47 protein-coding genes and 2 tRNA genes (1 of these 49 only partly in view) are annotated in these 57,671 nt (G+C 49.7%); 32 read left to right on the top strand and 17 right to left on the bottom strand.

The window, feature by feature from the left end; all coding sequences use genetic code 11:
- Window positions 1–39: 39 nt before the first annotated feature.
- Complete coding sequence (locus H6624_16655; GenBank protein ID MCB9085977.1) at window positions 40–2,412, top strand: RNA-binding transcriptional accessory protein; 2,373 nt, start codon at window positions 40–42, stop codon at window positions 2,410–2,412.
- A 68-nt stretch (window positions 2,413–2,480) separates the two neighbouring features.
- Here the strand turns inward: H6624_16655 and H6624_16650 are convergent, their stop codons facing one another.
- Window positions 2,481–3,263 (bottom strand): HAD family phosphatase, encoded by a 783-nt coding sequence (locus H6624_16650; protein MCB9085976.1) that lies wholly within the window; start codon window positions 3,261–3,263, stop codon window positions 2,481–2,483.
- Between the two features lie 203 nt (window positions 3,264–3,466).
- Between H6624_16650 and topA the strand changes: the two genes are divergently transcribed.
- The 6 genes from topA (at window position 3,467) to H6624_16620 (ending at window position 12,791) form a co-directional block, all read left to right on the top strand.
- The gene (topA, locus tag H6624_16645) at window positions 3,467–6,208 is read left to right on the top strand and encodes a type I DNA topoisomerase (GenBank protein MCB9085975.1); all 2,742 of its coding nucleotides are present in this window, start codon (window positions 3,467–3,469) and stop codon (window positions 6,206–6,208) included.
- A gap of 134 nt (window positions 6,209–6,342) precedes the next feature.
- Window positions 6,343–7,200, top strand: a complete 858-nt coding sequence (locus H6624_16640; GenBank protein ID MCB9085974.1) for a hypothetical protein — start codon at window positions 6,343–6,345, stop codon at window positions 7,198–7,200.
- A 166-nt stretch (window positions 7,201–7,366) separates the two neighbouring features.
- The gene (locus H6624_16635; GenBank protein MCB9085973.1) at window positions 7,367–9,535 is read left to right on the top strand and encodes a carboxy terminal-processing peptidase; all 2,169 of its coding nucleotides are present in this window, start codon (window positions 7,367–7,369) and stop codon (window positions 9,533–9,535) included.
- A 156-nt stretch (window positions 9,536–9,691) separates the two neighbouring features.
- Window positions 9,692–10,807, top strand: coding sequence for a thiamine pyrophosphate-dependent dehydrogenase E1 component subunit alpha (locus tag H6624_16630; GenBank protein ID MCB9085972.1), 1,116 nt, complete (start codon window positions 9,692–9,694; stop codon window positions 10,805–10,807).
- Complete coding sequence (locus H6624_16625; protein ID MCB9085971.1) at window positions 10,807–11,862, top strand: alpha-ketoacid dehydrogenase subunit beta; 1,056 nt, start codon at window positions 10,807–10,809, stop codon at window positions 11,860–11,862. The genes H6624_16630 and H6624_16625 overlap by 1 nt, the downstream gene beginning before the upstream one ends.
- Window positions 11,863–11,915: 53 nt before the next feature.
- Complete coding sequence (locus H6624_16620; protein MCB9085970.1) at window positions 11,916–12,791, top strand: class I SAM-dependent methyltransferase; 876 nt, start codon at window positions 11,916–11,918, stop codon at window positions 12,789–12,791.
- Window positions 12,792–12,997: 206 nt separating this feature from the next.
- Here H6624_16620 and H6624_16615 read toward each other — a convergent pair.
- Window positions 12,998–13,074: transfer RNA gene (locus H6624_16615), tRNA-Arg, on the bottom strand.
- Window positions 13,075–13,277: 203 nt separating this feature from the next.
- On the opposite strand from H6624_16615, the gene H6624_16610 reads away from it, so the two are divergent.
- A complete protein-coding gene (locus tag H6624_16610; GenBank protein MCB9085969.1) occupies window positions 13,278–14,090 on the top strand; it encodes a DUF1223 domain-containing protein in 813 nt (270 codons plus the stop codon).
- Here the strand turns inward: H6624_16610 and H6624_16605 are convergent.
- The 7 genes from H6624_16605 to H6624_16575 all read right to left on the bottom strand — a co-directional run bounded on the left by H6624_16605 (window position 14,065) and on the right by H6624_16575 (window position 23,053).
- Window positions 14,065–15,642: a thiamine pyrophosphate-binding protein gene (locus H6624_16605; protein ID MCB9085968.1), complete on the bottom strand. Its 1,578-nt coding sequence runs from the start codon at window positions 15,640–15,642 to the stop codon at window positions 14,065–14,067. The genes H6624_16610 and H6624_16605 overlap by 26 nt on opposite strands.
- Window positions 15,643–15,659: 17 nt before the next feature.
- Window positions 15,660–17,612: a 2-oxoacid:acceptor oxidoreductase family protein gene (locus tag H6624_16600; protein ID MCB9085967.1), complete on the bottom strand. Its 1,953-nt coding sequence runs from the start codon at window positions 17,610–17,612 to the stop codon at window positions 15,660–15,662.
- Between the two features lie 121 nt (window positions 17,613–17,733).
- Entirely contained in the window at window positions 17,734–18,261 is a 528-nt protein-coding gene (gene pyrE / locus H6624_16595; GenBank protein MCB9085966.1) for an orotate phosphoribosyltransferase, read from the bottom strand.
- A 396-nt stretch (window positions 18,262–18,657) separates the two neighbouring features.
- Window positions 18,658–18,936, bottom strand: coding sequence for a divalent-cation tolerance protein CutA (locus H6624_16590; protein MCB9085965.1), 279 nt, complete (start codon window positions 18,934–18,936; stop codon window positions 18,658–18,660).
- Window positions 18,937–18,977: 41 nt separating this feature from the next.
- Window positions 18,978–20,036, bottom strand: coding sequence for an HlyC/CorC family transporter (locus H6624_16585; protein MCB9085964.1), 1,059 nt, complete (start codon window positions 20,034–20,036; stop codon window positions 18,978–18,980).
- A gap of 285 nt (window positions 20,037–20,321) precedes the next feature.
- Complete coding sequence (dcd, locus tag H6624_16580; protein ID MCB9085963.1) at window positions 20,322–20,864, bottom strand: dCTP deaminase; 543 nt, start codon at window positions 20,862–20,864, stop codon at window positions 20,322–20,324.
- 80 nt (window positions 20,865–20,944) lie between these two features.
- A complete protein-coding gene (locus H6624_16575) occupies window positions 20,945–23,053 on the bottom strand; it encodes an elongation factor G (GenBank protein MCB9085962.1) in 2,109 nt (702 codons plus the stop codon).
- A gap of 308 nt (window positions 23,054–23,361) precedes the next feature.
- Here H6624_16575 and H6624_16570 point away from each other — a divergent pair, with 308 nt between their 5' ends.
- Together H6624_16570 and H6624_16565 are read left to right on the top strand one after the other, a co-directional pair.
- Window positions 23,362–24,807, top strand: a complete 1,446-nt coding sequence (locus H6624_16570) for an ATP-dependent DNA helicase RecQ (protein ID MCB9085961.1) — start codon at window positions 23,362–23,364, stop codon at window positions 24,805–24,807.
- Window positions 24,808–24,836: 29 nt separating this feature from the next.
- Window positions 24,837–25,487, top strand: coding sequence for a leucyl/phenylalanyl-tRNA--protein transferase (locus H6624_16565; protein MCB9085960.1), 651 nt, complete (start codon window positions 24,837–24,839; stop codon window positions 25,485–25,487).
- On the opposite strand, the gene H6624_16560 is transcribed toward H6624_16565, so the two are convergent.
- A complete protein-coding gene (locus tag H6624_16560; GenBank protein ID MCB9085959.1) occupies window positions 25,488–26,111 on the bottom strand; it encodes a PilZ domain-containing protein in 624 nt (207 codons plus the stop codon).
- Between the two features lie 163 nt (window positions 26,112–26,274).
- Between H6624_16560 and H6624_16555 the strand changes: the two genes are divergently transcribed.
- From H6624_16555 to H6624_16530, 6 genes are all read left to right on the top strand, one after another.
- On the top strand, window positions 26,275–26,937 hold the full coding sequence (locus H6624_16555) for an SOS response-associated peptidase family protein (protein MCB9085958.1): 663 nt from the start codon (window positions 26,275–26,277) through the stop codon (window positions 26,935–26,937).
- A gap of 12 nt (window positions 26,938–26,949) precedes the next feature.
- Window positions 26,950–28,464 carry a carboxypeptidase M32 gene (locus H6624_16550; GenBank protein ID MCB9085957.1) on the top strand — a complete coding sequence of 505 codons (1,515 nt, stop codon included), beginning with the start codon at window positions 26,950–26,952 and terminating at the stop codon, window positions 28,462–28,464.
- 27 nt (window positions 28,465–28,491) lie between these two features.
- Entirely contained in the window at window positions 28,492–29,178 is a 687-nt protein-coding gene (locus H6624_16545; GenBank protein MCB9085956.1) for a Type 1 glutamine amidotransferase-like domain-containing protein, read from the top strand.
- A gap of 70 nt (window positions 29,179–29,248) precedes the next feature.
- Window positions 29,249–30,571 (top strand): type IV pilus twitching motility protein PilT, encoded by a 1,323-nt coding sequence (locus H6624_16540; GenBank protein MCB9085955.1) that lies wholly within the window; start codon window positions 29,249–29,251, stop codon window positions 30,569–30,571.
- An 89-nt stretch (window positions 30,572–30,660) separates the two neighbouring features.
- On the top strand, window positions 30,661–31,377 hold the full coding sequence (locus tag H6624_16535) for a response regulator (GenBank protein MCB9085954.1): 717 nt from the start codon (window positions 30,661–30,663) through the stop codon (window positions 31,375–31,377).
- A gap of 110 nt (window positions 31,378–31,487) precedes the next feature.
- Window positions 31,488–32,705 carry a fibronectin type III domain-containing protein gene (locus H6624_16530; protein MCB9085953.1) on the top strand — a complete coding sequence of 406 codons (1,218 nt, stop codon included), beginning with the start codon at window positions 31,488–31,490 and terminating at the stop codon, window positions 32,703–32,705.
- Between the two features lie 4 nt (window positions 32,706–32,709).
- On the opposite strand, the gene H6624_16525 is transcribed toward H6624_16530, so the two are convergent.
- Window positions 32,710–33,507: a YihY family inner membrane protein gene (locus H6624_16525; GenBank protein MCB9085952.1), complete on the bottom strand. Its 798-nt coding sequence runs from the start codon at window positions 33,505–33,507 to the stop codon at window positions 32,710–32,712.
- Between the two features lie 218 nt (window positions 33,508–33,725).
- On the opposite strand from H6624_16525, the gene H6624_16520 reads away from it, so the two are divergent.
- Together H6624_16520 and H6624_16515 are read left to right on the top strand one after the other, a co-directional pair.
- Complete coding sequence (locus tag H6624_16520) at window positions 33,726–34,472, top strand: hypothetical protein (GenBank protein ID MCB9085951.1); 747 nt, start codon at window positions 33,726–33,728, stop codon at window positions 34,470–34,472.
- Between the two features lie 284 nt (window positions 34,473–34,756).
- Window positions 34,757–34,999 carry a hypothetical protein gene (locus tag H6624_16515; protein ID MCB9085950.1) on the top strand — a complete coding sequence of 81 codons (243 nt, stop codon included), beginning with the start codon at window positions 34,757–34,759 and terminating at the stop codon, window positions 34,997–34,999.
- Between the two features lie 12 nt (window positions 35,000–35,011).
- On the opposite strand, the gene H6624_16510 is transcribed toward H6624_16515, so the two are convergent.
- Entirely contained in the window at window positions 35,012–35,599 is a 588-nt protein-coding gene (locus H6624_16510; GenBank protein ID MCB9085949.1) for a hypothetical protein, read from the bottom strand.
- 430 nt (window positions 35,600–36,029) lie between these two features.
- A tRNA-Arg gene (locus tag H6624_16505) sits at window positions 36,030–36,106 on the bottom strand.
- A 72-nt stretch (window positions 36,107–36,178) separates the two neighbouring features.
- Here H6624_16505 and H6624_16500 point away from each other — a divergent pair.
- Entirely contained in the window at window positions 36,179–38,653 is a 2,475-nt protein-coding gene (locus tag H6624_16500) for a hypothetical protein (GenBank protein MCB9085948.1), read from the top strand.
- Here H6624_16500 and H6624_16495 read toward each other — a convergent pair.
- Together H6624_16495 and H6624_16490 are read right to left on the bottom strand one after the other, a co-directional pair.
- On the bottom strand, window positions 38,598–39,245 hold the full coding sequence (locus H6624_16495; protein MCB9085947.1) for a methyltransferase domain-containing protein: 648 nt from the start codon (window positions 39,243–39,245) through the stop codon (window positions 38,598–38,600). The two genes, H6624_16500 and H6624_16495, sit on opposite strands and share 56 nt — an antisense overlap.
- Window positions 39,233–40,153 (bottom strand): methyltransferase domain-containing protein, encoded by a 921-nt coding sequence (locus H6624_16490; GenBank protein MCB9085946.1) that lies wholly within the window; start codon window positions 40,151–40,153, stop codon window positions 39,233–39,235. The genes H6624_16495 and H6624_16490 overlap by 13 nt, the downstream gene beginning before the upstream one ends.
- A 73-nt stretch (window positions 40,154–40,226) precedes the next feature.
- On the opposite strand from H6624_16490, the gene H6624_16485 reads away from it, so the two are divergent.
- Window positions 40,227–40,967, top strand: coding sequence for a TerB family tellurite resistance protein (locus tag H6624_16485; GenBank protein MCB9085945.1), 741 nt, complete (start codon window positions 40,227–40,229; stop codon window positions 40,965–40,967).
- On the opposite strand, the gene H6624_16480 is transcribed toward H6624_16485, so the two are convergent.
- Complete coding sequence (locus tag H6624_16480; GenBank protein ID MCB9085944.1) at window positions 40,948–42,267, bottom strand: twitch domain-containing radical SAM protein; 1,320 nt, start codon at window positions 42,265–42,267, stop codon at window positions 40,948–40,950. The two genes, H6624_16485 and H6624_16480, sit on opposite strands and share 20 nt — an antisense overlap.
- Window positions 42,268–42,485: 218 nt before the next feature.
- On the opposite strand from H6624_16480, the gene H6624_16475 reads away from it, so the two are divergent.
- From H6624_16475 to H6624_16425, 11 genes are all read left to right on the top strand, one after another.
- Window positions 42,486–43,259 (top strand): VOC family protein, encoded by a 774-nt coding sequence (locus H6624_16475; protein MCB9085943.1) that lies wholly within the window; start codon window positions 42,486–42,488, stop codon window positions 43,257–43,259.
- Between the two features lie 149 nt (window positions 43,260–43,408).
- The gene (locus H6624_16470; protein ID MCB9085942.1) at window positions 43,409–45,505 is read left to right on the top strand and encodes a TonB-dependent receptor; all 2,097 of its coding nucleotides are present in this window, start codon (window positions 43,409–43,411) and stop codon (window positions 45,503–45,505) included.
- Between the two features lie 165 nt (window positions 45,506–45,670).
- Complete coding sequence (locus tag H6624_16465) at window positions 45,671–46,645, top strand: c-type cytochrome (protein ID MCB9085941.1); 975 nt, start codon at window positions 45,671–45,673, stop codon at window positions 46,643–46,645.
- 36 nt (window positions 46,646–46,681) lie between these two features.
- The gene (locus tag H6624_16460) at window positions 46,682–47,314 is read left to right on the top strand and encodes a c-type cytochrome (protein ID MCB9085940.1); all 633 of its coding nucleotides are present in this window, start codon (window positions 46,682–46,684) and stop codon (window positions 47,312–47,314) included.
- Window positions 47,311–47,961 carry a hypothetical protein gene (locus H6624_16455; protein MCB9085939.1) on the top strand — a complete coding sequence of 217 codons (651 nt, stop codon included), beginning with the start codon at window positions 47,311–47,313 and terminating at the stop codon, window positions 47,959–47,961. The genes H6624_16460 and H6624_16455 overlap by 4 nt, the downstream gene beginning before the upstream one ends.
- Before the next feature lie 166 nt (window positions 47,962–48,127).
- Window positions 48,128–48,949, top strand: coding sequence for a TIGR02147 family protein (locus H6624_16450; GenBank protein MCB9085938.1), 822 nt, complete (start codon window positions 48,128–48,130; stop codon window positions 48,947–48,949).
- The gene (locus H6624_16445; protein MCB9085937.1) at window positions 48,946–50,139 is read left to right on the top strand and encodes a hypothetical protein; all 1,194 of its coding nucleotides are present in this window, start codon (window positions 48,946–48,948) and stop codon (window positions 50,137–50,139) included. The genes H6624_16450 and H6624_16445 overlap by 4 nt, the downstream gene beginning before the upstream one ends.
- Window positions 50,129–51,355 (top strand): hypothetical protein, encoded by a 1,227-nt coding sequence (locus H6624_16440; protein MCB9085936.1) that lies wholly within the window; start codon window positions 50,129–50,131, stop codon window positions 51,353–51,355. Before H6624_16445 ends, H6624_16440 begins: the two co-directional genes overlap by 11 nt.
- Window positions 51,356–51,402: 47 nt before the next feature.
- A complete protein-coding gene (locus tag H6624_16435; protein ID MCB9085935.1) occupies window positions 51,403–52,707 on the top strand; it encodes a radical SAM protein in 1,305 nt (434 codons plus the stop codon).
- Window positions 52,708–52,817: 110 nt separating this feature from the next.
- Complete coding sequence (locus H6624_16430; protein MCB9085934.1) at window positions 52,818–54,257, top strand: hypothetical protein; 1,440 nt, start codon at window positions 52,818–52,820, stop codon at window positions 54,255–54,257.
- 93 nt (window positions 54,258–54,350) lie between these two features.
- On the top strand, window positions 54,351–56,276 hold the full coding sequence (locus H6624_16425; protein MCB9085933.1) for an MFS transporter: 1,926 nt from the start codon (window positions 54,351–54,353) through the stop codon (window positions 56,274–56,276).
- Here the strand turns inward: H6624_16425 and H6624_16420 are convergent.
- The gene (locus H6624_16420; protein ID MCB9085932.1) at window positions 56,273–56,707 is read right to left on the bottom strand and encodes a hypothetical protein; all 435 of its coding nucleotides are present in this window, start codon (window positions 56,705–56,707) and stop codon (window positions 56,273–56,275) included. The two genes, H6624_16425 and H6624_16420, sit on opposite strands and share 4 nt — an antisense overlap.
- Window positions 56,708–56,986: 279 nt before the next feature.
- On the opposite strand from H6624_16420, the gene H6624_16415 reads away from it, so the two are divergent.
- A protein-coding gene (locus tag H6624_16415; GenBank protein MCB9085931.1) for a Na/Pi cotransporter family protein crosses the window boundary here: on the top strand, window positions 56,987–57,671 show its 5' end (the start). The gene runs 998 nt beyond the window's last position; only the first 685 of its 1,683 coding nucleotides appear in the window; it begins with the start codon at window positions 56,987–56,989; its stop codon lies beyond the right edge, outside the window.

Below are 57,671 nucleotides of genomic sequence, written 5' to 3'. Positions count from 1 at the left end.
TATTCTCCCCAACCAAATGAGAGCACGATGGCAGTAGTTTTGGATCCCACCTTCAAGGCCTACATCGCTAAGTCTTTTCCGCAAATCAAAGAGAGATCTATTCAGGCAGTTCTTGAACTGTCCCAAGAGGGCGGTACGGTTCCTTTTATCGCTCGATATAGAAAAGAAAAAACCGGAAATTTGGATGAGGTCGCCATTCGTGGAGTCCTTGACTCCTTCGAGGATTGGCAGGAAGTGGTCAAACGTAAGGAGTTCGTCCTAGGGGAGATTGAGAAGCAGGGGAACCTAACTGGGGAGCTCAAGAGCCGCATCGAGAGTTGCTGGGATTTGGCTGAAGTCGAAGAGATGTATCGGCCCTATAAACGCAAGAAAAAGACCAAAGCGACTTTGGCCCGCGAGGCCGGGCTTCAACCCTTGGCGGATTGGCTTTGGCAGCTGGGACATGGTGAGTTAGATGACAAAACTGCTTTGGAAATTAAGGCTAAAGAGTTCATCAATCCTTCTGCCGGCTATGCCACCTATGATGAGGCTCTTCGTGGGGCACAGCATATTATTGTAGAAAAGCTCAGCAATATTTCTGATTTGCGGGCTAAGGTTCGAGACGAATATTTTGAGCATGGAGTTTTAACAACGACCAAGACCACCCAATTCAAAAGCCACTCCAAATATGAGATGTATGCTGAGTTTAGGGAGCCGGTAAAGACTCTACAAGCCCAGAAGGCCTCCCATAGGTATTTGGCCTTGAAACGCGGCTGGCAAGAGGGTGAGCTCAAAGTAAGCATCGAAGCCGATGAGGCTAAGCTTCTAGCGGAGTTTGAGAAGGTTGCAATCAACAAGGCCAGCCAGGCTGACGCCTTTCTCAGGGAATGCGCTAAAACCGCGCTGCAGATTCATGTGATTCCTTCGATCACCAACGAAATTCACCGACTCCTAAAGGATAAGGCTGACCTTGATGCGATCTTTGTCTTTGCGGAAAATTTGCGCAAGGTATTGATGGCAAGCCCATTCGGTCCCAAGGTTGTGCTTGGAGTTGACCCAGGTATCAAGACTGGCTGTAAATTGGCTCTCCTCGACAAGGGTGGGAACTTTATCTCCTCGACTGTGTTGCATATTCAGGGAGAAAGTGCGCAGGAAGTCGGTAAAAAGCTATTTGGTGAAGTTCTCAAGCAAATTAAGATTGAAGCCATTGCTGTCGGCAACGGTACAGGCGGCCGGGAGGCCGAGCGCTTTGTGCGTAAAGTTCTTAAGGATTTGGGCCAAGAAGTTCCAGTGGTTATGGTCAATGAGTCTGGTGCCAGTGTTTATTCGGCCTCCGATGTTGCCAGGGACGAGTTTCCAGAGCTGGATATTACAGTTAGGGGAGCGATTTCCATTGCCCGGCGACTTCAGGACCCTCTTGCTGAGCTGGTTAAGATTGAACCTAAGAGTATTGGCGTTGGTCAGTACCAGCACGATGTGGGGCAGCCCCAACTGAAAAAATCACTTCATGATGTTGTGGAAAGTTGTGTGAACACGGTGGGGGTTGACCTTAACACGGCCTCCGAATCTCTTCTTCAGTATGTGGCCGGAATTGGACCTGCTACGGCTAAGAATATCGTTGAGTTTCGTAAAGATAAGGGGCTGTTCAAAGATCGCAGCGACCTGATGAATATTCCCAAGTTTAGTTCCAAGGGTTTTGAACAGGCGGCCGGGTTTTTGCGTGTTGTTGGCGGAGCCTCTGTTCTGGATTCCACAGGAATTCACCCCGAACGATATCAGGCGGTCAAAGATATGGCCCATGAGCTGGGGTCAACAGTAAAGAGTCTGATTGGTGAGGGCGCCGCTCAACTGGAAAAACTGCGGGAAAAATGGGCGCCAGTTATTGGCGAGTTTACCTTTGATGACATTATTGTTGAACTTAAGAAGCCTGGTCGTGATCCGCGGGATCCCTTTAAGGTCTTCCAGTTCAGGGAAGACATTAATGAGGTGGCAGATCTTAAAGAGGGAATGGTCTGCCCAGGATTGGTGACCAATGTGACTAACTTTGGTGCTTTTGTGGACATCGGGGTCCACCAGGATGGCCTTGTGCATATATCCCAACTGTCACATAAGTTTGTCGATGATCCGCGGAAGGTGGTGGCCCCTGGGGATCAAGTAACCGTCAAAGTATTGGGCGTGGATAAGGACAAGAGTCAGATTTCTTTGACGATGCTGATGGAAGAAAAGCCTGAAGCAAAAGCTCAGCCGCGTCGCGACGCTCGCAGTGGTGGTAAGCGAGGTAAAGGTGGGCCCGGCAAAGGTAAAGGCGGAGGCAAGCGGCCGTCTGGAGGAAAGCGTCCTGGGGGATCTCAGGGTGGGGACAAGGGACGACGTCCCGGTAAACCATTTAACAACCCTTTTGCAGCCTTGGGTGATTTCAACAACAAGGACTAGGTTGAGCAGCAATCTCCATATTGGATTTTCAGGCTGAGACTGGTAGCCAAACTTCTTCCGGAGTTACTCTATTTGAAAAGTAGCCTTGTCACGAGCTCGGCAAAGCCTTCCCCGCCTGGAGAGGGTGTTACATACTTTGGCGGATATTTGAGCTGAGATATGAAGGTGTGGATGTTAGCTACGGCGAAGGCATTCTCGAAAAATCCAAACATGGGCTCATCATTTGGTGAGTCGCCTACAAATGCCACTTGATGGAGATTTTCCTCGAGCTCCCAACCGTATTCGTTTCGGCAGTATTCCTTGCAGGCCGTGAGTTTGTCGTATTGGCCGAACCACCCATTCACGTGTATTGAACTGACTTTTGCTTCAGCGCCGTGACGGGTAAAAACATTCACAATCTGTTGAATGTCCCGTTCGGACAGCGGAGGGACATCTTCGCAAAAGTCCACAGCTAGATCAAAGAGTCGCGTGAATTGATCAGAGGCTATGGCTGCGCCGGGAACACACTGAAGAACCTCCTGCTTGATGAGCTCCAGCTTTTTGCTGTTTTCTTTGCGGGTCGATTCATCAACGGCAAAATGTCGGAGCATTTTCTTCTCCTGCTCCAGATATCGGAAGTAAAGGGCTCCATTTTCCCCGATGATTCCATCCACGGGCCAAAAACGGGCAATCATTTCACACCAGCCGGCAGGTCGACCGGTGACGGGCACCACACGAATATGGTTGTCCGCAAGTTTCCAAAGGGCCGAATAGGCCTTTGCTTCCAATTTGCCTTCGGTCGTCATGGTATCGTCAATGTCCGAAAACAGGACCTTTATTCCGGGATTGATAAATTCAGTCAGGGTTTTCACGAGCCACTCCAAAGTCGAGATTGCAGCGAGTCAAAGCGCCTAATTCACATTTCCTTAATAAGGACTTGAAAGGTATTTGGTACCTCCCCTATCTTATTGCCTGATATCAGGGTATAGGAAGATCTATTCCAAAGTCATTTATCTATATTGTTTGATTGAAGACGTCGTTTAAGAATTGCGTCAACTCGGAGACTACAAAATTCATGGCAAAATCAGCGTCAGATACGGCTAAAAAGTTGGTCATCGTGGAGTCGCCGACCAAGGCGCGCACGATTCGCAAGTTCCTGGGCAAGGGATTTGTCGTCGAATCGTGCATGGGGCATGTGAGGGATTTGCCTCAGTCTGCTAAGGATATTCCTGAAAAAATCAAGAAAGAGGAATGGGCCAATCTTGGTGTGAATGTGAATGAGGGATTTGACCCCGTTTACTGCATCCCAAAAACCAAGGTCCGGATTGTCAAAGCTCTAAAGGATAAATTGAAAGACGCTGATGAACTGATCCTGGCGACGGACGAAGACCGTGAAGGGGAGAGTATCAGTTGGCATTTGATTGAAGTGCTGAAACCCCGTGTGCCGGTTAAGCGAATGGTTTTTCATGAGATCACCAAAGAAGCTATTGGCAATGCCCTGAATGAGTTTAGAGAAATTGACGACAATTTGGTGCGCGCTCAGGAAGCGAGACGGATATTAGATCGATTGGTGGGTTATACGATTTCTCCTCTGCTGTGGAAGAAAGTCGCCTACGGCCTTTCTGCAGGTCGTGTTCAATCTGTCGCCGTCCGCCTGATTGCCGAGCGGGAACATCAAAGAATGAAGTTTGTTCGCTCTCAGTACTGGGGAATTGCTGCAAAATGCGAAAAATCCAAGGTGGAATTTGAGGCGCGCATTTTGTCCGTTGGAGATAAGCGGGCGGCTGTGGGCAAGGACTTTGATTCCAATACGGGGAAGTTGCTGCCTGAGAAACAGGCAACAACAGTTGCTCTTGATCAAAAGATGGCGGAAAAGTTGGCTGGCGATCTCAAGGGCAAGCAATTCAAGGTGTCTGATGTTGAGGAAAAGCCGGTTTCGCGGAAGCCTTATCCGCCATTTATTACTTCGACTCTCCAACAGGAAGCCAACCGTAAACTGGGCTTTAGTTCCCGCGAGACCATGGAGATTGCTCAGAAACTGTATGAAAGAGGTCATATTACCTATATGCGTACGGATTCGACCAACCTCTCCCAGCAGGCTCTCACTGCGGCTCGGGAGTGTATTGAGTCTTTGTATGGCAAAGATTATTTACCGGATGCCCCGCGGGATTACTCAAGTAAGAAGTCTAAGGGAGCACAGGAAGCACACGAGGCGATTCGCCCGGCCGGAACACAGTTTGTGCTCCCTGAAGAAACAGGATTGAGTGGAACTCAGTTGAAACTCTATGATTTGATTTGGAAACGAACTGTAGCCAGTCAAATGGTGAATGCCCGCCAGAAACAGGTCAGTGTAAAACTTCAAATTGCTGACGTGATCTTTTCGGCTTCGGGAATGACAATTGAGTTCCCTGGGTACCTAAAGGCCTACGTTGAAGGCAGTGATGATCCTGATGCGGCATTGGATAACCGCGAAGTTCGTTTGCCCCAACTGGCCCAGGGTGACGTGGTTGACTGTAAAGATTTGAAGCCGACCGAGCATGAGACCAAGCCGCCGCCGCGATTCACGGAAGCGACTCTGGTCCAGACGATGGAGAAGGAAGGCATTGGGCGACCGTCGACCTATGCGGCTATTATTGGTACCATCCAGGATCGTGGTTATGTACGTAAGGTCGGAAATGCTCTTGTTCCTACGTTTACCGCTTTGGTGGTTTCAAAACTTTTAAGTAGTTATCTCCCTGACTATGTCGATTTGAGTTTTACTTCAGAGATGGAAAAATCCTTGGACGATATTGCCCAGGGGGATTTGAATCACAAGAACTACTTGAAGCAGATTTATTTTGGCGATCGGGGGCTGAAGAAGCAGGTTTCTGTTCAGGAAAAGCAAATCAACGACGATGAATCACGTTCCATACAACTCGAAGGACTTGAGGAATTGAGCTTTCGTATTGGACGTTATGGAGCCTACGTCTGCCGTAAGGACGAGAAGTCGGGTGAGGAGGTCTGTGCTTCACTTCCGGACAATCAGTTTCCTGGAGACATTTCTGCCGATATCGCTAACAAGCTTATTGATCAAAAAATTAACGGTGCCGATGCCTTGGGCAAAGATCCTGAGACGGGATTGCCAATTTATGTTTTGACTGGTCGTTATGGTCCCTATGTTCAATTGGGTGATAGTCAGGGTGAAAGCACGAAGCCCAAGCGTATGGCCTTGCCGGTGACATTACCACCTGAAAACGTAACAATTGAACAGGCGCTGCAACTGTTGGAGCTTCCTAAGGTTTTGGGTCAACATCCTGACTCGGGTAAGGACATCAAAAAGGGCCTTGGTCGGTTTGGACCTTATGTTGTTCATGATGGAGATTTCAGATCGGTTCCGAAGACTGAAGATTTCTTTCAGGTTGGGTTGGATCAGGCTTTGTTTCTGTTGAACCAGCCTAAACGCGTTCGCGGTCGATCTCAGCCTCTCAAAGAGTTGGGTAACCACCCTGAAAGCGGAGAGGCGATGAATGTCTATACGGGCAAGTATGGGCCCTATGTGAAGTGCGGAAAGGTAAATGCTTCTCTTCCAGATGATGTGAAGCCCGAGGATGTGACCCTTGAGTTGGCTGTCCAACTAATAGAGTCCAAGGCCGGTGGAGCCAAAAAGAAGAAGAAGGCTTCAGCGGGGGCCACTAAAAAGACCAAGGCTGCCAAGAAAACCAAGAAGGTAGCTAAGTCTGCGGCAAAAAAGGTGAAATCCAGCTCATCCGGGTCGGTGGCAGCCCACACCAAAAAGAAGACAGTCCGGCGCGCAGCGGCAGAAAAAAGCCAGAGCTAAAGTAAGGGGGGGGTGCCCCCTTGCCAGATCCCAGACCATTTGGTAGGTCCTTTTGCAAGGCGTCGAATTGATGCGCGTGGAGGGGTATGCTACGCCACCTGTTATTCCGAAAACCTAGGCGAAATCCTGGCCAAATGGAGTTGGAAATCCGTCGCCAGCGAGAGCCCGACCGAAATTTTGATCGTGGTGGGCGCAGTTTTTACTTCTTCGATTTCGATGACAATGTTGCCTTTCTCAGTACGCCCATATTTATTTTTCACAAAAAAACGGGCCGAGAGCTCAGTTTGTCTAGCGGAGAGTTTGCCGAACACAGTGCCCGCATTGGTAAACTCGGGACTTACGAAGACTTCCAGGTGAATTTTGATGATGAAGAAAATGGTAGTTTTCGTTGTTTTCGAGATGCCGATTTTGGCCTCCTAGAGAGGGTTTTGGGACGTAAGCAGGCCTTTGTGCAGGATTTGACGGCGGCACTTGGTCACCCGGAGTTTCAGTGGAAAGGTCCTTCTTGGTCGTGTTTCTATCATGCGGTTTTCAACCAAAGGCCAGTCAGTGTGATTACGGCGAGAGGCCATCACCCTGATACCATACGTGAAGGTATTCGAGTCTTTAAGGATTTGGGGCATTTGCCTCATGAGCCGAACTATTTGAGCTTGTTTCCAGTCAGTCATAAGGAGACCCAACTTAAATTGGGGTTTTATGAGCGGGCATCGGTTGCTGAAATGAAGCAGGCAGCAATTAGAGCTTCAGTTCTGCAGGCTTTTGATATTTATGGTTACAGTCCTCACCATAGGTTTGGCATGTCTGATGACGATCCCAAGAATATCGAGCTGATCACCGAAGAGATGACGAGGCTGAAGAAGGAGTTTTCTGAGATATCCTTCTTTGTCATCAAAACCTGTAAAGGGGATTTTGTTAAGAGAGAGATCTTTGTTGATTACACGTTGGAAGAACTTCTCGAGCCAACCCAGCAAATGTCGCTTTTTGACAACTAACACTTTGCGAAACTTTGACGATCTGGACCAATAGTTCGTCTAGGTGTCTCAATGCGGGAAAAGATTCTCGAACTTCCTGAAAAAGGTTAAAAAATACGATAGATTAGAAGGGTCCATGCCGAAAAGAGGGTAAGTCTTATTGGCAATTACTATATAAGGAAGACCTATGAATCAGCGCAAGCAAGTACAACAGTTGGCTCTCATTTTTTCATTCATCTTGGCGGTTTTGGTAGTCCCAGCGCAAGTTGCCCTTGGGCAGGGGATGAGTCCTCAGGTCATGGAGCTCAAGTGTTCGCACTTGTTTGAGATTCAACAACGTTATTTGAATCGGCACGTAACGTACGATGCAGTGGGAACTCCAAACTTGGAGCATCGGACGGTGGATCAGTTCATCAAACGTCTCGATGGCTCAAAGATGTATTTGCTCACTAAGGACGTAAATACCGTCAAAAGAAGCCTGAAAAACCTTTTTAAAAAGCTTCGTGATGAGAATGACTGTGACGGAATCGTCAAAGCCAATCAGTTGTTTGTATCTCGTGTGAAGGCTCGCGTTGACTACGTTAAAAAGACGTTGGGTCCAAAATTTAAGTTTGATCCAAAGGTCAAGCTGGTGTTGGACCCCGAAAAGCGAAAGCGGCCGGCGACCATGGAAGAGGCCAACTCCTTCCATGATAAATACTTGCAATATCAAATTGCAAATTATCTGGCTTCTGACATGAAACTCGATGAAGCCAAGCAGCGAGTGATTCGCAACTATGAAAGAATTCTCCGGCGCATCGAGGAAACTCCTGAACGTGAAGTTTGGGCAAATTACTTGGACTCATTTGCGAGAGCTTTGGACCCTCATACGGCCTATCTGTCGAAAGATGCTCTTGAGGATTTCGAAATTCAAATGCGCCTCTCGCTCGAAGGTATTGGTGCAACACTCAGTTCTCAGGACGGTTTTACGGTAATCGAGCAGTTGATTCCTGGTGGAGCGGCATATCGTTCCGGGAAGCTGAAGCCCAAAGATAAGATTATCGAAGTCGCCCAGGGCGAAACTGGAGAAGCTCAAAATGTAATTGAGATGGACCTTCGGGATGTGGTTCGCCTCATTCGCGGAAAAAAGGGCACCAAGGTGCGACTGACTATTTTGCGAAAAGAAGACGAGGGCAGCTCTCGCTTTGCCGTGGTTCTTGTTCGCGACAAAATCAAACTTGAGGATGAAGCGGCTCAGATTACCTACGTGGACAAGGAGGTTAAAGGCGGAGAGAAAAAGAAAATCGCTCTCCTTACTCTTCCCTCGTTTTATGCGGATAATCGCAAGAAGGGGCGGTCTGCCGCCGGAGACATGAAAAATCTTATTCAGGATGCTCGAGCTCAGGGTGCTGAGGCCATGGTTTTGGATCTTTCCAATAACGGTGGGGGGTCCTTGGATGATGCAGTCAAAATTGCGGGCCTGTTTTTCCGCGTGGGAAATGTGGTTAAGCAGTCGAGCCGGGCGACAGAGAGGGGAGAGTTGTCTCTTGCTGATCGGGATCCGGATGTGGATTGGTCTGGACCACTGGTTGTTTTGATCAGCAGGGTATCGGCCAGTGCCTCTGAGATTGTGTCTGGTGCTCTACAGGATTATAAGCGTGCCGTAATCGTCGGCGGTGACCATACATTTGGCAAGGGAACAGTTCAGTCGGTTGAGTATTTGCCGCCGGGCCTGGGCGCTATGAAAACAACCGTTGGGATGTTCTTCACTCCTGGTGGGAACTCGACCCAGCACCGCGGTGTTCACGCGGATATTGGTATGCCCAGTGCCTATTCGACTGATGAAATTGGTGAAAAGACCCTCGACTACTCTCTGCCGCCTAAGAAGATTTCTTCATTTCTATCGCGGAAGGCCTACGTGGCTGAAGGTAAGGGCTCGTGGAAAGTGGTGTCTGGAGACTTGATCGCTAGACTCAAAAAGAATTCATTGGCCCGCATGGCGGCAAGTGATGAATTCAAGAAATTAAAGGAAGAAATTGAGAAGTCACGCAAACGTGGAAGTGTGATAGATGTCGCCGAACATTACAAAGAGAAGACTGAAGCCAAAAAGAAAGATGAGAAGGCCGATGGCAAGGCTGTGAGTGCTACCCCCAACAAGGACACTGAAGGCAAACCATCCCCTGGAATGGAAGAAGAGGACGATGAGGTCCTAACTCGGGAAGAACGCAAAAAACGCTACATGGAGCGCCCTGATGTTCAAGAAGCCATCAATATTGCCGTCGACATGGTGGCTGATTTTGCGGGCACTCCCAATATCACGATTGGGGCCAAACAGACTCCTGATGAGGAGAATAAAACCAAGAAGAAGAAGAATTGAGCTGGGGCTTGGTGAAATCATTGGGCGCATTGCGTAAATCCTCTTTTCCTTAGTCTTTCCGACAGCTTTAGGGGAATGGCTTTGACAAGGCCAAGCCCCGCCGGTAACTCTGGAAAACATCTTTCAAAACCATGAAACTCAAGCATCGAGGTCTACATGGCGCGAATCAGTGCGAGCCGCAATAATGTGACTAAAAAGTCGCCGGGTCGAGGCAAGACCCTGGGTAACAAGGCTGCCGGCAAAAAGAAAGCCAGTGGTAAAAGCAGTGCCAAGAAGTCTCCTAAGCTGGAGCTTCCAAAGGAGCTGTTGCTGGAGATCCACCGACTGATGGTGAAATCCCGGGTCCTCGAAGAACGTTTGATCAAGATCTATAAGGCGGGCGAGGCCTTTTTTTGGATTGGCGGTCCCGGCGAGGAAGCCTTTGGCGTTCCCCTTGGACTGCTGACTAAAAAGGGGCAGGGTCCTGAGTACGATTATCTGCATTTGCACTATCGTTGTTCGCCGACCATGGTGGCCTTGGGTATGCCCATGATCGATAGCATTCGCCTAATTATGAATCGGGCAACCGATCCTTGTACTGGTGGACGAAATTTCGCCAATCACTATTGCTTCCCGCAGTGGAACGTGGTGCCGGTTTCTTCTCCCATTGAGGTCCAATATACAACGGCCATTGGCACGGCTTGGGCTCAGCGACGGCGGAAAACCGATGGCATCACCATTGTCACCGGTGGAGACGCCGGGACTGCAGAGGGTGATTTTGCCAGCTGCTTGGTTTGGGCCACCCGGAAAGGTTCGGAACTCCCCATGCTAATTACTGTGCAGAATAATGGTTGGGGGATTTCCACTCCCTTCCAGGGACAGCATGGAGAGACTCATATTGCGGATCGGGGCAAGGCCTTTAACATGAAGGCCATGGTAATCAATGGCAATGACCCAGTGGAATCCTATATCAAAATTCAAGAGGCGACGGAGTACATTCGGAAAACGGGTAAGCCCGTGCTGATGGAGACCATGGTCTCCCGTCTGTACGGCCATTCTTCAGCTGATGGAGCCAGCCGTCGGCCAGAAGAGGACTGCGTGGAGTTGTTTGAAGAAAAGTTGAAAAGGGTGGGACTGCTCACAGATTCCAAAATCAAGGCTATTTGGGACGAATATGAAAAGGAAGCTCGGGAGGCCCAGGAGCAAGTGCGCCAGGAGCCGGCACCAACCGAGGATAGCCTTTGGGATCATTTCTTTGTGAATAATGAAAACGGCGATTGGAGGAAATTCTAATGGCGAATATGGCACAGGCCATCCGCATGGCCCTCCACTACTGTGAAGATAACTATGAGCTTCAAGATATTTTTGGCGAGGATGTTGGCGCTCCCCTTGGCGGTGTTTTTACCGCGACTCAAGGGTTGAAAACTGCCTGGAACTCACCTCTTGATGAAAGGGGTGTTGTTGGTATGGCTATCGGCATTGGCTTGGCTGGCGATAGGTGTGTGGCTGAGATTCAGTTTGCTGATTATATCTTTAACACCATCGACCTTTTAAAAATCGCCGGCAACACCCACTGGGTGTCTAATGGTAACTATAGTTTGCCGATCGTACTCATGACTCCAGTGGGGGCAGGAATTCGTGGGTCCGTTTACCATAGCCACAGTTTTGATGCTCTGGCGACCCGCCTGCCTGGATGGAAAGTGGTAATGCCCAGTAACCCTTTGGATGCTTATGGTTTGATGCTTTCAGCAGTTCAGGATCCAAATCCTGTTCTATTCCTTAAGCCCAAGGCTCTAATGCGGGTGAGGGGAGAGGATTTGATTCCCGGTGAGCCGGATGATGAAAAAAAGCTCAAAAGCATGATTGATGCCCCTATTGGGGACAGGAGCAAGTGGCAACCGCGGTGGCCGGATGTACAGGAGTATGCGGTGCCTATTGGTAAGGCAAAAATCACTCGTCACGGTCACAACCTGACTATCGTGACCTACGGACGAAATGTTTTAATGTGTAATCAGGCTGCAGATGAGCTCCACCATGAAGGTGTGAATGTGGAGGTGATCGATCTTCGCAGCTTGATACCCTACGATTGGGACACCATCCGCGAGTCGGTTCACCGTACGGGTCGAGTTCTGTTTGTGAATGAGGACACGGAGGTGACCAACTTCGGTGAGCATCTGGCCTATCGAGTGACGCAAGAGTTGTTTTACGAACTTCTTGCTCGTCCTCGGGTGTTAGCAGCAAAAAACCTTCCGGGAATTGGACTTCATCCGAATTTGGAGGAGGGCACCGTTCCCCAGGTTCGTGATATTAAAGAGACGGCCATGGAAGTTATTAATGAGGTGCCTTGAGCTGAGGGCAGACACGGCTCGTTGGCCTGAGGTTGGAGTTGAACTGGTAATTTATGCTGAGAAATTGGGTAGAGAATAAAATGTCAAAAAAAGGTCGCAAGTCTGGGATTCGAAAAAAGTCGAAAGTAAAGATCACCAAATCCCTTCCGGAGTTTGATAAGTACTATCATTACTTAAATTCGGTTCAATCCCCTCATACTGACGTTGAATTTTTGCGTGATACCTATCGGGAATTAAAGGGGACGCGAGGCAGTACACTGCGAGAAGATTTTTGTGGCACCTTTAAGATTTTGTGCGAATGGGTGAAAATGCACGCTGAGCACCATGGCATCGGCATTGATCTGGATGAAGAGCCGACAAATTATGGGAAAGATCATTATTTGTCGGAGCTGACAGAGCATCAACAGAAGAGGATTCAGGTATATAACGACAACGTCTTGAAACCCAATCTTCCCAAGGCTGACATTATTGCAGCCATGAACTTTTCCTACTTTATCTTTAAGACTCGCGAAGTGATGAAGGAGTATTTTACCAACAGTTTTAACAGCTTGAACAAGAACGGAATTTTGGTCCTCGATTGCTTTGGAGGCTCAGCCTGTATGGAGCCTAATGAGGAGGAGACTCTTCATGATCATTGGTCTTATTTTTGGGATCAGGAGTCCTTTGATCCGGTAACTAATCATGCTCAGTTCTTTATTCACTTTAAACGCAAAGGTGAAAAAAAACGGGAAAAAGTTTTTACCTATGACTGGCGGATGTGGTCCATTCCTGAATTGAGGGATATCTTGGAGGATGTGGGATTTAAGAGAACCCATGTCTACTGGGAAGGCACCGACAAAGATGGTGAAGGCGATGGCGTCTTCAAGCGAATTGAAGTGTCTGATGAGGACTGTGAATCCTGGGTCGCTTATATCGTCGCTGAGAAATAAAGTCGCGCCTACGTCGCTTTTCAACTGGCGCAGCCGGGAGGGCTCGGTCAAGCGCTCGTCCTCCGCCTGACCACCCTCGAGGTCCTTTCGCTCGCATCTCGCTCGCTCAGCAGCCACTGGCTGCCGGACCTCTCGCTTCGAGTCCTCCCTGAATTGGCAATCGAAGGGTATTGCTAAAAATCTTTGCTGATAGTTTTAGAAGATCTTGGCGCAGCCGGGAGGACTCGAACCCCCAATCCTCTGATCCGAAGTCAGATGCGTTATCCAATTACGCTACGGCTGCACATGCGATAATCGAGCCCCCTTTTATAACTTCACCTTTGTCGTGAGCCAAGCAAAAAGGTCCGGAAGAGGCTCTGTTTCAGCTGGAAATCTGGATTAAATTGAGGCATTTAGAGCCTCTTTTTGGCTTGGGGAGTGAGAATGTGTAACCAGGTGCATCTCAGACCGTAGTACTATTCAGAAGTGATCCCTTCTGGAGGGCGAATGAAAAATCTGGGCCTCACAACTTGTGCCTTGTTGATCTCCATGCTGGCTATTCCGTGGGCTGGAGCTGAAGGCAACAAGGTTCAAAAACCCAATGAGAAAACTTACGATGAAACCTATGTAACCGGAGAACACCAAATTCATTTGGTGGAGTTGTTTAGCTCCGAAGGCTGCAGTAGCTGCCCACCCGCGGAGTCTTGGGTGGCGAGTCTCAAGGGCCATCCGGCCCTGTGGCAGAAGTTTGTGCCAATTGAGTTCCATGTTGATTATTGGAATCAGCTTGGTTGGGTCGATCCATTTTCCAATGGTCTGTTTACAAAAAGGCAGAGAGAATACGCCAGTGAATGGGGAACCTATCGCATTTACACCCCTGGATTTGCGTTCAACGGTGCTGAGTGGAGGGGGCTGCAGACTTTCAACGTCAAAGTGACGCAGAAATCCCCAGACGGCAAGCCAGGAAGGTTAAAGGTGATTCGCAAAAAGGAACTGGAGTTCGAGGTTCGCTTTGCAGCTCATGGTGACAAAAAAGAGGATTACATTCTTCATGGAGTGGTTCTTGGCAATGGACTGGAAACAAAGGTTCCGGCAGGAGAAAATGAAGGTCGAACCCTCAAACATGAATTTGTCGTCCTGACCATGGAGAAGGTCGTGCTTAAGCGTAAAGGCCAAGAGTGGGTGGGGAACTTAACATTGCCTTCACCGGAAAACTCCAGGGCTCGCTCCTACTCCGTAGCATTTTGGGCGCGAAAGCCCGACAGCATGAAGCCGATTCAGGCTGTCGGTGGACCTATAGCTTACCGGCCAACTCCTTAAGAGTCCGCCAGTTGGACAAACGGTCCTGCTGAGAGTGAAGCAGAGTCTCCGTTGGTTCGCCCGCCTTGTTAAAGTGCTTGGAAAAGCGGCCCTCCCGCCTTGCAAACCAAACAAAATCCAAGGTCTCATTGGTCTTAGGGTCCGAGTGCCAATCTTCCTTCAGTGAAGGGTTTCCAAGAAGACTCAGTCTCTCCTTCATTGTAGGTCCTTTTCTCGGATCATGGACAAACAAAGGGAAGCTGCGGCTGAGAACTGCTGCCCGGGCCTGTGAGTAGGATTCGTTGTCGGCGATCCCATGCTCCACCGGACAGGGAGAATAGGCAATGATCACCGAGGGGCCAGGATAGTCCACAGCCTCCATGGCGACTTTTAGAAAGTGAGTATGGTAGGCCGGCGAAACCTGGGCAACGTAGACATCAGGATGCATCATTGCCAACAGGCCCAGCTCTTTGCGTCTCTCCTGTTTTCCGGCGACAACCTTACCATGCCGACTCATTTTCGCATTTTGTGCGACAAATGTGGCTGTGGAGGCTTGGCCTCCGGTGTTCGAGTATGTTTGCGTGTCCAAAACAAGAACATTAATGTCTTGTCCTGATGCTAAAATCCGCGAAAGCGACTGAAAGCCGATGTCAAACATAGCCCCGTCACCACCAATCACCCAAAGTTTGGTGTCCTGCTTTCCTTGCTGATCCAGGCGCATTCTCACACCCATGGCAACCGCTGGAGAGTTTTCGAATAGTGAATTGGTCCACGGTACATCAAAAATATTGTAAGGGTAAGTGGCGCTATAAACTGAGTTACATCCAGTGGCCGCAATCATGGCCATGTTGCGGCCCGAGCGCACGGCAGTGGCCAACATTGCCATATTGAGTGCGGTGATTTCACCACAACCTCGGCAGGCGCCGGAACCACCTTCGTAAACCCAAAAGTCCTCGCGCAGGAACATGTCAGTGACTAGTTTTTCATTGATGAATTTATCACTGGTGGTGGGAATCTGTTCAATGATGTGTTGAATGGCGGCCCGGTCCGTGGCCATTTGCTCCTTGGATTTGTCGACCATCCTCAACGCATTGTGGTCACCACACACATCGATACACTCGGCGCACCCCTTACATTTTGAGGGATCCACCCAAATGGAAAAGTACCCGGGCTCTTGGTTCTTCTTCTCATACATTTCCCAAAATTTTTTGGTTTTACCAAAGTGGGAAGTTATATGCCCTTTTAGATCCTCCCGAGCAGAATTGAGGACTTGATCGTACTCCTTCTGGTTGACAACCCGAGGTCTGAGGGCGGCATCGGGGCAAAGGGCCACGCATTCCATACAGGCAACGCAATTCTCCGAAATGTATTGAGGGATTTCAGAGCTGACAAACGAAAAATCCCGGGCCTTGCCTGTCTTAGGGGGAATCAATGATCGGGCAGCCAATTCATCTGCCTTCACACAAGTGTTCCCTTGCCCGCAGAGATAAGGGGAGAGGACGGCCTCCTTGAATTTGTCCAGATCAGTCGAGCGTTTATCGATTTCTTCAGTTGTTGAATTTTGCTTAGCCATTGTCGACCTCCTCTCTTTTAGGAATTCATCATGCTAGGGGTGATTTCACGAACACCTTCATAGCCTTCGATAATGCAGGCCAGGTTGTCTTGTACGGTTTTCTCATCCCTCTTGCCAAACATCTTTCTAACCAGATGTTCCACCTTTTCCATCAACACCTTCCGTTCCCAGCCTTTGCGTTCCGCAAACGGAGTTACTTTCAAAAAGACCCCTAACATGGTGATTCCCATCATTCGCTGGCGCAAATCTGCTGAGGAGGCATGTTTGTCGGCAATGCCCTGAGAGTCCAAGGTGTAAAACCGTAGATTCAAATCCTGAATCTTCTTTTTGGCAGACTTTGGTAAGCCATTCCAGATGCGGCTGAGGTCAGACTCTTTGGTTTGAAAGAATACCACCCCTCCCTCTAGCATCCCAGCAAGTGGGTCACTGTTCAAAAAGGCAAATGAATCCATCACTGCGACAAAGTCCACCTCTGATAGTTCCTGGTGGAGAGTGACCGGCTCTTCTGACAGGGTCAAAAAGAAGGTGGTTGGAAGACCCTTTTTTTCTGCACCATATTTGGGGTAGGCCTGGACGTTGAGGCCAAAAATCGCATCACACACTGAGGCTAATAATTTATTGGTGGAAACTGAACCGAATCCTCCGACAGAATGTCCTCGCAAAGAGTATTCCCCTTTGGTGCGTGCCGAAATCTGCTCAGTGGTGGTTGGTAGATTGTCAGGGTGATCAATACCAATACAATAGCGAAAAACTCCGTCCGACCCTTTTACCATGTTATCATAGATGGCAAAGATGTCTTCCAGGCGCACATCGCGACTCCCCAGTCCTCCAGCCCCATGCTGAATCATCGGGATCTTGTTGATTTGAGGAAAGCCTGGCGCACCCCAACTGGCATCGGCAAAAGCTGCCTTGATTCCGCGGGCCAAGGGGCTCTCTGGCATGTGACATTCATCAAGGCGTTCAAGGACGCTGATGGCCTTGCAGTTTTGTAGGGCTGAAACCAGTTCAACCGAAGGAAAGGGGCAATAAGAGAGAACGCTGACACAGCCCACTTTTTTACCCTGCTGGCGCAGAAGATCTACCGCCACCTGGCTTGTCTCCATGTAGGAGCCCATGCCAATCAGAGCATATTCAGCGTCATCCATTTGATAAGAGTCAATGACTCCGTACTGCCGACCCGTGAGCTGAGCATACTCATTAAAGGCATTCAGCAAATGGCCTTTCACTTCATTGTAATATCCTCGTTGAGCCACTTTGCCGCGCATATAGGCATCCTGATTTTGCACGGTTCCCGACATCACAGGATTTTTTGGGTCCATAAAATTCCGCAATCCATCGGGGGCTCCAACAAACCTCGCCATCATTTCGGGCTCTGGCAAGCGGGCGGTTTCCACCGTGTGAGTGGTGAGGAATCCGTCTTGTACATTAAAGAACGGAGTTCGGGAGGCTTCGGCGACCTTGCGCGAAATCAACGCAAAGTCACCTGCCTCTTGAGCGTTGCGGGCAAAAAGGATTCCCCATCCGCAATCGGCGACAGCCATGATGTCATCATGGCCAGCGTGAACATTGAGGGCGTGAACGGTCAGGGCTCTTGCGCCAATATGAAAGACCACGGGCAGGCGTTTGCCCGCAATCGTGTAAAGCACTTCTTTCATTAACACTAGTCCCTGACTGGAGGTAAAAGTGGATACTCGCCCACCACTTAAAGCATAGCCTTCACACACGCTGGCCGCAGAATGTTCACTCTCCGGCTCAAAAAAGAGCAATTTTTCTCCCCACATGTTTTCTCCACCGTTAGCAACGGCTTCCTGAAAGGCCACGCCCATTCCAGTGGATGGTGTGATGGGGTAAGCAGCAGCGGCCGAGGAGCAATGGGTCTCGACCCACGTCACCGCGTAGCTACCATCAGTTGTGGTGCGAATTCCAGGAAAGGGGACAGATGACGATTTGGAACTCATCTCTTTTTCCATAGGGAGCCTCTTTCAGTTTTGCTAAAACAAGGAATCCCCAGTGTCGCACTAAAACCCCAGAGCAACAACCTTAGTCTCCTAGGGGAACAAATTAGTCGGTTCAGGAGGAACGGGGCGGATACTACCTACCCGCTGACTTGAGTTCATCCATAGTAAATAGAGGATGAAGTTTCAGTCCTGCTTCTGCGAGAGGAGAGGATTCATTGCTGCCGCGAAAAATCGCACAGAGAACATCGGAGATTTCTGCACCATGAGAGCGAAGGTCCTTAGTGGAAATCAATATCTGACCACCCGTTGTGACCACATCTTCGATGACACACACCTTCTTACCCTTGACGTCCGTGCCCTCGGCAAACTGGCAAGTACCATACTCTTTGGCTTCTTTACGTACAAAGGCGGCGGGAATTCCTGTTTCCAGGGAAAGAGCAGTGGCAATGGGAATGCCTCCCATTTCCAATCCTGCGAGGACTTCAGTGCCAGGCGGGATCAAAGGCACCATCGCCTTGGCGATCTCTTTAAGGAGCTTTGGTTGAGCTTCGAAGCGGTATTTGTCGAAGTATTCACTGGAGGTTTGGCCAGACCTTAGTTTGAAGGAGCCAGTCAAATAGGCGATCTGGTAGATTTGCTTGGCCAATTGATGTCGATCCATTTTGCCCCCTTTGTGGTGTCAAAGGGATATCATTATTGCGGCGTGAGGTAAAGCCTCGGGCAATAGGGCGCATCTGACCCTGGCATGTTTTCTGCTGATTTAGGGGGTTGGGGGCAAAGTATCCCCACTGTGACACTCTCTCAGGGAGGCATGAAGCGCCGGTTCAAACGGATTTGAACAGAGAGAGCAACACCAAGGATGGAAAGGGGGAAACCGGGGTATGCGGGCGAAGACGGTTTTTTTGATCTTAATCGTTTTAACGGTTCTGATGTTTTTGGCCACTCACTCCCTGGTCAGTCGTCATGTGGGATGACCAAAGCGCCAAAGACGGGGGAAAAGAAATTGATGAGCGTGAACCCGGCCCAGAAGAGAAGGCTGGGCGGGGTTCGCGCTTAACTAAGCGCGAACAGTCTGCGCTTTTATCCACTGGAGGAAGGCTTCGTGTCCGTCTTCAATTGGCAAGACCACAAGGCACGGACACTCATATTCGTGTAGAGCCAGGACTGTTTCCTTTAACGGCGTGACCAATTCTTTGCAGGTCTTAAGAATTAGGACGGATTCTTTTTCCTCACAGATTTGTCCTTTCCAACTATAAATGGATTCCATCTGAGGAAAGATATTCGCACAGGCAGCCTGTTTTCTATCTACCGCTGTCCGGCCGATCTTGCGGGCCATGTCCTCATTTGGTGTAGTGACGTAGACAAACACAGAATCGGTCACTTCACTGGCTCCCGCTTGGCGGTAGCCCAATTGGTTTGCTTTCGTTCACGCCAAAGTTCACGAGCGTATTGCCTCATGTCGGCCACAGAATCAAACTCATCTACAATTTCGACACCAAGAAGGGTCTCAACCGCATCCTCAAGGCTCACCAATCCCGTCGTTGATCCGTAGTCGTCGACGACCAGGAATACGTGTTCTTTGCGTTTAATAAATCGATCCAGGGCTGCCGCCACTGAAATCTCCTCGGGAATAGCATGAAGAGGTTTGGCCAGTTTTTTAATCGGCATTTCATCCTGATCTCGGGAAAAAGCATCCATCAGTTTATAGCGATGAACCATGCCAATCACGTTGTCGAGATCGTCCACGTAAACGGGGATTCGAGAAAAGCGAATCGGTCGATGGTTATCCATCACCTGACCAACAGTTAACTCGTCCTCAAAGGCCAAAATAACTGATCGGGGAGTCATAATATCGGATACCTTGATTTTATCAAGCATGAGCAGATTGCGAATAATAAGGCTCTCTTTAGGTCGCAAGGTCCCCTCATTGGCACTCATTTCCGCAGTCATGATCATCTCTTCGCGGGTCATTCGATCCGAGTTTCCACGTGACAAGAGGCCATATAGGGCTTCAGAAAACAACACAAATGGGTAGGCTACAAAGATCAAAGCGCGAATTACGTAGGCGCACAGCGGGGCCAGGGATTTCCAGTAGTTGGTGCCCATAGTCTTTGGAATGATCTCAGAGAAAATAAGAATGACGAGGGTTAAAAGAGCCGAGGCCGCGGCCAAATACTCATTGCCATACAGGGTGTGAACCTGGGCGCCGACTCCTGCAGCCCCAACCGTGTTTGCTACAGTGTTGATAGTCAGAATTGCCGCTAAGGGTCGGTCAATATGTGCTTTTAGCTCCTGGAGAATTTTACCACTTCGGCGTCCCTTCTGTGCATGTAACATGATGTAAGCAGGGGACACTGACAAAATCACCGCTTCCATCAGTGAGCAAACAAAAGAAACAATAACCGCCAGGGCAAAATATAAAACCAACAAGGTCATTGTTTTACAGCCTCAATCTCCGATTGTTTGCTTTCATTCACTGGAAGTGCTGGTGGTTGGCTATAGCGGGATTCGGGAATCGTCCCAGATTGGTCGTCGTCCATTAGTGGCCTAAGCCTGTCCTTTCATTAGGTTCAGAGAACCCTCTTAGCCCATTCATTATAGCACACTTCTGACGCTAGTGGGGAGTCCTTGAGCCCCTCGCCATTTGCATTTGACGATTTTTAACTACAACTTAACCTACCGTAATTACTTGTATTTTTTGCGACTTGCGCAGGAGGCACATTAGGCCTGACCCACCTCGCTGTCTTTGAACACACGGCTGCCGGTGGCGTTCTTTTGTCCCTGGTATTTTCCCCGGTAGGGGCTGAGGGCCGCCTGGTCCATGCGGCAAAAAACCAACTGACAGACCCGTCGTCCGGCTTCCAGACGAATTGGTAGGGAGTTGGCGTTATAAAGCTCCAAAGTGATCTGCCCTTCAAAACCAGGATCGACCCATCCAGCATTTTGGATAAAGAGTCCCATCCGGCCAATGGAACTGCGCCCTTCAACAAAAGCCGTCAAATCGTCGGGAAGCTTAACGTACTCCATGGTGGTGGCGAGCAAAAAGGAGTGGGGAGGAATGGTGATCGAGTTTCCATTGTATTCACGATATTTGATTTCGCTATCCAACTCGATGGTTTGCATATCCCGGTCCTCCACAACTAGGAAGTGAGTCCCCAATCGACAGTCAATAGAGGCCGGTTGAATGGATTCCTTAACTAAGGGCTCCACGACAAGCTCGTTGTTATCAATCATGGTCTTAAGAGTTTTATCGCTGAGAATCACTTAATACCCCCTCGTTTTTGATACCCCAAAAACAACTTGGGCTCCCTTTAGGAGCCCAAGTTAAGTCCAATTTTCTTTTATTACTTTTTGGCTTCCGCCGCCAATTTCTCCTGATACTTTTTGACCAGTTCTTCCTGGAACTGCCGTGGAACAGGAGCATAGCGAGAAAATTCCATGGTGAATTCGCCCTTGCCTTGAGTTGCGGAGCGCAGATCTGTGGAGTAGCCAAACATTTCCGACAGAGGAACTTCGGCTTCAACCGTCACAAATCCCTCTTCCGTACGTGTACCACTGATCATGCCACGGCGTTGATTCACTTGGCCCATCACGCTTCCCTGGAATTCCTCAGGAGCGGAAACTTCCAGCTTCATCAGAGGCTCAAGGGCTGTGGGACTGGCTTTCTCATAAGCCTGACGGAAAGCCTGAATGGCGCAGATGCGGAAAGCCATTTCGCTTGAGTCCACATCATGGTAGGCGCCGTCATTCAGATGCATTTCAACGCCCACGATCGGGAAGCCAATAAGAGTTCCCTTTTGCACGGCCTCCTGGAAGCCTTTGTCCACTGCAGGGATGAATTCCTTGGGAATGCGTCCACCAACGATATTGTCGACAAACTTGTAGGTGACTTCGGAATCTGAAGGCAAAGGCTTCATCACGCCAACTGTCTTTGCGAACTGACCAGAACCACCAGTCTGCTTCTTGTGAGTGTAATCAAAGGGGCCTTCAGCAGCGATGGTCTCGCGGTAGGCGACCTGAGGAGCACCAGCAATGACATCAACTTTAAACTCACGCTTCATGCGTTCAATGTAAACCTCAAGGTGAAGTTCGCCCATGCCGCTAATGATGGTTTCATTTGACTCTTCGTCACGATGAACGCGGAAGGTTGGGTCCTCTTTACGGAACTTGGATAGAGCCTTAGAGAAGTTGGCCGCAGCCGTCTTATCCTTAGGAGCAACAGCTAGAGAAATCACCGCATCAGGAACAAACATGGAAGTCATGGTGTATTCGACAGTACCGTCAGTGAACGTGTCACCAGAGGCGCAGTCAATACCAAATAGGGCAACGATGTCACCGGCGTAGGCCACCTCGATATCCTGCATATCGTCAGAGTGCATGCGCACCAGACGAGGAATCTTCACCTTCTTGCCATTGGCAATATTGGTGATGAAGTCACCCTTCTTCATGGTTCCCTGATAAAGTCTCATATAGGTCAGCTGACCAAAACGACCGTCTTCTAGTTTGAAGGCCAGGGCAACGAGGGGCTTTTCTGGATTAGTATCCATAATCACTTCAGCTTCGTTGTTGCTTTGGTCGAGAGCCTTGTTTTCAATCTCCGTAGGATTAGGCAGATAGTAGGCGACAGCGTCCAAGAGCTTTTGTACGCCCTTATTTTTGTAGGCAGAACCCATAAATACGGGAGTCAGTTCAAGAGAGATACATCCCTTACGAATTGCCGCCATGATCTCATCATTGGTGGGTTCTTCTTCCATCAAGAATTTCTCCCCCACCACATCATCAAAATCTGCAGCTTTGGCAATCAACTCGTGCCGGTACTGTTGAGCTTTGTCCGCCAAGTCAGCCGGGATGTCAGTCTCCTCAATTTGCTCACCATTGTCGCCGTGGAAAAAGTAGGCCTTCATGGTGATCAGATCGACAATACCCTGGAAATTGTCCTCAGAGCCGATTGGAATCTGCATCATTACGGCGTTGTGGCGCAGCTTCTCACGAAGCATATCGGTCACACGGTAAGGGTTGGCTCCAGCGCGGTCGAGCTTGTTGATGAATGCGAGGCGAGGAACGTTGTATCGCTTCATTTGGCGGTCAACAGTCAAAGACTGAGACTGAACACCTGCCACACCACAAAGAACCAGAACAGCTCCGTCCAGCACGCGAAGGGCGCGCTCCACCTCGATGGTGAAATCCACGTGGCCGGGAGTATCAATGATGTTGATCTCTGTTTCGCCCCAATGGACGTTGGTGGCCGCTGATTGAATGGTGATTCCACGCTCTTTTTCCAGCTCCATGGAGTCCATCTTGGCGCCGACACCATCTTTTCCACGCACGTCATGGATGGCGTGAATTCGTCCAGTGTAAAACAGGACCCGCTCTGTCAGTGTGGTTTTACCCGAGTCAATATGAGCCGAGATCCCGATATTACGAACCTTTTGAAGATTCCACTCTTTCGACATGTCTTCTTAACCTCTCTTTTATTTCCTCATCCAAGGATGGAGTACTGTTGCGGCGGCTCACTTAGGGGCTGTGCGGCCCTGGCCTTGGGGCCTGACCATCCGCTTTGAATTGCAGTAAAGCTCTGTTAATATTAATAAAATCAAGTGGCGCACAGGCTTAACACGAAGATTCCCAAAGTGCAAAAAGAGATCTCAATGGGGCGGCAAAAAATAGAGCTAAGGGCGGGTTCTTGATTGGAAGGTTAAATGGCTGAAAACAAATGGGAAAACGTTGTTTTTTGGATTTCCGGTGAGGGGAGCTTCGGCTGATGGAGGAGCCATTATCGGGCGCTCTTGAGCGCATTTTTGGCCTCAGCGGCTTTCGCCCGGGGCAGGAAGAGGTCATCACCCACCTTCTCGCCGGAAAATCCGGTCTGTTGGTCATGCCGACCGGGGGAGGCAAGAGCCTTTGTTTCCAACTACCCAGTCAGCTGCTTCCCGGGGTGACTCTGGTGTTTTCGCCACTGATCGCCCTGATGAAAGATCAGGTAGACGCATTGAGGGGTAAGGGGGTCTCCGCCTCATTTATTAACTCCTCTCTGCATCGAGATGAGAGAGAACGGGCCTATCGTGATTTAGCAGACGGGAAGATTCGTCTTCTCTATGTGACTCCAGAAAGGTTTCGCAAGCCTGAGTTTGTAAAAGCTCTTAAGAAGAACACCGTTTCGCTGATGGCTGTGGATGAAGCCCATTGTATTTCGCAGTGGGGAAATGACTTTCGCCCGGATTACTCCCGCCTGGGTGAAATACGTCGAGACTTGGGTGACCCGCCCACCTTAGCGGTGACAGCAACGGCGACCCCCGCTGTTCGGGAAGATATTTTGAATCAGCTCCATCTGCCCGAGGGAACAGCCAAATGGGTGAGAGGTATCGAGAGAGACAACCTGTCTGTTTACGTCCATGACGTCTTTGGTCTGGAGGACAAGGTGCGCTCCACCATAGGCCTTATCCACCATGTACCCGGTCCCTGCGTTGTCTATTTCTCCCTGATCTCGACACTTGAGAACTTTGGCCGGGAACTGAGTCAGCTCAACATCCCCTTTCGCAAATACCATGGTCAGCTACCCGATGGTCCCCGTAAGAAAAACCAGGAAGCATTTTTGCGGGCCAGAGAGGGGCTCATGCTTGCCACTCCCGCATTTGGCTTGGGTGTGGATAAGCCCGATATTCGCCTGATTATTCACGGCGAATTGCCGGGCTCCCTTGAGGCTTATTACCAGGAAATTGGCCGAGCCGGAAGAGATGGTCAGCCTGCTGAAGCCCATTTGCTCTTTGATCAGGACGATGTATCGATCCAAAGCGATTTCATCAAGTGGACCACTCCGGATCCGGGTTTCATCCAGGCGGTGCATTCACTGTTAAGAACGCGCCGGGATGAAGTAACTGCTGATGGTGTGGACTATCTTCGTGGTAAAATGAACTTCTACAACAGCCGTGACTTCCGAGTTGAGACCACTCTCAATTTGCTGGAACGCTGGGGCGTTTTGGAATGGGAGCACCGCAGTTTGAGGAACTACCAGATTGTGGGAGAAATCCCTGAGGAAATGTTGGATCAGGCTCTCTATGAAAAACGACTTCGATCCCTACAGATGGGTTTGCTCAATATTTTGCAGTTTGCCCAGGGAGAGGGGTGTCGATTGACGACCATATACAACCATTTTGGTGTGATGGACTGTCTACCTTGTGGGAGGTGTGACAAGTGTCGCAAAAGTTGAAGCTCTATAAGGAAAGGCGTGAGTTCTTTATGGACCCGCGGCACGCCCTGGCTGAAGGGGTGGTTGCCATCAGTGATGAGGTCGATGCGGATCTTCTTTTTGAAGCCTACAGTTTTGGCATTTTCCCCTGGCCCCACAATGAATACGATCCAGTTCTATGGTTTTGCCCCAGTCGTCGGGGCATTCTTGACTTCTCCAAGTTTCACGTGGCACGGAGTCTGGAGAAGTTTAAACGGAAAAATACTTGGCGAATCACTTTCGACACTGCCTTTGATGAGGTTATGGTTCAATGTTCCCTGGCGAAGAGGCCGGACCAAACAGGCACATGGATCACCCCGCGTATGAAGTCCGCCTACTCTCAGTTTCACCACTTAGGATATGCCCATAGTGTCGAGTGTTGGGATGGAAATCAGCTTGTAGGTGGCCTTTACGGAGTCTATGTGGCCGGTGTGTTCAGTGCTGAAAGTATGTTTTATTCCGAAGCCAATGCTTCCAAGCTGTGTGTGTTAGCTCTGGTTGAGAAACTGCGAGGGGCTGGACTGACTTGGTTGGATATTCAAATGCTCACTCCTCACATGAAATCCATGGGCGGGGTGGAAATCAATCGCAAGGCCTACCTCGAACGACTGGATCAGGCCAAGCGCTTCGCCGCACCTATCTCGTTCGGCTCTGAGAAATAATTAATTTGAATTGTCATCCTTTGGAGAGAAGAAATTAAATTCAGGATACCTTTGACCCCATGGCGAACCACGGTCTTTGTCGTATTTGGGAGTCGGCCTGGAAAAGGCATAGAGAATTCCAAATGTGGCCAGGGCCAGACCTAGGTAAAGACAAGCCTTCCAAAAGTGAGCGGTGATGTAGCTCAGTAGCTGGAAAACACTGTCTTTCTGTCTCTCCTTTAAGACCTCATTGAACTTGTGATTGAGACCATCTCTAATGGTGGAACGGTGCCCATCGGGTAGATCGTGAAATCTTACCGCCACCATGACTTCATCATTTTCCTTGTCCAGACGCTTCTGCCAGGCTCTGGGAGGGCGATACTCCTCAATCCTGACCACTCTCGCGAACCAGGCAACCTGTTCCTGCCCTGGAACTGGGAATTCGACCTTGATGAAATCCCCAATATGGGGAACACAGTCACGGTCTACGACAAAGGCCAGGCCAGTCTCCGAGACGTTCAAAAAGCGAGTTGAAAAGGTGTGCTTTCGGTCGTCCTGATAGGCAAACCGCAAAAATCGATTGTCCGTGGGACGCAAAACGTACCGCGGAGCTCTGGGTACAAATCTTCTTAAAACCTGGGTCATCGAGTCTAATATCGGAACAAATGGTGCAAATGTTTTGCAAAAAATAACCTATTGTCTCGGTGTGAGACGTGAGGATGGGGCATTTGCACCAATTGGAGGTTGCTGGACCTGGAAATTCCTAATACTCTCCCCTGGCAGTGGCTTTGCCCACGTGGAGTGCTTGATGTGTGCGCAATTCATGCTTAAGACCGATCGCAATGAAGTTGAGACCATTTTTGAGGTCTCCATTCCGGTGGACCTGCCTGACGCTCTGTTTGACCAACGGGTGGTTCCCTTTCGCTATGCTCCTGTGATCGTAGCGGAAGAGGGAAGAAGGGTTGTACGTGCCATGCGCTTTCATTTGACTCCCCGTTGGGCCAAAACCGAAACGGTCAAGTGGGCCACCTACAATGCTCGCTTGGATTCCATTTTAGAAAAGGCTTCCTTTCGTCTGGCTTTCCGCGAGAACCGCTGTCTGGTGCTCATGAATCAATTTGTTGAGCCAATTTACGAGGGTAAATGGGCTGGCCACATGGTTCGATTCCACGAGAAGGAGAGTTCTGTTTTAGCAGCCGCGGGTATTTTTGATGAATGGGTTCATCCTGAAACCGGAGAGGTCATTGAATCTTTTGCCGTTGTTACTAATGAACCCAGTGAATTTGTTGAGAGAATTGGTCATGATCGTCAACCCGTGTTTCCAGCGGATGGGGTGTGGGACGAGTGGCTGAAGCCAGGCAAGGCCGACGGATTGATTCTTCAGAAATTGTTGATCGACAATCCCCAACAGTTGGAATTTGCCGTGAGCGAGGATAGGCCTATGAGGCCTGGCTGGGAAAAAAGAAAGTGAGTTGTTATTAACATGAATAAAAATAATGGTTATCAGAGTCTGGAAAAACATTTTCGCAAGATCCGCAACCTGCAGCATTTGGGCGACATTGCCTCTTGGGATGAGGCGGTAATGATGCCAGCCGGAGGGGGTGAGTCCAGGGCGGAGGCCCTTACGGAGCTTAGAGTTCTGCTCAATGAGATGCTTTCTGATCCCCGGTTGCAAGATTGGTTGGCCGAGGCGCAGACCAGTGTAGGTGACGGAAAGTCCTGGCAGGCAGCAAATCTGCGCGAAATGCGCCGAGAGGTGGATCAGGCTAACGCATTAGGTTCCGACCTGGTTGAAGCAAAAACCCGGGCCTTCATGCTCTGTGAACAGGCGTGGCGGGAAAAGAGAGCTCGAAACGATTGGGTTGGAATGCTCCCTCTGCTAACAGAGGTCGTCAACCTAGTGCGCCGGGAGGCGGAACAGCGTTCCGCCCAGTCCGGGCTGGGACTTTATGATTCCCTGATGGACCTTTATGAGCCCGGCATGAGGAGTGCGAGAGTCGATGAGCTCTTTGCGGAATTACGTCAGTTTCTCCCGCCATTTATTGAAGAGGTAATGGAAAAACAGAGGCAGCGAAGTTTTGAACCTCCTCCGGGCCCGTTTGCAATCGAAAGTCAGAAGGCATTGGGGCTCGAAGTGATGAAGATCCTAGGTTTTGACTTCCACAGGGGGCGATTGGACGTGAGTCACCATCCCTTTTGTGGAGGGGTGCCTCACGACGTTCGCCTCACCACCCGATACCATGAGGAGGACATGTCAGAAAGTTTAATGTCTGTCCTACATGAAACGGGTCATGCCAATTACGACCAGGGTCTTCCTCAGGAATGGTTGTACCAGCCAGTGGGGGCATCGAGGAGTATGGGCATTCACGAATCCCAAAGCCTGCTCTTTGAAATGCAAATTGGACGCAGTCATCACTTTCTTCAGTACCTCAGTCCCATTCTCAAGCAGACGTTGACGGGAAGTGAAGCGCAAGGCGATTGGAGTGCTGACAACCTTTACCGATGGCTGACAAGGGTTCAGCCAGATTACATTCGCGTTCAGGCCGACGAGGTCACCTATCCGGCCCACGTTATTCTTCGCTACGAACTTGAAAAAGCACTAGTAGAGGGTGATTTGGAAGTGGTGGATCTGCCTGATGCCTGGGACGAAAGGATGCGCAAATACTTGGGGCTATCAACAAAGGGAAACTATAAAGACGGTCCCTTGCAGGATGTCCACTGGATGGGGGGAGCCTTTGGCTATTTTCCCACCTACACTTTGGGCGCCATGAATGCTGCACAAATCTTTCAATGTATTTTGCGGGAATGTGAGGGTGTACTTGAGGATTTAGCCAGGGGGGATTTGAGTCGAGTGAGGGGGTGGTTGTCAGAAAAGATCTGGTCTCAGGGTAGCTACTTTGAGGTGAATGATCTCATGCGCCACGCAACAGGTGAGGATTTGAATCCAAAACACTTTGAGCGGCATTTGACCTATCGTTATTTGGAGAAATTCCGATAACAGAGGGAATTCCGGAGAGCGACGTCCATGTCAAAACCCCGCAAACTGGTGCTTTACTCAGGTGGCCAAAACCGCAGCAACCATAAGTTGCATGAGGCCTTGGTGGGTTTGGTCGATCGCAAGAAAAAGATCTCTATGACCTATGTTCCATTTTGCGAAGATGGCTGTCGGGTTTTTTACAGTCGCTTTCAAAAACGCTATAGCCGGTTTGGGGCTGATTCGTTTTTTTGCCTTCCGGTGGATTCTCAGCCAAGAAAACAGGATATTGATCGGGCTCTCAAGAGCGACATCATTTACCTGGCGGGTGGCAATACCTTTTACTTTTTGAAGCACCTAAGGGCTAGTGGGTTGCTTCCACGACTAAAGTCGTTTGCTGAACGGGGCGGGGTGCTTGCGGGACTGAGTGCCGGGGCCATCATGCTGACGCCCAATATTGAACTTGCCGCTTACCCGCCGTTCGAGCCGGACGAAAATGAAGTTGGTTTGCGTAATCTTCGGGCCTTAGGTCTGGTGAAGTTTGAGTTTTTGCCTCATTTTGTGAATTCCAAACGCATGAACGAGGCCATGCTCATGTACTCACTGCTCAGTCCCCATCCGGTTTTGGCCTGTCCTGACGGCTGTGGAGTCGTCATCGATGGATGGCGCAAGACCTACTTTGGTCATGCCTACATATTTCATCGCGGACAAAAAATCGACCTCGACCCACGTCGGTAATGGATTTCGTCGTCTAGAATTTCCCGTGAAGTCTCCAGAACTTATTGGCCCACACCGATAAAAAGAACGGATGGAAAATACAGGTTCAAACCCAGCCAGTAAAGGCGGGCGACTACTCATTAGTTTGCTTAAGTGCTTAGTTCGGAACAAAGGTTCCGATTTGCATGTGTCCGCCAATAATCCCCCCATGATTCGCATTCGCGGTGAGATGGAGAAGATCGACATCCCTGTCTTTAAGCCCGAGGAAGTCAAAAACCTGATTTTTCCTGTTCTCAATGACAAGCAAAGGATTGAACTTGAGCAGCATAAGTCAGTGGACTTTTCCTTCCAGTCCCCAGGTGTGGGTGTATTTCGTGCTCACTTGTTCTACCAGCGCCACGGGTTGGCCTTTGTTCTGCGACTTCTGCCTCTAAAGCCTCCGACTCTGGATGAACTTAAGATGCCGCCAATTCTCAAGCGGGCTTGTACCTTCTACAATGGCTTGATCCTACTCACCGGTCCAACGGGCTCCGGAAAGTCAACAACGCTGGCAGCAATGATTGACTACATCAATGAGCATCAGAAGGGTCACATCGTTACGATTGAGGACCCGATTGAGTTTATTCACAATTCAAGAAAGTGTCTGATCAATCAACGCTCACTGGGCCATGATTTCACCACCTTTGCCTGGGCATTGCGAGCGGCCATGCGGGAAGACCCCGATGTTATTCTGGTGGGTGAGATGCGAGATCAGGAGACCATGATGGCGGCCATTCATGCTGCCGAAACGGGCCACTTGGTTCTGTCAACATTGCACACCAACTCAGCTTCTAAAACCATTGACCGAATTATCAATTCATTTCCTTCTGGTGAACAGTCGGAGATCCGCACGGTATTGGCCGAGACCTTGCGATTGGTGGTCTCCCAGAAGTTGGTGCTGACGATGGATCGCACCAAGCTCAAATGCTTCCAGGATATTCTCGTCAACAACGATGCGGTAGCCAACTTGATCCGTGAAAATAAGACATTCCAAATTGAAAACTCCATGCTCATCGGTAAGAAGGAAGGAATGCAGATCATGGATGTGGAGATCGCCAAGGCCGTGGAAAGCGGAGAGATCCGAGCCTCTGATGCCTATCAAATTGTTAATGACCGACAGGTTATTGAGGGGGCTGGCGGTGCACCTCTGGATGTAGATGAGGGAATCAAAGACTTTGTGATTGATATTAAGGAGCGTCTACTTAAAGACAAGATTCGCCAACGGCAGGAAGAGACCGGACAGTCAGGGGAAGATGAGAAGGAAGAGAAGAGTAAAAAGGTGGACCTGTCGGAAACTGATATGGATGAAGAAGGTTCACGAATTATGAAGGCAGCGACGAATGTGAAGAAATCGGGATCCGGGGGCGGCGGTTGAAATGAGTAAAGATTTGACCCTTATGTGAACCAACGACCTTGACATAAATTCCCTAATTAGGTGACTCTGATAGGCAGCGAGGTGAGAATTTGGGAAGTGAGAAGGTTCGCCTTCTAATTGTTGACGATGAAGTGGATCTTTGCCACTCCATCGCCAGTTATTTCGAGATCTTCGGCTATGAGACTCTTACCGCTAACGGGGGACAAGAGGCCCTCGATCTTCTCAACAATGAAACTGTTCAACTCGTTATTACCGATGTTCGGATGCCTAAGGTGAGCGGTGTTCAGTTGCTTGAGGCCATAAAAGCCAAGGATGTGAATCACCCGAAAGTCTTAGTGATATCAGGCTATGCGGATCTTCCAGTTGAGGAGCTTTACAACAAGGGTGCCGATGGTTTTTTTTCCAAACCCTTTGATTCAAGGGGTATGCTAGAGGCTATTCGTAAGGCCATCGTAACTTTGGACGAGTTGTGGAAGAGGCCTCCCTCGGTTGAACCGGAATTTGAGTTGGGCTTTGACGATAAGATTTCCAGTGGCAACATTGGATTTGGGCGCGGTGGGTTTTCAGTGGCCCATGGTAATGAGCCCTGGGTCGTAGATGACTTGATTCGTTTTCATTTAAACCTCCATGATCCGAATATTCCTCAGGTCCGCGGGGCTGGCATTGTGCGTTGGCGGAAGAACGGGCAGTCTGGGGGCAAGTCCATTTCCGGCATTGAAATCACCTATCTCGATGACGCTTGCCGTAGTGAGTTTGTTAAGTGGTTGGAAAAGAGGCCCTCCGCCCCCTATATACCGACCCTCTAGTCGAGATTTCTCTGCGAAAAATAAAATGATTCAAAATTCCGATGACCCCAGGCTAGGATTGGTTGAGGGCCTGAAAGGTCCATGGTTGGTGAATTTGGGGGCGGTCAAGGATGACAGGAAATCGATTTAGGTGGTTGGTGTTTTTACTACCCGCGATCGGGCTTTTTTATATTCCCATTGCGGCGCAAAATGTGAGCAGCGTGGAGCATGTGTACCTGACCCTTGCTTCGCCACAGTCGGCGAGAGCAATGAGAGTTCACTATCAAACCCACCAAGGCTCTCTGCAAAGTACGATTCATTTTGACCAGATATCACGGGGAGGAGTACCGGATCAGTATCGATGGACCTTGATGGCTCAAGGAGAGTCCATTTCATCCTATCCCTATTCCATCCATTCACTCACTGTGACCGGTCTCACTCCTGACACCACTTATTACTTCATTGTTGGCGATCCAGACAATGGCTATAGCCGCGAGTATAAATTCCGCACCCTTCCCGAGGACGGCTCCGAAATTCGTGTTATTCAGGGGGGGGACATGAATATTAGTGAACATTACTCGGATATTGCTCGCCCTCTGTTGACCATGCGCCCTCAACTCTATTTGGTGGGTGGTGACATTGCCTATGCCAATGGATGGCTCTCGAACGGTTGGAGGTGGAAGAGGTGGTTTGAGCGCCTAAAGACTATTATTGAAGACCCGGATGGATACATGATTCCAATGGTTGTGGCCGTAGGAAATCATGAGGTCAGCAGTTCCGGGGGAGATCCTCTCGACCGCGCTCCTTACTATTTTCGATTTTTTCCCCAGGAGGGTCTTCAGCCTTATTTCGTTCGCGAGCTCGGACTCCATACAGCACTATTTGTTTTGGACTCGGGTCATGTTGTAGGCCATGGCGGTGATCAAACTGAGTGGCTGGGAAATGAGCTTCAGAAATACGAAAAGTGGCCATCCAAAATTGCCCTTTATCATGTCCCCCTCTATCCCAGTCATAGAAGTTTTAATACATTCTTGTCCAAAGAAGGTCGCAAATACTGGCTACCATTATTTGACCAGTTCCGTTTGACCTTGGGGATGGAGAATCACGATCACACAGTCAAGCGAACCTTCCCCTTAAGAAATGGCAGTAAAGTTGAAAAGGACGGCACGATTTTCATTGGTGATGGCTGCTGGGGCCAGGGCGTTCGGTCTGCGCGCCAGGAGTGGTATCTGGAAACTTCTGAGTCAAAACGTCATGCCTGGTTTCTTAAGTTGAGTGAAACTGGAATACAGGGAACGGCCTTCGGGGAAAACGCCCAGATTTTGGATGAGTTTACCATCACTCACTGATCCCTCAATCATCCGCCCAGTACTGTTGAAGAGAGGCACATAAGGCGTGACCAAAGAGAAATAGCGTCCAATTGACGTAAATCCAAATAAGAAAAACGGGAAGCGTGGCCAAGGATCCGTAGATTTTGTCGTACATAAACAGGGACTTGGTGATCTTCAGATAAAAAATCTGCATGACAAAGAGGGCGAGAGCGGTGAAGGCTGAGGCAATCAGTGCGGCTTTACTTTTAACCTGGCATTTAGGTAGATAGCGAATCAACAAAAACAGGGCTAGCCAAGCAAGAGCCAAAACAAGAGTCTTATCCGGTAGGATCTGAGTAAACATGAGCTTCTTCCAGCTGAGGAGGCCAAGAAGAACGGCGGCCAGGATTGGACCAAGGGTAATAATGAGGGTGTAGTAAACCGCCCTTTGCCATATGGGTCTTAGTTTGGAGTTTCCCCAGATCTTTTGCACTGCCATTTCCATATCATTTAGCAGTTTTAGTGAGGCGATGAACAGTGCAATCGACCCCCAAAAACTAATGGATCCACCGCGCAGACGGTCGACCAGCTGCTCAAGTTTGCTTACGGCTTCGTTGCCAATTCCTTCGGCAAAATAATTGAAAATTAGGGGGCGGAGCTGGGACATTGACTCCTCAAAACCACCCAACTGCTGAAACACATAGAGGCTGACCGTCAACAACGGGACGAGGCTGAGGACCGAAATGAAGGCCATACTCGAAGCCAGCAGCTGTAACTCAGAGTCTCTGAGAAATCGGATCAATTTGCGAACAAAGCCGGCCGTGTCCTTAAGCCAAATCATGTATCAGAGACTAGGAAATCACTGGATGATGTGCAACGTCGAATTTGGTTGAGATTGTCAAAAATGTGCTCAGTGCGAAGGGCCTGGTTAGTTTGCCGAACTTTTGTCAGCGAATATTGGCTTTGGTCAGGCACACATTGTGCGAGTCAGAAAGCAGGAGAAGTCGTGTGGGACTTTTCTCAGTGAACCAATCCGGGACGTTATAGGGGTTAGTCAAAATGAATCAATCATCATATCTGCATTGCCCAGCTTGTGGGCGTGAAATTAATGGTAATCGGGTTTTTCTTGAAATGGCCGTCTGTGAATGTGGCTGGACCAGCTCCTTGCGAAGCCGGCAGGCTGAGCACAAGCGAGACCTGCGTACAGCTCTGACCTTGGTGGTAGCAGCGGCACTTTTGGTGCTCGGCTTTATTCATGTCATTCAATGGGATCACTATGCCGGTGAAATTCTTGTCATAAAGGGCAAGGAGTTGTCAGGCTTGGCAACCGCCCAGGACCTAGAGCGCAGGGTCGAGATTTGCCGTGAGCGGCTTAATCACGAGTGCGTGGCCCAGACTTACGGCCAACTAGTCAAGATCCGGCCCCAAGAGCAGAAGTATCTATCTGGCTTGGGTAAGATCCTATCACAACTGGGGCGCTGGAAGAGAGCGGCACACGTCCTTAAAGTCTATGTAGAGGCTGGGGGGCGCGATCATGAAATGATCTATGAGTACGCCAAAGTAAATGCGGCCCTGGGCCAAGTTGACGAGGCAGCCAAGTATTTTGATTTGGCTCTGTCGATCAAACCCGAGGTGCTGCAGATTCAAGTCGTCCGCGCCTATGTCAGCATGCTGATGGGTCATGGACGCTATGCTCAGGCTCAGAATTTAATCTATCGAGTGCGAAAATCCGGTGAGAGTGCGGCTTACTTTCTGGATGAGGAGTTGCGGGAAATCCGCCGCAAAACCGCCTCGCATCGGTCCTAAAAAGAACCAAACCCCCCAATTGGTCTGAAGTTCTTACAGCCTGTGTCGAGTGAAGTAACAGAGATTTCGCTGACACAGGCACTTTTATTATAAGCTCAATGCCTTACGGGCCTGGTCCACTTTTTGAATATAGGGACCAATAGCGGCTTCTTCTGGGAATTGTTTCAAACAGCTATATGAGACGATTGTTGGTTCAAAAGACTGTGTGTCTTTTGAAAGGGGACGCTCTTGCTTTTTGGATTAAGTAAGCGGGTGAGCTGAAGGTTAAAGACAATGGAGGAATCATGCGCTTGAGTTCGGCAATTGTAGCAATGGTGGGTCTTTTGGTGAGTGTAGTGGGTCTGCCGGCTCAAGCGCTTGATTTCGATTCCGAGCTTCGCAAGCATGAAATGCAGGCTCAGCAGATTGTTGACAAGAACGACCTGAAGTGGGAAGCGGAAGATCGGGAAAAAACAAACACCACCAAGGAAAAGCAAGATCGGGAATTCCAGGTGGTGTTGTTAAGCAAAAAAGACCGTCACCGCTAGGCGGCCGGCCATTTACTTTTCTTTAAAATCAATACGAACAATGTTGCGATTTCTGTTGAGATTTCTTTTGCGCTTTTTTTGCGTGACCACGGTTGGATTAAGTAGCTCCTTCTTTTCTTCTTTCGTCATAACTGGAATCGGTGTTGGTGGTGGTTCTTCGGCTGCTTTCTTTGCCACTTTCGTTTTTGATGATTTCTTTGCTGATTTCAGTGCGGCCTGTTTGTTCCTGCGCTTTGAGTCCTTCTTGATGTTCTTTTTCGTAGTTTTGATCACTTTAGGCGGCGCTTTTGAGGCCAAGTCCCTGTTGGAGCCACTTTCCGATGGAATTCTTGGCTTCAACTTTCCTGCCCGAGTGAGTTCTTCCTCGACCGCGTCCGACTCGTCCAGGCTTTCATCCAAGACCTTTTGTTCAGTCTGAGAAAGAGGGCGCACTTCTGGCGCGAGAAGAGCATCTAACTCTGCATCTAGGTCACTATCTCCGGCCATGTTGTAGCCATCGATCCTGATTTCAGATGGGTAATTGGCCCATGCGGTTGGTGTTCCGCAGGTTAAAACAAATAATACTCCTGCTATCCACAGGTGAAGTCGCTGTTGCATCATCTTACGATCCCCCGGGCATCCTGCCCGTGCCTGATGTTCATTCGCTCTATTCAATTTTGACGTGGCCTACCTCTGGCTAAATACAATAGCAATTCCGGTTCCGACTTGCGGATTCTGATTACGGATACTTACCCGGAATCATGTGGTCATAACTTCGACACCTGTTTTATTAGTTGGGAGTCAGGATTTTTGACACTTACTCTCGAAGCCCTTATGAATAGGGGGATTTGGGTGAGGACCAAGGAATCCGTTTTCCTTGGAGACGATATTAGGACTACCCCGCGCCGTTGGCGCTTTTCGGATAGGACCTCGCGCTTCTGTGCGCTCGGTGTAGACTTTCGCTTGCCATCGCGCCGTGCAATTGGCACGGCTGCGCTACCTACGCTCATCCCTTACGCCAATTGAAGTCGCGCCTACGGCGCTTTTCAATTGGCGCGCCCGAGAGGATTCGAACCTCTGACCTTTAGCTCCGGAGGCTAACGCTCTATCCAGCTGAGCTACGGGCGCATGGAAGGCTGGAAATGTGAGGACAAGCATTAGCCAATAAAGGTCGGGGTGACAAGCAGAATTTGACTCCTTGTGGTTGAGAATATCTCTAGATTTCACACACTTAAGGCCCAGGGCTGCTGGCTTTTTTGGGATCAGGGAATTACTCTTGAGAATATGGAGAAGAAATTCCGCTGGCTGTTCCCCCTCCTGGCTTTTCTGGTGCCCTTCATATATTTGTTGTGGGCCCCACTTAATGGTCATTACTACTGGTCCTCCGATACCAGCCACCTCTTTTATGTTCTTAAAAGATGGATATGGAGCCAGGTGGAGCAGGGCCATTTACCCTTATGGAATGAGGGGTTGTTTGGCGGTATCTATCAATTGGCTTCTCCTGCTCATGAGGTGTTTTCGCCGCTAACGGCACCTTTTTATCTGGCTTTTCGTGGCTATGAGGCCATGCTGGCTAACCTAGGGTTTGGCATTGGTATCGCCGGGCTGGGCGGGTATGTCCTTGCCCGCGAATGGAAACTGCAGTGCCCTTCGGCGCTTGCCTTTGCCTGGTCCTTTGCCTTTCTTGGTCCATTTCTATCCCTGGTGGATAGGTCTCCAATATTTCTGGGTGTTGCCCTTTACCCATGGTTGGGCTGGTCGCTCACTAGGACGGTTCGTCAGGCTAACTGGGGAAGTTTGGTGGCGACGGGATTGTTTTTGAGCTTGTTATTTCACCATGGGGATTGGGTTGCTGCGGCCATATTCATTGTGGTCATTTTCGGGTTGGCAATTTGGCAACTGGTCGGCGTAAAAGAAAGGGGCCGGGTTTTCATCGGCATAGGTCTTTTGGCAACAATCCTAATTGCCTTATTATTGGCGGCAGTGGTCCTTGTACCTTCGATGGAGAATCTGGCCGCGACAAGAAGGGGAGGAGGGTTCACGCTGGAGCGCAGTAACTATTACTCCCTTCACCCTCTGCGTCTCTTGACATTGGGATTTCCGGATTTATTTGGACAGGTGTTTAATCAGAGTTTTTGGGGTGGACCTCTGGCGAATGCCTATGCTGGTAGCAGATTTTGGTTTCATTCTCTTTATGTGGGTCTATTTCCATTGGTGATTGGTGTCCTATCCCTTTGGCAAAGCAAGAGACGGATTTCGACCTGGATGCTCATTTCCGGTGCCATATTCTTTGTGTTGCTATCCTTGGGACAGTACTTTCCTTTGCACGAGTTCTTACATAGCCATTTATCCGCCTACAGCAAGCTTCGTTACCCGGAAAAATTCATTCTTTACGCGATTGTGATTTGGCTTTTCATTAGTCTTCGGCATTGGTTGATTGTTGAATCGGCACAAAAACGGGGACTTTCCACGTGGATTTGGTTTGTGGTGGGGGCTCTCCATCTCCTATCGGCCTTAGCGAGTGTTCTCCTTCTTCCAAGTTACGGGGAGTTGGTAGCCAACTGGGAGGTTTTGGGTGCCGCCGCTCAAAATGCAGCTTCTCAACTGATCAGAGACCGGTGGGTCCACCTCGTACTGGGAGGGGCCAGTCTGATCACCTTCGGTCTTTTACGATCCACTCAGGTAAACTTCCCTCATGGTTGCAGACAGATAATTTTGCCCCTTTTTATTTTAGTTGAAATGTTGGCTTTCGCACCTGCTCACAACACAACTGAATCAGTACAATTTCAACCCTCGCAACGCTTGACCAAGGCAATCCGATTGGATGGTCATAACCGGTTCAGAATCCTTCGCGACGGCAATCTGGACAGATTCGGCTCTCGTTCATTTCGCGAGGTGTGGGCTCACAATTGGGGACTGCTGAATGGTGCCCGGTATGCTTTTGGTTATGAAACCATTGTACCCAGGAGGACGGAAGGTTTGATTGGTGCCGAAACTTTTAGAGATCTGCCCACCTGGTCTCGAATTTTGAATTTGGGATATGTGCTTTCCACCTTGAATCCGCGTGAAAAGAATCTCAAGACCTATTTTGATAAAGGATTTGTTCAGCCAGTGGGCTTTGCTGAAGATCTTAACCTTGTGGTACTAAAAATTCAACGGGAAGACCAGGGTGTAACCTTTGTCTCTCGTGGTATCAGGGCCAAAAGCGCCGAAGAGGCTTTTGATTTGGTCAAAAGGCGTGGAGACTCATCCTTTCCGGTGGTCTTAGAGATAAATGAGGGGCGGCAAATTGCCGGTGAAGTATTGCCAATGGTGTCGGATTTGTCAGCCGCGGATGAAAGACAGGAAGGTTTCAATCTCACTACTCAAGAGTATGTGAGTGATCAATGGACTTGGCAAGGGGAGTCCAATGAAGATGGTATTCTTGTTATTCGCGAGAACTTTCATCCTAATTGGCGGGCGACTCTGGATGGTGTATCCGTGGAGATCTATTTGGCAGACTATGCCAATTCTGCGGTTTACTGGCCAAAGGGTGTTCACACTTTGCAGTTTCGATTTGAACCCCCTGGATGGAGGTGGGCATGGAAGCTTTCCGCACTCTGCTTTTTGTTCTGTCTGATTATTTTGGCAGTTCCGCATCTGCGAAAAGCACCATTCCCAGGCTCAATTTTCTAATGTGAATCTGTGAACCCTCAGGACAGGCATCCTCTAAGAGGGTCTTGAGGCGTTTGCCGGTGAATTTTGTTGGGTGAATATCAAATCTGGAAAAACCCTGTCGGCGAGCAATGAGTTCAAGAATTGTATACTCGACAAATGGCAACAGCGAAATTCCGTAGTTGGGTGTTGAAAGCAAGAGGTGTCCTCCTGGTTTCAGGCCATGGATCAAGGCCTGGACCCACTGTCTCGGATTCAAGACATGTTCAATGACTTCTTTGGCAATAATCACATCGTAGGACCCAGGGGATAGCTCGGGAACTGGCTTGCACGTAAAGGCATCCACTTCTGGATATCGTTGATGAACCACATCGACACAACGAGGATCCAAGTCGCAGGCGGACCAGTGGGCTAGGGATTTGAGCTGAGGGTAACTTCCAAACCAGCCACACCCGAGATTAAGGGCCGTTGGCAGGCTCTCTGATCTTTGCGCTATCTTCTGGAGGTACAGCTGCACGTTCTCTTCAATTGGGCTGTGATAGATCGTAAATGGCCATTTGACGGCCACCTCGTGATTGGCAAAGTAGTCGCTTTGCTCTTTTACTTCTGACATATAATAAAGTACTCGATCACTGCTGATTGTCCCAGGTCGCTTTGAACTATCGACCCATCAGTGATGGATTGAAGAAACTCGCCAACCAGTTTGGATTTGGGTGTGGGCCGGGATCGTAGCAGGCCTGGGTAGGATTTGAAGATCATTTTGTGGATAAATGTCAAGAATGCTGTGGGTAAGTGGCGCTCAAACAACCGATTGGCACTTTGATTGCCGAGTCCGAGAATCGTTTGCACCTTAAAACCCATACCCTCCAGGAGAAATTTCCATACCGTGGCCGGATAAAGATGGCGATGCTGAAAAAAACCGTCAAAACACCCTCCCACCAGTCCGCCGAGCCGGGGCGACAGGCGATGAAAGTTCTGGCGAATGTGGAGGTTCTCGGTCCAGTTGGGAGCGGGAACGAATAAGACAAACTGGCCGTTGGGGCTCAGGTAACCAAGAATATTCCTAAGAGCTGGCTCCAACTTTGGAACGTGCTCAAGGGAGCAGTTGGCGATCACAGTTTTGAATTGCTCGCTCAGGTCCGCCTGCCCCTCGAGTGGAGAGGTGAGGGATATATCCCTTTGCAAGACCTCAACGCCGCGAGACTGAAGTCGCAATGAGGCAAGGCCGAGTTCGTGGGTATCAATGTCTATTCCCATCAACCCCTTTAAAGACACCTTTTCCCCTTCGCGAATGTTCTGGATAAGATTTTCCCAAAATAGCCCGTCACCGCAGCCAACATCGAGAATCGGCTTTTGAATGGCTCCCATTTCAAACAGAGCTCTCAATCGCATGAGTTCCCGAACAGCGAGAGATAGTGGCAGGTGGGCGGTGAGATGTTTCCAGGCGGACTCCGCAAAGTCGACTTTGCGGCCAAAAGTAAGAGAGCCTGGTTGGGTCGGTGCCCCGGTTGATTCGCCCATGGATCAAGAATAGGAATAGCCACCGCAATGGGTCAAGTGTTGTCTGTGTGACCAGGCTTCACTTTAATTGCAGATGATGAGCAAGCAACAGGATCAATCGGATTCCCATCAGAGCGAGGGGTTAAACCTTAGTCATTTTTCCATGTGGAGAGCGGTTGTTGCCCTCGTGCATGTGGATGGAAAGGTGACGGACGAGGAAAAAGCTGTCATTCATCGCATGACGGCGAACCTCAATCTGTCGACAGCCCAACGAATCACCCTAGATCAAGATTTGGAACATGGGATTGTCCTCGAAAAGGTTCTAGATCATATCACGGACCATCGAGATTTCTCACAGCTAGTTAAAACCGCAAAGTCTATATTCATGGCGGATCATGAATTTGATGAGTCCGAGCAGGAGACTTTTAACTTTCTTAAGCGTGAATTTGCCCGTCGCTTTCCGGCTTATGGGGAACAGTATGAAGTTCGAGGGCATGGAGGTCTGGCCGATTACACCCGTGGAGTCGGTCCGGGAACGGGCGTGAGTTCAGTTTTTTCTCTTTTTCGACACCCATTGATTCGCTATGTCCTGATGGGTGCCATCACCATGGCACTGCTCTATAGTGTGTTGATGCGGCGGTTGTCAGGCTTGAAGCCCGATTCGATTGGTGACTTGTGTCCAGTAAACATGAGTGAGCCTGTTTGCCAGGCGATGATGCGATCTGTATTTTCTCAGTGTCAGGTGCCTGGCGTTAGCGGGCAAAATGTCGATGCTGACGAACTCAAAAAATGTATCACTAAGGCAAAAGCTCAGTTTATTCGCAACAACCAATAGAGTTGTTTAGAGTTCTAAAAACCCGGCCTGTCGCCGGGCAGTGGTCGGCCAATTTTTGGTCATAGTGGCTGTCCATCAATTCTGTATAGGCCAACAGCTCCTTAATTTCCTTAGTAAATTCCTTCTGTCCACACTGATTCAACACAGTTTGAATCTTGTTGATTGCCGACAGACCGTCATCAGTCTGGAAGGTAGGGAAGGATCTTGCGATTTCATCCACCTGGCTGCGAATCTCCGATACGTGTTCGTGGGGAAGAAGTACGGCCTGTAGAAATCGGGGCGTATGCAGGACGTTCACTTGAAGAGTGAGCGAATCAGGACGGTGTTTGCCTTGGAGTTCTCCATACCAAGACAAAAGAGAGCCAATCTCGGCAATATTAAGAATTGACAAGGTGGGGAAAATCTTAACCCGGATGTTTTGATCAATATTCAGAAACTTCTGAATATTGTCTGCAACGACCGGCCAACTCAGTCCCGTTCTTTGGTACTCAACAGATGGGCCAATGCCGTCGAGACTTACGTACAACTCTACGGATTCAAAAGCCTCGAAGGCCTCTAGCCAATAGGGTGTGGCGATGGTTCCATTGGTGTTGACGGTCAAACTAATGTGCCCGGCATCTCCCGATTTAATGACTTCATCTACAAGCCTTTGGTAGGCCGCCGTGATAAGAGGTTCTCCACCGGCAAAGTACATGCTGTTGATTGAAGAGCTGTTGGCGAGAATCTTTTCAACGTAGTCCACTTGCCAAGATTGATCGTCGCGGCTTTGGCTGAGCTTAAGGTTTTCCCTGTAAAACTCTGGCAACATCGAGCCCTGCTGAGTGAGCTGTTCCATCGCCTTGCGAATCAACTGACTGAATTCAGGGGCGCAAATTCGGCAGCGCAAATTGCATTTACTTCCCAGTCGGACTTCCACATGGCTCGGGCGCTCCTGGGTCTGACCGCCTTCAGATTGAAGTCGACCCAACCAATCCTGAAAGGCCTCCGGACCTCGTTGGCGGAGATTGTTCTCAATACTTCGTTGTCGTCGACTGACGAGCCCTCTTTCCTCTTCCTGATAGCAGCGCCCACAGTAGGGGAGACGATCTCCACGAAGCATTGCCGCCCTAGCATTTTGGTAACCAGTGCCATTCCAAATGGATTCGAATGAACTGTTCGCAAAAGGCAAGGGCAATCCCGACTCATCAACCAGTGGTTTGAGGGCTCTGCAGCAAAGCTGAACACAACCGTCGTTGGAGGAGGCCAAGGTGGTCCAGGGGGCTGGGCAAAATGAAGGCGAAGTAAGAGGCGGTTTCACCATTTCAGCTTACCAAGTTCGCCAAATTTCGGTCAACAGGGTGTGTTGAACATCGATCTTCATGCGGTGTCGCTTATGGTCGTTGTGATGGGGTGATATTTCGAAGCTCGTGACTGAGATTGTCGGTTTGCATTAGGCCTATGGACTGAAATGCGAAACTTAACGAAGACAAAACTCGACGGGTCTCTTGGAGAAGTACAAACTACCGTCCGGAGGTGAAAATGGCTAATTCAGAAATTGGTATGTTTGGATGGTGTGACCTGCTTTCAACGGATGCCAAAGGCGCAGTAGGATTTTACACTAAGGTATTTTCCTGGACCTCAGAGAATGTTCCTTCTCCTTCAGGGGGTACCTACCATTTTATGAAACTTGGAAACAAGACTGTTGGAGGGATGGTCACTCAGCACAAAACGCCGGCCATCAAACACAGCATATGGCAGTCCTACTTTTTGGTGGAGGACATCAAGCTGGTTGCAGCGAAAGCCGAGAAAGTTGGCGGCAAGGTTGTGGATGCACCCTATGAGATTGGAGAATTTGGCTATTCGGCTATGATTCAGGATCCAACCGGGGCGAACTTCAATTTATGGCAGAGCAAGGCAGGTCCCCGAGCAGAGAAGTACTGCGAGGAGAAGGCCGGGAGCTTTTGCTGGACAGAACTATTGACCAAGAATACGGATGTGGCGGGGAAGTTTTACTGTGACCTGTTTGATTGGACCCCCGAGACAATGAAGGTGGCTGATCACTTACCTCCCTATACCATCTTTAAGAAAGACGGGATTCCATCATGTGGCATGCTGGCCATCCAAAAGGAAATGGGTGATATCCCCAGTCACTGGCTACCCTACGTGTTTGTCGACAATTGTGACGACACCCTTCACAAGGCCCGTCAGGCTGGGGGACACGAAGTGATGCCGACCACGGAAATCCCCACCATTGGGAAATTCGCTGTGTTCAAGGACACTCAGGGCGCCGTACTTGCCTGCATGAGTAAATAGTTTTGTACAGTGGCTCAGGGGGATAACACTCCCCCCTGAGGCCATCCTTCCTTTAGGTGTTTCCTGTTGATCAGTTTGAGGGTTTTCTTTGGTTGTCAGTGACGGCGGGTCAGGTTAGGATTTTGTAAAAATCCAATCAGGGGGAATGTGTGAGAGTCTTACTGCTGGCGGCACTTTTTTGGGGATGTGGCACAACCTTGGCTCAAGAAGCCAGTAGCTCGTTTGTCGTTCCGGAAACGCGCCTCGGCAGTGATGACACTGTGGAAACGCCAACCTATGGTCGGAGAGCCAAAGGCAAAACCCCTTATCAGGTTGAAAAGCTTGACGGGCAAAAAATCCAGTCACAGCAGATGGCAAGATCGGCACCTGAAGTGTTGAAAGAGACCACCAGTGTTCTTGTGCAAAAGACCGCCCAGGGACAGGGCTCCCCCTTTATCCGTGGCTTTACCGGGTTTCGCACACTCACTTTGATTGACGGCATTCGGGTGAACAACTCGGTCTGGCGAGAGGGTCCCAATCAATATCTGTCGACTGTTGATCCAGCCATGGCTTCCCAGGTGGAATTAGTAAAGGGCCCATCTTCTGTTCTTTATGGCAGCGATGCCATTGGCGGGACTCTGAATTTTCTGACCGACAACCTGGACGATGGTAAGTCCCGAACCGTGGGAAGGTATCAGTACGGTACTTCGGACCTACGGCAAATTTATCGGCTTGAGCATCGTCAGGCAGATGGGGATACCAGGTACACAGTTGGGGGTAGCTATCGGTCTTTCGGTGATGTGGTAGCAGGCGGAGATTTGGGCCGCCAGCCTTACACTGGTTATGATGAGTACGCGGGAGATGTGAAGATCGTTTCCCGCTTATCTCCAGGCGATGAGGTTATCCTGGTGTTGCAAAAGCATCAGCAAAACCAGGTTCCCCGCACTCACAAAACCATTTTTGCCAAGTCCTATGAGGGCACCAGTATTGGTAGCGAAAAGAAGCGTGAGCTCGATCAAGGGCGCGAGCTAGGGTATGTGCGATGGAAGGCCCGTGAGAAAGGGCGGTTACAGAATATCTCTTTGACGGGATTTTGGCATCACCACACCGAGGAACAGTTTCGCATCAAGAGTAATGATGAAAGTGACCGACAGGGATTTGACTTGGGAGCTGTCGGGCTAATGGGAAGTTTTGGTCTTGCCACATCAGTTGGAACTTGGACTCTGGGCCTTGAGGCCGTGGACGAAACTGTTGATAGCTATAAGACCAGTTACAACGCCGACGGCAGTTTTAAGTCCAGGTCTATTCAGGGGCCAGTGGGCGACGAAGCCAAGTATCTATCTGCGGCGGCATTTGTTCAGCATGAGGCTTCAGTATGGGACGCGACCACCCTCATCACCGGGGTTCGCTACAGTCATCATTCAGCCCAGGTGGATCGCTATGAGGATCCGGTGACAAGCCTTCCGGCAAAAATGGACAAGGACTTTGGCGCCGCTGTAGGTAGTCTGCGGGTTCAGTACCAGTTTAATGATGCGTCTGCCTTGTTCGGCGGAGTCTCACAGGGATTTCGTGCGCCGAACCTTTCAGACTTAACTCGTTTGGATGAGGCACGCACCAATGAAATCGAAACCCCAGCTCCCAATCTGGAAGCCGAAAAGTTCTTGTCTTACGAACTTGGATACAGGTTTGGGCGCGAGGATCTACGGTTTGAAGCCTCTGCCTATTACACCGACATCAAGGAAATGATCATTCGCCGCCCTACAGGGGTGGTTATATCTGGAGATAATGAGGTGACCAAGGCTAATGCGGGCAATGGTTTTGTTCAGGGCGCGGAATTGACAGTAAGAAAGAAGATAAACAAGTGGGAAGTTGGCTTTGGTAGCTCTTGGATGGATGGGGAGGTGGACACCTATCCGACTTCGGCCAACGTGATTGCCCGCGAGCCCATGAGTCGTCTCATGCCGTTCACCACCATGGTTTCCTTGCTTCATCGCCCTCATGAAGATGTATGGCTGGAAATTTTCGTCACTCAAGTCAGCAAGCAGGACAAGCTCTCCACCAGCGATAAGAGCGACACTTCCCGCATTCCACCCGGCGGAACACCGGGATACACATTAGTGACCTTACGAGGTGGTCATTCATTTGGGAAGCACCTCAGGGTCTCGGCTGCGGTGGAAAACTTAGGTGATGAGAACTACAGAGTCCACGGTTCCGGCAGCAATGAGCCGGGCCGCAACTTTCTTCTGGGTCTAGAAGGTACCTTTTAAACCTGGGACAATTTATCCCGGGAGATTCACTGAATGTCCGATTCCCTAGTTAAGCTCAAAGATACCCCCCTTTTCTCTGGAGTCCCTTTTGCAGAGGCCCTTATCGGTTGGATGGGGAGTTGTTGAATTCCCACCAGACCAGTTGCATTAATAGGGGTATTATCAGTGAATTTTTCTGACCGCCCAACTCTGGCGGGGTTTCTGTCCATATTTGTTTTGTTTGTTTTGTTTGTTTTGCCTCAAACAGGATGCCATCCAAATGGCCCTCACAAGCCGGTGGTCCAGTCGACCATTGGCTCGGGTGCACCCGGCGAGAAGATGAATTTTGAGGAGGTAAGCGGCCTGTTTAAGGTCCGTTGTTCTCGTTGTCATCCAAGCGTTTCTGCCCCCGACTGGTCGATCAAGGAGCAGGCGGAGGCTTACGTTAGTAATGGCAAGTTATACAAACGGGTTATTGAGCAGAAAACAATGCCACAACCTGGAAGTCCGGAAGCTTCCGCGATGAATGACGAGGAAAGATCTCTCATTCTTGATTGGATTCGCTCAGTTTCTTCACCTGATGGTGGTGGTCCGGGAAATCCACCCCCGCCGCCGCCAAGTAAATTGGCCGTTCTGGAGACTTGTCTCAATTGTCATGGCGGGGAGCTCGGTTTTCCTGGGCAGGTGGGTACACCTTCTCTGGAGGGCCTTAGCGAGAGTTACTTGAGTGATCAGCTCAAGGCCTTTGCTTCGGGTGAGCGGCGCAGTCCCAGCATGGAGGGAGTGGCTTCATCATTAACTCGGGATGAGGTTAAATATTTAGCCAACCATTTTAGCCGCCTCTCGCGACAGGCGCGACCTTGGCCGGGAAGTATAGAGAACGTAAGGGCGAAGGTTCGGGCCGGCGAAGAACTGGCAACAACATATGGTTGCTTGGGTTGCCACGGGTCTGAGGGTGCTCGGGCAAATCCAATGTACCCTTTGTTGGTGGGTCAGGATGTCCAATATACAAGTAGTCAGTTGACGGCATTCTTGTCGGGAGGGCGGCCAGGGATGCTAATGCCAGCCATTCTAAGTGGGATGGACCCTTCACCAACTGAGGACGATATGGAGAACCTGGCCGTGTATTTCAAAAGTTTGTTGGTATCTGAGTCTCAATAAGTAGTAAGCGTTTTTTTAAAGAATCGGGGAGGGATTATGAAGTCAAAGTTGATTATTCTCGCACTAATGGTTACCACCCTTTTAGGTTGGAGTCCGGTATGGGCAGCGAGCTATGATGAGTCGAAGTCCGGCGAGTTTGTGCTAAAGTGTTTTGGCTGTCATGGAAGAAATGGAGTAACTGGCTACACCGGCTTTCCAAACTTAGCCGGACAAAGTGAAACCTATCTATTTAATCAGCTAAAGACCTTTCGCGACGGTCATCGTCAGGACATTACCATGAATGCCATGCCCTTTATGGTAAAAGACTTGTCCGACGACGATCTGTTGGGCTTGGCCGGTATCTTCACGAGTTTTCCCGACGAAATCGTACAAATGAACAAACTTACAAAGAGCGAAGCTGAGTTGTTCAAAAAAGGTGAAGAGATTATAGGCGGTACCAAAACTACTTGTCGCTTCTGTCATTTGGCAAATAGCAGTCAAGATGCTCCAACCGTGCCCGAGTATCCTGTTTTGGTTGGCCAGCAAAAGGGGTATTTAATTAATCAAATAAAGGCTTTCCGTGATGGGGTACGGTGGTCGCCAATTATGAATGCTGACCTAGTAGGTGAGTTGACCGATGAGGAAGTGGAAGCTATCGCTGTGTATTTAAGATATAAGAAGGCTCAATGATCTATTCTCTGTTGGTTCAGTATTTAAGGTGGAGTGGAAAGTACTTTGCTCCTGTGTTCTTTGTTCTTCCAGTCCTGGCTTTGGATCAGGACCTTCCCCCTGGACTATTGAGCAAGTGCTACACTTGCCACAAGGAGACAGGCCGAAGCTGGGTGGACGAGGTGCCGACTTTAACCGGGCAAAATCAAACCTACCTCAAAAATCAACTCTATGCCTTCAAGTTGGATCAAAGGCAGGATCTTCTCCTTTATCGCATGAATGGGATTGCCCAGAGCCTTACGGATGAGGAAATTGAGATTATCACCAGGTATTACAGTGAAATTGATCCCAGGACCTATTGGGAGCAACCTGACCAGTTTGCCAGTGAGGAAGAGGAAAGGTTGTATCGCCTGGGGGAGAAGCACTCTCCGGTGTGTTTGGCCTGTCATGCTGAGGGGGAAAAGCGGCCTCCCGTTAGAGCAGATTTTCCCTATATTTCTGGGCAAAATCAGGTCGTCATCGAAATGCAATTGGGCTTCTTTGCTACGGGGAAGAGAAGAAATCCAATGATGGACTTCATCAAGGAAGAGCCATTCAACACTCTTGAAATGCGTAAGGCTCTGGCGTTTTATTTTAGCCGCCAGGCACCACCCCCTCCTATTCCCTAATTAAGTGGACCAGGTTAGCTAAGTTAGAATTCCGATCGTATGTTTGCTGAGCCCTATCCGGCTGTGGATCAAGCGCAACTGCGTGATTTCACTTATTTTTACAAAGTAAAAATATGAATTACATAAATTGTTGAAATATAACGATAAAATAACTACTAATAATCTTATGAATGAGTTCGTTAGGCGCCCCATAATCAGTGAGTTTGAAGATCCGGTGGAGTACCTCAGGGAGATGCTAGAGTATCGCCGACAGGCTGAGCCGAGCTTCTCCGTGTCAAGGGCCTCTCAACCACTGCGACGGGTGTCTTCCACCTTGGTATCACTGATTCTTCGGGGCAGAAGGCGCATCACACTTGATCGAACCGATGAGTTTGCCCAGTTGATGGACCTGAGTTCTTCAGAGAAGTTTTATTTTAAGAATTGGATTGAAAACAAGGAGACCCATCCGTCCCCCCCACATGAAAGTTCGGATGGTGGAGTCCACCGGCAACGCAAGAATGTGAGCACCAGCCTTCTCAATGATTGGATCAATGTTTATGTGAAGGACTTATTCCAGTTGCCGAAGATTCGTGAAAACCCGGATTTGATTTTTCAGCAGCTGGCGACGGTGGCTTCCATTTCTCGAATTGAAAAGTCCTTAAAATTTCTTCTGCGTGAAGGATACTTGCGGCGGACGATGAACGGCAGAATTGAATTGGAAACAAATCTGGCGGTTGCCGACCCGCGAGTCCCTAGTTCCAAGATCCGCCGTTTCCATAAGGGCGCTTTAAAGCTCGCCCAATTGGCAATTGACCTGTTTCCCCCTTCGGAAAGGCTCGCCAACACCTTAACCATACCATTGAATGACGAGTCCTATGCCGAACTGATGAAGATCATTGATCAGTTCGCTGAAAATCTCAAAGACTTTGCCGCCAAGAATGAGCAAGAGGGGGATCGTTTGTATCAATTGATTTTGAATGTGAGTCCTGTTGGAGGAAAACTAAAGTGAGATCCCTGTTCTTTTTGTTTGTTTTTTTGATCTATTGCATAGCCGGTACAGACTCCTTGGCCTCTACCTTTGTTGGTAACGGAGGTAACGCGGGAGATGTGGAGCTCCTTGTAACCATTCGGCAGATCCGAGGTGCCGCAAAATCGATTAATGTCGAAGGCGGTAGACGAGATCTCTGCGACTGTGCCCACACCTATGAAAACCATCGGATCTGCGAGGGACTCAACGATCTAGACGAAGCTCAGGGCCGCTTCTGCACACAAGTTTTACGCAAGAACTCGGGAGTCTTGTTTGATTTGATTCGAACTGATGATGCAGTGACGGTTAAGTGGACCCATGAAGCCATCAGTGTCAAAGAAGAAGGGGATGTGAGGGCTGCCGATGCGGTGGCCAACCCACAGGACAAGACAATCACCCTCAACCAGGCTCGGTTTTTGGAGTTGAGCCCATCGGAGCGGGTCTTCCTGCTAGCCCATGAGCTCATGCATTTTACGAGTTGGGAGGAGAAGCGCATTCAGGACCGAGGGAGCATTGGCCCATTTACTTCTAACCAGGGACAGCGAAAGCTTCTCAACGCTATGGCAGCGGGTCTTGTGATGGAAGTGGACCGACAGGATTTGTTCAATCAATACAAGAAAACACTGAAGCGACCTCAGGGCTGGAAGCGCCACTGGCTGGATTTGGGATTTGGCTCAGTAAACCGCACGGGAGGGTCCATCGATAACACTTACTACCTAGATAGTTACAGCAGTACCGACTTCTCCTACCGCTACTATTGGAGTTCATTTGGACTCATTTTGAACTCCCACAATGGGGACGAGAGTGACAAGATCTTGACCTCCATAACCGCCTCTGAGTCCTTGTCGGCCTTTGGCGTGGGCCTGACCTATCGGTATTTCCCTGGCTCCGATCCCCTAACGACGAGTGGTCAGGCCCAGATTGTGGCCAGTGCTCTGCTTGAACACCTGACTTCCGAATACGAGGTGTCTGATCCCTTCGTGGGGATTCAGAGTAAAGACACCTCCCTAGGATTGGCACTGGAGTGTAAATATTTTATCCCACTTAAGTGGGGGATGTGGGGATTTGCCGGTGGGCGAGTCAGTGTTCACGATTACGCGCATCCCGATCTTGGCCTGAAATATGAATCTATTCGTTACTCTCTGAATTTAGGAGCCAGCTATGCTTTCTAAAAAGCTGATTTTAAGCCTCTCTCTGACAGTTCTCTGCACGGCCTGCACGGGTGGCGGTCCCAAGGCTGAGGATGAAGAAAACATCATTGGTAACAAGCTGGAAATCATATCAGATTTAAGTGGCCGCACGGGTGGGACATCTCAGATGGTGGCCATTTTTGACGATACGACTCGCAAAATTCACCAGTTTGATTTGCAGGCCATGGCCCACAAGAGGTCGGTCGACGTGCTCAATCCGGAAGCCGAGCATTTTGTTTTGTACCATGAGCAGGGTGATTACATCGTGGATCTCACTCTTAAGCATATTTCGGTCTATGACAAAAACGGGGCTCCACAGCACAATCCGGTGACCTTTCAAGGCAAGCCCCTGTCAGCTGCCTTTCGGCCCGATCTTGGTTTCATGGTCATTTACGATGATCTCATGTCGGTTTCGATCTTGAAGATGAACAATGAGGGCCAGGTTGTGAGCAGCTGGGTGAGTGGCCCCATTTTGGAGAATGACAACTCCATTGTATCAGGAGATATCAATGACGCCGGCCAACTGGTTCTTGCTCTCAGTGATGACTCTCTAGCCGTGGTTGATTTGGAACAGACACTGACGGATCGCAAATGGACCTTTGTTTCGATGGCGACCCCTATGAATAGAATGCGCTGGTTGGCGCCGGTTCCTGGAAAGCCCGATCAGGTGTTGGTGCGAGCCCAAACCCGGGTCGCCTTGTTTGACCTCAACACCCAAACGGTACTTTCGGAAATGGCAATCGACCCTGACGAGGTGAGGGTGCGTAAGTACTCTCGTCACCTGGACCCTCATATTATCCTCAACAAGGAATACCGAGGCAAAGAGGCCACCCTGATTTATGTGGCCGACAATGAGGTTAAATCCCGGGCTATTTTTCACACCAACTCCAATTTCATGTTATCTCGACTGAGTTTGGCCGACGACAGCTGGACCTATGTGACAGTGGATCGGGAATATCCGGCTTGGAATAACACTCTAAATGAGGTGAGAGAGACCCGGTCTCTGCGTCGCTACGGATTCAGTTCCATGTTGGCCCAACAGCAGAAGTCTTTACCGGACAAGGCCCGACTGAAGTTGGCTCCCGACTATGTGTTCGCCTTGTTTCCCTCTGAGCTCGGCTATGCCGTACGCTATGGGGTGGATTCGGACGAAAAGCGAGAGCTGAAACTGTTCAACCTCCGCCTGATCAAAGACTAAGCAGATATTAAATTGACCTTCAGAGGCCTCTTTTTTAGGCTATTGCTATGGCAGTTGATCGAAGTGATCCAGGCTGGCCTGGTGCCTTTTGCCTTTTTCCTTGGGTGGAGCAGAGTTTTGATATCCATGGCAATCTTCATCTCTGCAATCGATCCACGACCATTTACGGCGATAAGGGCGAGCAGATCACTGTCGAGAGGCCAGGGGATTTGTTGAACATCTGGAATGGGTCGGCGATGAAAAAGGTTCGACTTCAGATGTTGGCGGGAACTCTACCCAAAGCCTGTGGTCGCTGTATTGATATGGAGGATGATGGCCGGGAGTCAAAAAGGCTGGGGTACCTTCGTCATTATCCGTCGTGGGCGCCAAGTATTGAGAAGCTTTTAGCGGCGACAGCCGATGACGGCCATGTTGAAATTCTCCCGGTGAGCCATGAGTTACGTGCCAGCAACCTGTGCAATGCAAAGTGCGTGACCTGCTCGCCGGAATTCTCATCCGCTCTTGTCAAGGACCACCAGGCTCTCAAGGAATGTTCTCCGGAGGCTTACTCATTGGTTCGACGAACCTATCAAGCTGCCGAAAGCCCAATGTACAACTGGGCGCAGAACGCGGGTGTTTATCAGTACCTTAAGGAAAATTTGTCCCAGGTACGTCTTCTCTATTTTTCTGGTGGTGAGCCTTTAATGATCCCTGCCAATACCGAGCTGGTTGAAGCCTGCATTGCCTCTGGAGATGCTGAACATCTTACTCTCGTCTACGACAGCAACGTGCTGCTGGTTGATGACCACTGGTTGGGGCGCTGGGAGCACTTTGAAAAAGTTGAGGTCCGGATTTCTCTGGATGGCATTGGTGAAAGGTTTGATTATATCCGTTATCCGGGCCCGTTTTCGAAGTTTGAAAGGGCGGTGGATTTACTGGCCAATTGGCAAAACTCTCGTGCTCGGGTCACTCTCCAGACCACGGCATCATTGCTCAATGTTCTGGATCTGACGGATATCATTACCTGGTATCGAAATAAGTTTCGTTCGAATGCCCAATTGGAAAGAAGATTTTTCTTTAAATCAGTCAGAGATCCGGCTGTACTCTCTCTCTTCAATGTTCCCGAATCGATGATGGTGACAGCTATCGATCGATTGGAATCTCTTCTTGAGGAGATATGGGCAGAAATGCCCAAGAACTCCATGACTGACAGTATTGAGGCTCTGGTCAGAATGTTGAAATACTATCAAAAAAATCACCATAGGAACCCGAGTAGTCTGAAGGAGGCTGTCGTTTTCCTAGAGGGACTTGACCGGATTCACAAAACAAACTGGAAGGCCACATTTCCAGAGTTTGCTGGCTCTATTTTATAAGACTTGAGTTGGCCCCTCCCTTGCAAAAACTCCCGTAAAATACCAGTTGAGATGATTGTTTTAACCGATTTGCCGGCTCAGCGGGTATTTAGAAGGAGGAGGCTTCCCTTATGGGCCTTGAATTGGCAAAAAGTGACTTTACACAGGAAGATTTTGATCAGTTTTCCTCACTTCTTCACCGCGAGACCCTTCAATTGCTGGAATGGCTCAAATCGGACCAGTTCTCTCATCGTGGATATTCGGCAGGAATTGAGCTGGAGGGATGGTTGATTGATCCATATGGAAGGCCCGTGGCGGCCAATCAGGAGTTCCTTCGTCGCATGGCTCATCCTCAGATCCAGTGTGAGCTCTCACAGTACAATGTGGAAATCAATAGCCGACCGGTTGAGCTCAGCCGGTTTGGCCTTTCTCAGCTGCAATCGGAATTGACAGACCTGACTGGGAAGTGCCGCCAGCTCGCCACCAGCCTGGGCCAGGAGTTTGTGGCTATTGGCACTCCTCCCACTTTACAGCGGGAAATGATGGGTCTGGAAAGTATGACTCCATCAAAAAGATATAGGGCTCTGAATGACAGTGTCTTTCCTGCCCACCAAACATCTGGTCACCTTCTCCACATGACAGGGCGGGAGGAGCTCAAACTCCAGCTTGGGGACGTCATGATGGCTTCTGCGGCCACATCCCTGCAGTTTCACCTGAAGGCTCCCGCCGATCGCATTTTGTATTTGTTGAATGCTGCGCAAATTGTGGCGGCTCCAATGGTCGCCCTCTCGGCCAATGCGCCCTTTTTGTTGGGGAAAGACCTGTGGATGGAGTCGCGAATCCCCTTGTTTGAACACGTCCTAAATGGCGCGAGATCGAAGCGGGACAAGAGCCAAGTGAGTCGGGTGAGCTTTGGACGCGCCTATGTTCAGGAAAGTCTGGCTGAGTATTTTCTCGATAATCTCCATAACTTTCCCATTCTTCTTCCAGATCGTTCCGACCGGGACATTCAGGAAATGGCCCATCTATCTCTTCACAACGGCACCATCTGGCGCTGGAATCGCCTGGTGGTTGGTTTTGAGGAAAGTGGCCAACCTCATTTGCGGATTGAGCATCGTCCGCCTTCGTCGAGTCCGACGCCGATGGACGCTGTTGCAGATTTGGCTTTCTTTGTTGGTTTAACGGTCGCCGTCTCTCATCAGGTTCGCGACTTTGAAAAGGACTTTCCCTTTCAGCTCATGAGGCGTAATTTTTATCGAGCCGCTAAGTTTGGTCTTGATACGGAAGTCTACTGGGCTCACGGTCATCGGGTGAATCTTCGCGACTTACTTTTGCGCGAGCTGATTCCCCAAGCTAAATCGGGTCTTCTTACCATTGGTGTTCCGGCTGAAGAAATTCAGACATACATTGACCACATTATTCTGCCTCGGGTCCTCAGTGGCCAGACGGGCGCCCAGTGGCAAAGAGACTTCATTGCGCAGAATGGACCTGACAGTTTTGACAAACTTATTCTGACCTACCTGGCTAGGCAGAAGTCCGCCCTGCCAGTGCATCTGTGGGAAGGACTCTGACGCCCCCCCCCTCAAGTATTATTAGGGTCAAAAATTCTCAGCCATATTGAGTCAATTGATTCTCGTGAATATTAGTGTATCTAATGTCTCATTATGCTTGAAAAACCGACCTCAGTTTCCCACCGAGTTTTAATCGTAAATACTATAGCCTTCACCATTTGTTTTGCGGCCTGGATGCTCAATGGTGTTTTGGTCACATTCCTAGCCTCCAATCAGGTTTACCCGTGGGGCCCGGTTGAAATCGGGTGGCTCATGGGAATCCCGGTTTTGACAGGGGCAATTTTTCGCCTTCCGGCTGGGATCCTGACGGACAAGTTTGGCGGCAAGCCGGTCTTTGCATCACTTTTGTTTATGACGTCCATTCCCTTGTTTCTGCTTTCGAAGGCGGACAGCTTTTGGACCTTTGCCCTTTGCAGTTTTGGATTTGGGCTAACTGGGGTGGGTTTTTCGATTGGAATCGCCTTCACTTCGGTTTGGTATCCCAAGAAAAATCAGGGTACGGCGTTAGGGATATTTGGAGCCGGAAACGCCGGCGCGGCAATTACCACTTTGTTCGGGCCGACACTGCTTAATCGATTGACCGATAACGGTGCCAACCTTGATGGATGGAGACAGCTCCCTGTGATCTACGCCGCGGCGATGATCCTGATGGGAGTGATTTTTGTCATTCTGGCCGTCAACCGCAAGCCAGAGGTGAAGGCTAAGTCGGTGGGTGAGCTGTTGGCTCCGCTCAAAGAAATTCGTGTTTGGCGTTTCGGCCTATATTATTTTTTAGTCTTTGGATGCTTCGTGGCCTTTTCCCAGTGGTTGGTGCCCTATTTTGTAAATGTGTATTTTATGTCTTTGGTGACGGCCGGCATTTTGGCCTCACTGTTCAGTTTTCCTTCAGGGGTGATTCGTGCCCTCGGTGGCTGGATGTCCGACAAGTGGGGCCCACGGGTCGTTATGTATTGGGTCTTGGGAACCTCGGTGGTTTGCAGTTTCCTGTTGATCGTGCCCAAAATGGAAATTTACTCGCCTGGTCGGGGGGTGATGGCTCGCGAGGCGGGAGAGGTCACTGAGATCACCCCAGATTCAGTGGTGGTGAACGGCAAACCCTATCCGCTGAAGACCAAGCCGGCAATGATGAAGAGTGGCGATAGCCAGCTCCTTGTACTGCCTCACAAAGATATGTGGACAGAGACCGTCGTTAAGGTGGGAGATCAGGTTGAAAAGCGGCAGCTTTTGGCCAAAGGGGTTACGCGGATTTATTTTCAGGCCAACGTGTGGATTTTTGCCGGCATTGTCATTCTTTTGGGAAGCATTTGGGGAATTGGCAAGGCGGCTGTTTACAAACATATTCCCGATTATTTTCCCAATCAAGTCGGCGTTGTCGGTGGAATGGTTGGTGTCTTAGGTGGTCTGGGAGGATTCCTTTGCCCAATCGCATTTGGATATTTGCTAGAGGGCACGGGGCTGTGGACCAGTTGCTGGATGTTCATGTTCTTGATATCGGCCGCCTGCTTGATCTGGATGCATCGGGTGGTTGCCAAGATGACTAAACGACCAGTCGGCTTTGAGTCCAAGTATGCAGACGCGAGCAGGGTGTTGCCAGGGGATAGATTGGCTCCTTTGTTTGAGTGGTCGAATAAGTTTGTCATAGGCAATGAGGATATGGACGCTCAACATCGACGACTAGTGGAACTCATTAACAAGTTGGACGAGGTGATCCAGAGAGGGCGTCCTCTTAAGGAGTTTAAGGCAGTTTTTGAGGACCTGGATCAATACATTCAGATTCATTTTGCGGCGGAAGAAAACCTTATGGAGAGGATTGCTTTTCCCAAGCTGACCTCCCACCGGCAGTCGCACGCGGAGTTCATGCGCGAGATTTCTCAATTCAAAAAGCGGCTCAGCAAGAGCGAGCCGACCGCCATGGATGAGCTATTGGATTTTCTGAAGACCTGGCTGACCGGCCATATTATGGTGAGAGACAAGGAGTATGTGACTCACTCCAATCATAGGGACGGTCTCCGCCCCTAGTCGATCGGTTGGCGCCAAATGGAAGTGGTGCTGCCCAGTCCCCTTGAGGCCAAATCCTTGTCAGCGCAGTGAATTTCTGCACTATTGATGTTCCAATCATTGTCGTAGTAGAGAAAGCGGGTTTCAGTTGCTTTGCCTTCATCTAGAACACAAGTTCCGATGAGGTTTTCCGAAGGACAGGGGTCCTGGATGTAGGCTCCGCCGTCGATAGCAGCACAAGAAACCGCGAGGTCGGCGGACCTAAAGAAGTCCCCCCGCCATTCACGACACTGGCGGTCCGAAGCATTGCTGTTGGTGCGATGATCGCAGGTACCTTTCAGGGAAAAGCCCTGCCCTGAGGTCAATGGGTCAGAATTCCAGGCGCTGCTAGAGCCACAGCCCAGGGCAAAAGTACAAAAAACTAAAAATGAGACGATTCGAATTAGGTACACAACCCCACTCCCTGAGACAACCCATCAATATTTACAGCAATCCTTGGGCCCGCCCCTTTGCGGTTGTTTACCTTTGAGACGGATAAATCACTGGTTTTCTCGGCTCTTACGGGCGTCTCCTGGTGAGATTGGCGATTACTGTAGAGCCAGGTCAGACTGCCCAAGAAATACGCATTTTCTGCCGCAGAAATTCCCATCAGAATTGCGCCGCGCCAATCGGTTGACTATGTGGCTGATCAAGGTCAAATGTGTGCCACAAAACTCTCGCCAGGAAGAGATATGGATTGGTTTAAGCTCGCGTACACAGTTCTCGGCGGATTGGGCATTTTCTTCTACGGCATGAAGATGCTGTCAGAGGGTCTTCAGGCTGCGGCCAGCCAATGGATACGTAAGGCCATTAATACTCTGACAACAAATCGATTTATGGCGGTCCTTGTTGGGCTAGGGGTGACCTGTTTTGTGCAAAGTAGTTCCATTACCACAGTGATGGTTGTGGGCTTTGTCAACGCCGGGCTTATGGACCTGTCTCAAGCCATTGGGGTGATCCTGGGTGCCAACATTGGGACTACCATCACTGGGTGGATCATCTCCATCAAAATTGGCAAGTACAGTCTTCTGTTGATTGGTCTTAGCATCTTCCCTCTTCTCTTTTCCCGCAACGAGCGCATCTCCCAGGTGGGCCGGGTGGTCTTTGCGTTGGGTATGGTCTTTTTGGGTTTGGAACTCATGAGCGGAGCCTTTAAGCCGCTGAGAACCAACGAAGAATTCTTGGCGATGATGCAGTACTTTAGTGCCGCAGATCTTCCCAGCCTCTTGGGAACCATTTTAATTGGCTGTTTGCTCACCTTTGTTGTTCAATCTAGTTCAGCCATGTTGGGAATCACCATTGCCCTGGCCAGTTCAGGTTCAATCACCTTTCAGACTGCACTCGCTTTGGTGATGGGAGAAAATATCGGCACAACCA

This window comes from Pseudobdellovibrionaceae bacterium, assembly GCA_020635075.1.
GTDB lineage: Bacteria > Bdellovibrionota > Bdellovibrionia > Bdellovibrionales > UBA1609 > JADZEO01.
This window is presented reverse-complemented; position numbering and strand designations above follow the sequence as displayed.

Bases quoted from the DNA above. Each gene is read 5' to 3' on its own strand.
- H6624_16475 (MCB9085943.1), top strand. From the start codon at position 42,486: ATGGCTAATTCAGAAATTGGTATGTTTGGATGGTGTGACCTGCTTTCA.
- H6624_16585 (MCB9085964.1), bottom strand. From the start codon at position 20,036: ATGACCTTGTTGGTTTTATATTTTGCCCTGGCGGTTATTGTTTCTTTT.
- H6624_16540 (MCB9085955.1), top strand. From the start codon at position 29,249: ATGGAAAATACAGGTTCAAACCCAGCCAGTAAAGGCGGGCGACTACTC.
- H6624_16430 (MCB9085934.1), top strand. From the start codon at position 52,818: ATGGGCCTTGAATTGGCAAAAAGTGACTTTACACAGGAAGATTTTGAT.
- H6624_16555 (MCB9085958.1), top strand. From the start codon at position 26,275: ATGTGTGCGCAATTCATGCTTAAGACCGATCGCAATGAAGTTGAGACC.
- H6624_16600 (MCB9085967.1), bottom strand. From the start codon at position 17,612: ATGGAAAAAGAGATGAGTTCCAAATCGTCATCTGTCCCCTTTCCTGGA.
- topA (MCB9085975.1), top strand. From the start codon at position 3,467: ATGGCAAAATCAGCGTCAGATACGGCTAAAAAGTTGGTCATCGTGGAG.
- H6624_16485 (MCB9085945.1), top strand. From the start codon at position 40,227: ATGATGAGCAAGCAACAGGATCAATCGGATTCCCATCAGAGCGAGGGG.
- pyrE (MCB9085966.1), bottom strand. From the start codon at position 18,261: ATGGATCGACATCAATTGGCCAAGCAAATCTACCAGATCGCCTATTTG.
- H6624_16530 (MCB9085953.1), top strand. From the start codon at position 31,488: ATGACAGGAAATCGATTTAGGTGGTTGGTGTTTTTACTACCCGCGATC.
- H6624_16450 (MCB9085938.1), top strand. From the start codon at position 48,128: ATGAATGAGTTCGTTAGGCGCCCCATAATCAGTGAGTTTGAAGATCCG.
- H6624_16570 (MCB9085961.1), top strand. From the start codon at position 23,362: ATGGAGGAGCCATTATCGGGCGCTCTTGAGCGCATTTTTGGCCTCAGC.
- H6624_16550 (MCB9085957.1), top strand. From the start codon at position 26,950: ATGAATAAAAATAATGGTTATCAGAGTCTGGAAAAACATTTTCGCAAG.
- H6624_16510 (MCB9085949.1), bottom strand. From the start codon at position 35,599: ATGATGCAACAGCGACTTCACCTGTGGATAGCAGGAGTATTATTTGTT.
- H6624_16480 (MCB9085944.1), bottom strand. From the start codon at position 42,267: ATGGTGAAACCGCCTCTTACTTCGCCTTCATTTTGCCCAGCCCCCTGG.
- H6624_16605 (MCB9085968.1), bottom strand. From the start codon at position 15,642: ATGGCTAAGCAAAATTCAACAACTGAAGAAATCGATAAACGCTCGACT.
- H6624_16460 (MCB9085940.1), top strand. From the start codon at position 46,682: ATGAAGTCAAAGTTGATTATTCTCGCACTAATGGTTACCACCCTTTTA.
- H6624_16515 (MCB9085950.1), top strand. From the start codon at position 34,757: ATGCGCTTGAGTTCGGCAATTGTAGCAATGGTGGGTCTTTTGGTGAGT.
- H6624_16635 (MCB9085973.1), top strand. From the start codon at position 7,367: ATGAATCAGCGCAAGCAAGTACAACAGTTGGCTCTCATTTTTTCATTC.
- H6624_16455 (MCB9085939.1), top strand. From the start codon at position 47,311: ATGATCTATTCTCTGTTGGTTCAGTATTTAAGGTGGAGTGGAAAGTAC.
- H6624_16590 (MCB9085965.1), bottom strand. From the start codon at position 18,936: ATGGCCCGCAAGATCGGCCGGACAGCGGTAGATAGAAAACAGGCTGCC.
- H6624_16575 (MCB9085962.1), bottom strand. From the start codon at position 23,053: ATGTCGAAAGAGTGGAATCTTCAAAAGGTTCGTAATATCGGGATCTCG.
- H6624_16560 (MCB9085959.1), bottom strand. From the start codon at position 26,111: ATGACCCAGGTTTTAAGAAGATTTGTACCCAGAGCTCCGCGGTACGTT.
- H6624_16625 (MCB9085971.1), top strand. From the start codon at position 10,807: ATGGCGAATATGGCACAGGCCATCCGCATGGCCCTCCACTACTGTGAA.
- H6624_16440 (MCB9085936.1), top strand. From the start codon at position 50,129: ATGCTTTCTAAAAAGCTGATTTTAAGCCTCTCTCTGACAGTTCTCTGC.
- H6624_16435 (MCB9085935.1), top strand. From the start codon at position 51,403: ATGGCAGTTGATCGAAGTGATCCAGGCTGGCCTGGTGCCTTTTGCCTT.
- H6624_16620 (MCB9085970.1), top strand. From the start codon at position 11,916: ATGCTGAGAAATTGGGTAGAGAATAAAATGTCAAAAAAAGGTCGCAAG.
- H6624_16565 (MCB9085960.1), top strand. From the start codon at position 24,837: ATGGACCCGCGGCACGCCCTGGCTGAAGGGGTGGTTGCCATCAGTGAT.
- H6624_16520 (MCB9085951.1), top strand. From the start codon at position 33,726: ATGAATCAATCATCATATCTGCATTGCCCAGCTTGTGGGCGTGAAATT.
- H6624_16545 (MCB9085956.1), top strand. From the start codon at position 28,492: ATGTCAAAACCCCGCAAACTGGTGCTTTACTCAGGTGGCCAAAACCGC.
- H6624_16425 (MCB9085933.1), top strand. From the start codon at position 54,351: ATGCTTGAAAAACCGACCTCAGTTTCCCACCGAGTTTTAATCGTAAAT.
- H6624_16495 (MCB9085947.1), bottom strand. From the start codon at position 39,245: ATGTCAGAAGTAAAAGAGCAAAGCGACTACTTTGCCAATCACGAGGTG.
- H6624_16525 (MCB9085952.1), bottom strand. From the start codon at position 33,507: ATGATTTGGCTTAAGGACACGGCCGGCTTTGTTCGCAAATTGATCCGA.
- H6624_16490 (MCB9085946.1), bottom strand. From the start codon at position 40,153: ATGGGCGAATCAACCGGGGCACCGACCCAACCAGGCTCTCTTACTTTT.
- H6624_16640 (MCB9085974.1), top strand. From the start codon at position 6,343: ATGGAGTTGGAAATCCGTCGCCAGCGAGAGCCCGACCGAAATTTTGAT.
- H6624_16630 (MCB9085972.1), top strand. From the start codon at position 9,692: ATGGCGCGAATCAGTGCGAGCCGCAATAATGTGACTAAAAAGTCGCCG.
- H6624_16610 (MCB9085969.1), top strand. From the start codon at position 13,278: ATGAAAAATCTGGGCCTCACAACTTGTGCCTTGTTGATCTCCATGCTG.